This window comes from Acinetobacter sp. AC1-2 (assembly GCF_016124155.1).
Classification (GTDB): Bacteria; Pseudomonadota; Gammaproteobacteria; order Pseudomonadales; family Moraxellaceae; genus Acinetobacter; species Acinetobacter calcoaceticus.
In genome coordinates this window covers 57,672-115,342 of record NZ_JABFFO010000007.1, presented here as the reverse complement: position 1 = coordinate 115,342, position 57,671 = coordinate 57,672, and the positions used below count along the sequence as shown (strand labels likewise).

53 protein-coding genes and 1 pseudogene (2 of these 54 cut by a window edge) are annotated in these 57,671 nt (G+C 39.8%); 38 read left to right on the top strand and 16 right to left on the bottom strand.

Annotated elements, in window-relative coordinates; translation table 11 throughout:
• On the bottom strand, positions 1 to 1,652 hold the 5' portion of the coding sequence (locus HL290_RS17030) for a ribonucleoside-diphosphate reductase subunit alpha (protein WP_092709348.1). 1,180 nt of this gene lie to the left of the window's left edge; only the first 1,652 of its 2,832 coding nucleotides appear in the window; the start codon lies at positions 1,650 to 1,652; its stop codon lies off the left edge, out of view.
• 353 nt (positions 1,653 to 2,005) lie between these two features.
• On the opposite strand from HL290_RS17030, the gene HL290_RS17025 reads away from it, so the two are divergent.
• The 3 genes from HL290_RS17025 to bfmS are packed head-to-tail and all read left to right on the top strand — an operon-like array spanning position 2,006 to position 4,583.
• On the top strand, positions 2,006 to 2,188 hold the full coding sequence (locus HL290_RS17025) for a hypothetical protein (RefSeq protein WP_016801725.1): 183 nt from the start codon (positions 2,006 to 2,008) through the stop codon (positions 2,186 to 2,188).
• Positions 2,185 to 2,901, top strand: a complete 717-nt coding sequence (bfmR, locus tag HL290_RS17020; protein ID WP_003653488.1) for a response regulator transcription factor BfmR — start codon at positions 2,185 to 2,187, stop codon at positions 2,899 to 2,901. Before HL290_RS17025 ends, bfmR begins: the two co-directional genes overlap by 4 nt.
• Positions 2,902 to 2,933: 32 nt before the next feature.
• Positions 2,934 to 4,583, top strand: a complete 1,650-nt coding sequence (gene bfmS, locus HL290_RS17015; protein ID WP_017392321.1) for a sensor histidine kinase BfmS — start codon at positions 2,934 to 2,936, stop codon at positions 4,581 to 4,583.
• Between the two features lie 22 nt (positions 4,584 to 4,605).
• On the opposite strand, the gene HL290_RS17010 is transcribed toward bfmS, so the two are convergent.
• Positions 4,606 to 4,959 (bottom strand): hypothetical protein, encoded by a 354-nt coding sequence (locus tag HL290_RS17010; protein ID WP_009393940.1) that lies wholly within the window; start codon positions 4,957 to 4,959, stop codon positions 4,606 to 4,608.
• A 91-nt stretch (positions 4,960 to 5,050) separates the two neighbouring features.
• Positions 5,051 to 6,469: a GGDEF domain-containing protein gene (locus HL290_RS17005; protein WP_198497075.1), complete on the bottom strand. Its 1,419-nt coding sequence runs from the start codon at positions 6,467 to 6,469 to the stop codon at positions 5,051 to 5,053.
• Positions 6,470 to 6,893: 424 nt separating this feature from the next.
• On the opposite strand from HL290_RS17005, the gene ndhC reads away from it, so the two are divergent.
• The 15 genes from ndhC to HL290_RS16930 all read left to right on the top strand — a co-directional run bounded on the left by ndhC (position 6,894) and on the right by HL290_RS16930 (position 23,088).
• Positions 6,894 to 7,445: an NADH-quinone oxidoreductase subunit A gene (gene ndhC, locus HL290_RS17000; RefSeq protein WP_003653481.1), complete on the top strand. Its 552-nt coding sequence runs from the start codon at positions 6,894 to 6,896 to the stop codon at positions 7,443 to 7,445.
• A gap of 6 nt (positions 7,446 to 7,451) precedes the next feature.
• A complete protein-coding gene (locus tag HL290_RS16995) occupies positions 7,452 to 8,129 on the top strand; it encodes a NuoB/complex I 20 kDa subunit family protein (protein ID WP_002050353.1) in 678 nt (225 codons plus the stop codon).
• A gap of 84 nt (positions 8,130 to 8,213) precedes the next feature.
• On the top strand, positions 8,214 to 10,001 hold the full coding sequence (nuoC, locus tag HL290_RS16990; protein WP_016139137.1) for an NADH-quinone oxidoreductase subunit C/D: 1,788 nt from the start codon (positions 8,214 to 8,216) through the stop codon (positions 9,999 to 10,001).
• Positions 10,002 to 10,014: 13 nt separating this feature from the next.
• Positions 10,015 to 10,524: an NADH-quinone oxidoreductase subunit NuoE gene (gene nuoE, locus HL290_RS16985; RefSeq protein ID WP_003653477.1), complete on the top strand. Its 510-nt coding sequence runs from the start codon at positions 10,015 to 10,017 to the stop codon at positions 10,522 to 10,524.
• Positions 10,521 to 11,852 carry an NADH-quinone oxidoreductase subunit NuoF gene (gene nuoF / locus HL290_RS16980; protein ID WP_003653475.1) on the top strand — a complete coding sequence of 444 codons (1,332 nt, stop codon included), beginning with the start codon at positions 10,521 to 10,523 and terminating at the stop codon, positions 11,850 to 11,852. Before nuoE ends, nuoF begins: the two co-directional genes overlap by 4 nt.
• Before the next feature lie 12 nt (positions 11,853 to 11,864).
• Entirely contained in the window at positions 11,865 to 14,549 is a 2,685-nt protein-coding gene (gene nuoG / locus HL290_RS16975) for an NADH-quinone oxidoreductase subunit NuoG (protein ID WP_198497074.1), read from the top strand.
• A gap of 3 nt (positions 14,550 to 14,552) precedes the next feature.
• Complete coding sequence (nuoH, locus tag HL290_RS16970) at positions 14,553 to 15,569, top strand: NADH-quinone oxidoreductase subunit NuoH (protein ID WP_003653472.1); 1,017 nt, start codon at positions 14,553 to 14,555, stop codon at positions 15,567 to 15,569.
• Between the two features lie 18 nt (positions 15,570 to 15,587).
• Complete coding sequence (gene nuoI, locus HL290_RS16965) at positions 15,588 to 16,130, top strand: NADH-quinone oxidoreductase subunit NuoI (RefSeq protein ID WP_003653469.1); 543 nt, start codon at positions 15,588 to 15,590, stop codon at positions 16,128 to 16,130.
• Positions 16,130 to 16,648 (top strand): NADH-quinone oxidoreductase subunit J, encoded by a 519-nt coding sequence (nuoJ, locus tag HL290_RS16960; RefSeq protein WP_014205902.1) that lies wholly within the window; start codon positions 16,130 to 16,132, stop codon positions 16,646 to 16,648. Before nuoI ends, nuoJ begins: the two co-directional genes overlap by 1 nt.
• A complete protein-coding gene (gene nuoK, locus HL290_RS16955; protein ID WP_003653467.1) occupies positions 16,648 to 16,956 on the top strand; it encodes an NADH-quinone oxidoreductase subunit NuoK in 309 nt (102 codons plus the stop codon). Before nuoJ ends, nuoK begins: the two co-directional genes overlap by 1 nt.
• A complete protein-coding gene (gene nuoL, locus HL290_RS16950) occupies positions 16,953 to 18,842 on the top strand; it encodes an NADH-quinone oxidoreductase subunit L (RefSeq protein ID WP_003653465.1) in 1,890 nt (629 codons plus the stop codon). Before nuoK ends, nuoL begins: the two co-directional genes overlap by 4 nt.
• A gap of 1 nt (position 18,843) precedes the next feature.
• Positions 18,844 to 20,442 (top strand): NADH-quinone oxidoreductase subunit M, encoded by a 1,599-nt coding sequence (gene nuoM, locus HL290_RS16945; protein WP_003653463.1) that lies wholly within the window; start codon positions 18,844 to 18,846, stop codon positions 20,440 to 20,442.
• A 2-nt stretch (positions 20,443 to 20,444) separates the two neighbouring features.
• Positions 20,445 to 21,941 (top strand): NADH-quinone oxidoreductase subunit NuoN, encoded by a 1,497-nt coding sequence (gene nuoN, locus HL290_RS16940; RefSeq protein WP_003653461.1) that lies wholly within the window; start codon positions 20,445 to 20,447, stop codon positions 21,939 to 21,941.
• 100 nt (positions 21,942 to 22,041) lie between these two features.
• Entirely contained in the window at positions 22,042 to 22,677 is a 636-nt protein-coding gene (gene upp, locus HL290_RS16935) for a uracil phosphoribosyltransferase (RefSeq protein ID WP_003653460.1), read from the top strand.
• A gap of 117 nt (positions 22,678 to 22,794) precedes the next feature.
• Positions 22,795 to 23,088 carry a cold shock domain-containing protein gene (locus tag HL290_RS16930; protein WP_005042841.1) on the top strand — a complete coding sequence of 98 codons (294 nt, stop codon included), beginning with the start codon at positions 22,795 to 22,797 and terminating at the stop codon, positions 23,086 to 23,088.
• Positions 23,089 to 23,277: 189 nt separating this feature from the next.
• Here the strand turns inward: HL290_RS16930 and gigC are convergent, their stop codons facing one another.
• Complete coding sequence (gene gigC / locus HL290_RS16925) at positions 23,278 to 24,162, bottom strand: LysR family transcriptional regulator GigC (RefSeq protein ID WP_198497073.1); 885 nt, start codon at positions 24,160 to 24,162, stop codon at positions 23,278 to 23,280.
• 86 nt (positions 24,163 to 24,248) lie between these two features.
• On the opposite strand from gigC, the gene HL290_RS16920 reads away from it, so the two are divergent.
• Complete coding sequence (locus tag HL290_RS16920; protein ID WP_198077914.1) at positions 24,249 to 25,010, top strand: ferredoxin--NADP reductase; 762 nt, start codon at positions 24,249 to 24,251, stop codon at positions 25,008 to 25,010.
• 48 nt (positions 25,011 to 25,058) lie between these two features.
• Here HL290_RS16920 and HL290_RS16915 read toward each other — a convergent pair whose 3' ends face one another.
• A complete protein-coding gene (locus tag HL290_RS16915; protein ID WP_171056780.1) occupies positions 25,059 to 25,478 on the bottom strand; it encodes a hypothetical protein in 420 nt (139 codons plus the stop codon).
• A gap of 290 nt (positions 25,479 to 25,768) precedes the next feature.
• On the opposite strand from HL290_RS16915, the gene HL290_RS16910 reads away from it, so the two are divergent.
• The 3 genes from HL290_RS16910 to HL290_RS16900 all read left to right on the top strand — a co-directional run bounded on the left by HL290_RS16910 (position 25,769) and on the right by HL290_RS16900 (position 28,187).
• A complete protein-coding gene (locus HL290_RS16910) occupies positions 25,769 to 26,002 on the top strand; it encodes a hypothetical protein (RefSeq protein WP_045436523.1) in 234 nt (77 codons plus the stop codon).
• A 221-nt stretch (positions 26,003 to 26,223) separates the two neighbouring features.
• The gene (locus HL290_RS16905; RefSeq protein WP_198497072.1) at positions 26,224 to 27,888 is read left to right on the top strand and encodes a mechanosensitive ion channel; all 1,665 of its coding nucleotides are present in this window, start codon (positions 26,224 to 26,226) and stop codon (positions 27,886 to 27,888) included.
• A gap of 128 nt (positions 27,889 to 28,016) precedes the next feature.
• Positions 28,017 to 28,187 (top strand): hypothetical protein, encoded by a 171-nt coding sequence (locus tag HL290_RS16900; RefSeq protein WP_171493677.1) that lies wholly within the window; start codon positions 28,017 to 28,019, stop codon positions 28,185 to 28,187.
• A 1-nt stretch (position 28,188) separates the two neighbouring features.
• On the opposite strand, the gene HL290_RS16895 is transcribed toward HL290_RS16900, so the two are convergent.
• The 5 genes from HL290_RS16895 to HL290_RS16875 form a co-directional block, all read right to left on the bottom strand.
• The gene (locus HL290_RS16895; protein WP_017392315.1) at positions 28,189 to 29,388 is read right to left on the bottom strand and encodes an NAD(P)/FAD-dependent oxidoreductase; all 1,200 of its coding nucleotides are present in this window, start codon (positions 29,386 to 29,388) and stop codon (positions 28,189 to 28,191) included.
• 117 nt (positions 29,389 to 29,505) lie between these two features.
• The gene (locus HL290_RS16890) at positions 29,506 to 30,387 is read right to left on the bottom strand and encodes a 1-aminocyclopropane-1-carboxylate deaminase/D-cysteine desulfhydrase (protein WP_198497071.1); all 882 of its coding nucleotides are present in this window, start codon (positions 30,385 to 30,387) and stop codon (positions 29,506 to 29,508) included.
• A gap of 64 nt (positions 30,388 to 30,451) precedes the next feature.
• Entirely contained in the window at positions 30,452 to 31,579 is a 1,128-nt protein-coding gene (locus tag HL290_RS16885) for an HlyD family secretion protein (protein ID WP_198497070.1), read from the bottom strand.
• A 34-nt stretch (positions 31,580 to 31,613) separates the two neighbouring features.
• Entirely contained in the window at positions 31,614 to 33,257 is a 1,644-nt protein-coding gene (locus tag HL290_RS16880; RefSeq protein ID WP_005048729.1) for an MFS transporter, read from the bottom strand.
• Between the two features lies 1 nt (position 33,258).
• Positions 33,259 to 33,822: a TetR/AcrR family transcriptional regulator gene (locus HL290_RS16875; protein WP_198497069.1), complete on the bottom strand. Its 564-nt coding sequence runs from the start codon at positions 33,820 to 33,822 to the stop codon at positions 33,259 to 33,261.
• A gap of 179 nt (positions 33,823 to 34,001) precedes the next feature.
• On the opposite strand from HL290_RS16875, the gene HL290_RS16870 reads away from it, so the two are divergent.
• The 3 genes and pseudogenes from HL290_RS16870 to HL290_RS16860 all read left to right on the top strand — a co-directional run bounded on the left by HL290_RS16870 (position 34,002) and on the right by HL290_RS16860 (position 35,293).
• Positions 34,002 to 34,625 carry a LysE family translocator gene (locus HL290_RS16870; RefSeq protein WP_004641496.1) on the top strand — a complete coding sequence of 208 codons (624 nt, stop codon included), beginning with the start codon at positions 34,002 to 34,004 and terminating at the stop codon, positions 34,623 to 34,625.
• Positions 34,626 to 34,788: 163 nt separating this feature from the next.
• Positions 34,789 to 34,977, top strand: coding sequence for an NF038215 family lipoprotein (locus HL290_RS16865; RefSeq protein WP_198497068.1), 189 nt, complete (start codon positions 34,789 to 34,791; stop codon positions 34,975 to 34,977).
• Positions 34,958 to 35,293 (top strand): annotated as a pseudogene (locus HL290_RS16860) (calcium-binding protein). Before HL290_RS16865 ends, HL290_RS16860 begins: the two are co-directional and overlap by 20 nt.
• Before the next feature lie 90 nt (positions 35,294 to 35,383).
• On the opposite strand, the gene metG reads toward HL290_RS16860, so the two are convergent.
• A complete protein-coding gene (gene metG / locus HL290_RS16855; RefSeq protein ID WP_198497087.1) occupies positions 35,384 to 37,450 on the bottom strand; it encodes a methionine--tRNA ligase in 2,067 nt (688 codons plus the stop codon).
• 284 nt (positions 37,451 to 37,734) lie between these two features.
• Here metG and HL290_RS16850 point away from each other — a divergent pair, with 284 nt between their 5' ends.
• The 3 genes from HL290_RS16850 to HL290_RS16840 all read left to right on the top strand — a co-directional run bounded on the left by HL290_RS16850 (position 37,735) and on the right by HL290_RS16840 (position 40,589).
• Positions 37,735 to 38,235 carry a hypothetical protein gene (locus HL290_RS16850; RefSeq protein ID WP_198497067.1) on the top strand — a complete coding sequence of 167 codons (501 nt, stop codon included), beginning with the start codon at positions 37,735 to 37,737 and terminating at the stop codon, positions 38,233 to 38,235.
• Positions 38,236 to 38,382: 147 nt separating this feature from the next.
• A complete protein-coding gene (apbC, locus tag HL290_RS16845) occupies positions 38,383 to 39,573 on the top strand; it encodes an iron-sulfur cluster carrier protein ApbC (RefSeq protein ID WP_198497066.1) in 1,191 nt (396 codons plus the stop codon).
• Positions 39,574 to 39,716: 143 nt separating this feature from the next.
• Complete coding sequence (locus HL290_RS16840) at positions 39,717 to 40,589, top strand: 5'-methylthioadenosine/S-adenosylhomocysteine nucleosidase (RefSeq protein WP_198497065.1); 873 nt, start codon at positions 39,717 to 39,719, stop codon at positions 40,587 to 40,589.
• 32 nt (positions 40,590 to 40,621) lie between these two features.
• On the opposite strand, the gene HL290_RS16835 is transcribed toward HL290_RS16840, so the two are convergent.
• Positions 40,622 to 41,191 (bottom strand): DUF2062 domain-containing protein, encoded by a 570-nt coding sequence (locus HL290_RS16835; protein WP_003653419.1) that lies wholly within the window; start codon positions 41,189 to 41,191, stop codon positions 40,622 to 40,624.
• Between the two features lie 362 nt (positions 41,192 to 41,553).
• Between HL290_RS16835 and HL290_RS16830 the strand changes: the two genes are divergently transcribed.
• From HL290_RS16830 to HL290_RS16800, 7 genes are all read left to right on the top strand, one after another.
• Positions 41,554 to 42,147: a LysE family translocator gene (locus HL290_RS16830; RefSeq protein ID WP_004641512.1), complete on the top strand. Its 594-nt coding sequence runs from the start codon at positions 41,554 to 41,556 to the stop codon at positions 42,145 to 42,147.
• Positions 42,148 to 42,262: 115 nt separating this feature from the next.
• Entirely contained in the window at positions 42,263 to 42,832 is a 570-nt protein-coding gene (gene dcd / locus HL290_RS16825) for a dCTP deaminase (RefSeq protein ID WP_003653416.1), read from the top strand.
• Positions 42,833 to 43,137: 305 nt separating this feature from the next.
• Positions 43,138 to 44,613: a hypothetical protein gene (locus tag HL290_RS16820; protein ID WP_198497064.1), complete on the top strand. Its 1,476-nt coding sequence runs from the start codon at positions 43,138 to 43,140 to the stop codon at positions 44,611 to 44,613.
• 232 nt (positions 44,614 to 44,845) lie between these two features.
• Complete coding sequence (locus HL290_RS16815; protein ID WP_198497063.1) at positions 44,846 to 46,882, top strand: hypothetical protein; 2,037 nt, start codon at positions 44,846 to 44,848, stop codon at positions 46,880 to 46,882.
• Between the two features lie 15 nt (positions 46,883 to 46,897).
• On the top strand, positions 46,898 to 47,623 hold the full coding sequence (locus HL290_RS16810) for a DUF6160 family protein (protein ID WP_045436561.1): 726 nt from the start codon (positions 46,898 to 46,900) through the stop codon (positions 47,621 to 47,623).
• Between the two features lie 32 nt (positions 47,624 to 47,655).
• Positions 47,656 to 50,067 (top strand): DUF6160 family protein, encoded by a 2,412-nt coding sequence (locus HL290_RS16805; RefSeq protein WP_198497062.1) that lies wholly within the window; start codon positions 47,656 to 47,658, stop codon positions 50,065 to 50,067.
• A 160-nt stretch (positions 50,068 to 50,227) separates the two neighbouring features.
• Positions 50,228 to 51,181: a DUF6160 family protein gene (locus tag HL290_RS16800; protein WP_198497061.1), complete on the top strand. Its 954-nt coding sequence runs from the start codon at positions 50,228 to 50,230 to the stop codon at positions 51,179 to 51,181.
• A gap of 78 nt (positions 51,182 to 51,259) precedes the next feature.
• Here HL290_RS16800 and HL290_RS16795 read toward each other — a convergent pair whose 3' ends face one another.
• Both HL290_RS16795 and HL290_RS16790 read right to left on the bottom strand, forming a co-directional pair.
• Positions 51,260 to 52,204 (bottom strand): tRNA dihydrouridine synthase, encoded by a 945-nt coding sequence (locus tag HL290_RS16795; RefSeq protein WP_003653396.1) that lies wholly within the window; start codon positions 52,202 to 52,204, stop codon positions 51,260 to 51,262.
• 84 nt (positions 52,205 to 52,288) lie between these two features.
• Positions 52,289 to 53,098: an inner membrane protein YpjD gene (locus HL290_RS16790; RefSeq protein WP_004641527.1), complete on the bottom strand. Its 810-nt coding sequence runs from the start codon at positions 53,096 to 53,098 to the stop codon at positions 52,289 to 52,291.
• 140 nt (positions 53,099 to 53,238) lie between these two features.
• Here HL290_RS16790 and ffh point away from each other — a divergent pair, with 140 nt between their 5' ends.
• Positions 53,239 to 54,654 carry a signal recognition particle protein gene (gene ffh / locus HL290_RS16785; protein WP_198497060.1) on the top strand — a complete coding sequence of 472 codons (1,416 nt, stop codon included), beginning with the start codon at positions 53,239 to 53,241 and terminating at the stop codon, positions 54,652 to 54,654.
• A gap of 49 nt (positions 54,655 to 54,703) precedes the next feature.
• On the opposite strand, the gene HL290_RS16780 is transcribed toward ffh, so the two are convergent.
• Positions 54,704 to 55,438, bottom strand: a complete 735-nt coding sequence (locus HL290_RS16780) for a pantothenate kinase (RefSeq protein ID WP_198497059.1) — start codon at positions 55,436 to 55,438, stop codon at positions 54,704 to 54,706.
• A 14-nt stretch (positions 55,439 to 55,452) separates the two neighbouring features.
• The gene (locus HL290_RS16775; RefSeq protein WP_198497058.1) at positions 55,453 to 56,205 is read right to left on the bottom strand and encodes a biotin--[acetyl-CoA-carboxylase] ligase; all 753 of its coding nucleotides are present in this window, start codon (positions 56,203 to 56,205) and stop codon (positions 55,453 to 55,455) included.
• 30 nt (positions 56,206 to 56,235) lie between these two features.
• Between HL290_RS16775 and HL290_RS16770 the strand changes: the two genes are divergently transcribed.
• Both HL290_RS16770 and HL290_RS16765 read left to right on the top strand, forming a co-directional pair.
• Entirely contained in the window at positions 56,236 to 57,039 is an 804-nt protein-coding gene (locus HL290_RS16770; RefSeq protein ID WP_198497057.1) for a sulfite exporter TauE/SafE family protein, read from the top strand.
• Positions 57,040 to 57,295: 256 nt separating this feature from the next.
• Positions 57,296 to 57,671, top strand: partial view of a GntR family transcriptional regulator gene (locus HL290_RS16765; protein WP_003653383.1) — the 5' portion only. The gene runs 320 nt beyond the window's last position; the window shows 376 of its 696 coding nt (coding positions 1–376); it begins with the start codon at positions 57,296 to 57,298; its stop codon lies off the right edge, out of view.

Below are 57,671 nucleotides of genomic sequence, written 5' to 3'. Positions count from 1 at the left end.
TTAGATGAGTGAACTACACCAACATGTTGTTGTGGTGAACGTAAGTTACATACGTCTTTGAATGTAATCCACGGGTGACCAGTTTCAAACAACATAGAAAGCATTTTGCGCCATAAGTCTTTAGCACGTACTTTCTTGTGTAGCATGTTTGTTTCTTTCGCTACAGACTCATAGTAAGCATAACGCTCAGCAAATTCAGCACCAGTTAAGTCGTGCAAGTCTGGAGTTTCAGAAGGCGTAAATAATGTCCATTCACCATCTTCAAATACACGTTGCATAAACAAGTCTGGAACCCAGTTCGCAGTGTTCATGTCATGTGTACGGCGACGGTCATCACCAGTGTTTTTACGAAGTTCTAAAAACTCTTCGATGTCTAAGTGCCAAGTTTCTAAGTATGCACATACTGCACCTTTACGCTTACCACCTTGGTTTACCGCAACGGCTGTATCGTTCGCAACTTTCAAGAATGGAACTACACCCTGAGACTTACCGTTTGTACCCTTAATGTAAGAGTTCAATGCGCGTACAGGTGTCCAGTCATTACCTAAACCGCCAGCCCATTTAGAAAGCATTGCGTTGTCACGCATTGCGCCATAAATGTCATAAAGGTCATCGCCAATCGTTGTTAAGTAACAACTAGAAAGCTGTGGACGTAACGTACCTGAGTTAAACAAGGTAGGCGTAGAAGCCATGTAGTCGAAGCTAGACAATAAGTTATAGAACTCGATTGCACGTTCTTCTTTATTTTGCTCATTTAACGTAAGACCCATCGACACACGCATAAAGAATAATTGCGGTAATTCGAAGCGAACGCCGTTTGAGTGAATGAAGTAACGGTCAAATAAAGTTTGTAAACCTAAATAGGTAAACTGATTAGAGCGTTCTGGTTGAATTGCTGCTGCAAGTTTCTCTAAATCGAAATCAAGCAAGTCTGGTGAAAGCAAATCAAGCTCTACACCTTTTTTCAAAAAGGCTTCGAGTGCAGTGTTTTCAGGAGTATCTGTAGGCAAGCCTAAGAACGCTAAACCTGTGCTCACTAATTCACTAGAGAGCAAACGTGCAGTCACGTAAGTATAGTTTGGTTCTTGTTCAATACGAGTACGTGTTGCCATCATCATCGTAGTGGCAATATCAGTCTCTTTTACGCCGTTATATAGGTTTTTAACGGTTTCATCGACAATAGCCTGAACGTCAATACCTTCCAAACCTTCGGCTGCTTTAGCTACAGTTGCTTGCAATGCACTTAAATCAAGTGGCTGAAGCTGACCATTTGCATCGGTCACTTGTAACGTAGGATGGTGGTTTGAGTTCGTTTGCTGACGAGCAGTCGTACGTTGTTCGCGGTAAATTACGTAAGCGCGGGCAACTTTCTGTTCTCCGGTACGCATTAAAGCAAGCTCAACCTGATCTTGAATTTCTTCAATATGGATCGTACCGCCCGATGGTAAACGGCGAGTGAAAGTATTTAATACCATTTCCGTCAGTTGGGTAATACGGTCGTGAATACGGCTTGAATCCGAACTCTGTTGACCTTCCACAGCAAGAAAAGCTTTACCAATCGCAACAGAAATTTTCTCTGCATCAAATGCAGCAACATCTCCAGTGCGTTTGATCACCTGAATTTGACCGGGAGTCGAAGTAATTACGCTCATGCCAGCATAGCTCCATTGTCACTTTTGTTATGTTTATAGACCGTTTGAACCGAGCAAAAAGTATGCCACGATGTTTGAGGGATAAACACAAGACTTAGTAGTTAAAGTTTATTTTGAACACAAGATACGGGATTTTTCATAGCAGATCAATCTTGACTTTTTAGTAATTTTTTATCTGTATGATTTGATGGGAGATAGCATAGCAAAGCTATCAAAAAACACTTATAGATAACTTTGTGGATAACTCAAAAAACAAGCACTTAAATACAATTAAAGTAGTTAAAGAAATAATTTGTTTAATATTCATACATTGGAAATATGAATAGAATATGAAATTTAATAACAATAACTAAATGTTAAAAACACGAGAAAATTCAAAGGTTAATAAAATGCAACAAAACATGGTTGTCATGTATCAGTTTGGTGAACGCCTACTTGTTTACAATGTAAACGTGTGTATATTGCAAATGATAAACGAATGTATCTGCAAGATTTTTAAGATGCATGTAATGAGATTTATAGGGGCAATGATATGAGCCAAGAAGAAAAGTTACCAAAGATTCTGATCGTTGAAGACGACGAGCGTTTAGCACGATTAACTCAAGAGTATTTAATCCGCAACGGCTTGGAAGTTGGTGTAGAAACTGATGGTAACCGTGCAATTCGTCGTATTATTAGTGAACAACCAGACCTAGTGGTCTTGGATGTCATGTTGCCGGGTGCCGATGGCTTAACCGTTTGCCGTGAAGTTCGTCCACATTATCATCAACCGATTCTTATGTTGACTGCACGTACAGAAGATATGGATCAGGTACTTGGCCTTGAAATGGGAGCGGATGACTATGTCGCTAAACCAGTTCAGCCACGTGTACTTTTAGCCCGTATCCGTGCGTTATTACGTCGTACAGATAAAACTGTAGAAGACGAAGTTGCACAACGTATCGAGTTTGATGACCTTGTGATTGATAATGGCGGCCGTTCAGTAACGTTGCATGGTGAGCTTGTTGATTTCACTAGCGCAGAATATGACCTATTATGGTTGCTTGCATCAAATGCTGGCCGTATCTTATCGCGTGAAGATATCTTCGAACGTTTACGCGGTATTGAATACGATGGTCAGGACCGTTCAATCGATGTCCGTATCTCACGTATTCGTCCAAAAATTGGCGATGATCCTGAAAATCCAAAGCGTATTAAAACAGTACGTAGTAAAGGTTACTTGTTCGTTAAAGAAACCAATGGGTTATAAGATCTGCATAAACTTCCTATAAGGTTGGTCGAGTGTTTAAACACAGCATATTCCTGCGAATATATGCGGGACTGGTAATTCTTGTTGTTTTGGTTGCCGTTTTTGGTTATTTGCTTGTACAAATCATCAATTATCAACGGGCACAAGAATACCGAGAGTCTTTAACTGATGGTATTTCTTATGTCATTAGTGAGGGAGTCGCTCGACAACCGGGGAAGCAACAGAAAATAGACTGGGTTTCAGATGCATCGGATTTATTGGAACTTCCAATTTACTACACTGATGCGAGCAAGGTTGAGTTATCTCGTACCGAGAAAAAACGGATCGAAGCTCAAAAATCTGTTGTCCGTTATGATGCCAGTAATAGTATTGCGTATATTATTATTGGTTTACGTGATGATCCTCAGCACTATTTATCCATAAAAGTTGACAAAATTAGTGAGCGCCAAATGAAGGCTCTCCCTATTTTTGTACTTGATTATCTAATGTTTTATCCGGGGCAAGAACAAGAATACCTTGCCAAGATTCAAAAACATTTTTCATATCCAATTAATATCTACAATATTCAAGACGTTAATCTGGATTCTGAGCAAATTGGCCGTTTACGCCAAGACCAAAGTGTCATGTTGTACAAAGATAGTGCAACAATGCGTGGCACGACCATTTCAATCGTATCTCCAATACCAAATCATCCTGCACAAGTTCTGGTTCTTGGGCCGGTTCCGATGTTTAACTGGATGCCTTTACAGCTTTCAGCAGGAATTACCTTATTTAGCCTATTCTTACTGAGTTTAGGTGTTTATGGTCTTATCTTGCCGTTAGAACGTAAAATTCGCCAAGTACGTTATGCATTAAACCGTATGAAGTCTGGTGATTTGTCATTGCGTGTTCCTATTGAAGGAAGTGACGAAATGGCAAACTTGGCATCAAGTTATAACAACATGTCTGATCATATTCAGCGTTTAATCGAGGCTCAGCGCGAGTTGATGAGAGCGGTATCTCATGAACTTAGAACGCCGGTTGCCCGTATACGCTTTGGTACAGAGATGTTGGCAGAAGAAGACGATTACAACCATCGTATGCATCAGGTCGATATGATTGATAAAGATATTGAGGCGCTCAATACCTTAATTGATGAAATCATGACTTATGCAAAACTAGAGCAGGGTACACCTTCATTAGATTTTGCTGAAATTGCTCTATTTGATGTATTAGATCAGGTTGCGGTAGAAACCGAAGCTTTAAAAACGCAAAAAGAAATTGAACTTGTTGCTCCCCCTGTTTATTTGAAAGTAGATGCAGAGCGTCGTTATTTACATCGGGTTGTTCAAAACTTGGTAGGTAACGCTGTTCGTTATTGTGATAACAAAGTTCGTATCACAGGTGGTGTTCACAGCGACGGCATGGCCTTTGTTTGTGTTGAAGATGATGGCGCCGGAATTCCGGAACAAGATCGTCAAAGAGTATTTGAAGCCTTTGCTCGTTTAGATGATAGCCGTACTCGTGCGTCGGGTGGCTATGGTTTAGGATTGTCTATTGTCAGCCGTATTGCTTATTGGTTCGGTGGTGAAATTAAAGTAGATGAAAGTCCTACCTTAGGTGGAGCTCGCTTTATCATGACATGGCCTGCAAAACGTTTTAAACAACCTCCTTTGAAAGCCAATAAAAAAGCACCTTCATAAAGGTGCTTTTTTATTGCATTACTTATAATCGAGTTGCATCCGGTTCCAAAATAGGTTTTCCGCTTCTTAAGCTGGTCAACGCATCAGAATTAAAGTCGATCAGTAACGAATTATTTTTTGCATCGATCTGGTACTTTTGAATAAGAGGTTGATCTCCATTAAGCGTTTCTATTTTATATTCATCCGCAATATGCAAAATACCTTCTAGATTTGTTGTGGTTGACGCAAAATCTTGCCTAAATATTTCATAGACATCTCGCAAGTCAAAAATTGCATTGTTAGCATCTGGATGTTTGTGAATATAGCTTTCTATATGTCGCACAAGTAACTGCGCAAACAAGTAGTAGTTTGGTTTATGCGTATATTCTAGAGTCATGCATTTTTCTCCTTATTATCTGTTATTAGCATACATGGCAAAATATAGGATATTGTATAAAATTCATTACACTAGATGATTAAATGAAAACCTATAAAGATATAAAGACCCGATTACGCCCTTGGCGTTTTGCTTGATATAAAGCGTCATCTGCTTCTTTAAATAAATTTTCAATCGCTCTATGAGAAGATGGGGAATATAAACTTATGCCAATACTGACTTGAATGAAAATTGGTAATTTCCCATAAATATAAATCGGTTGCTGGCTAATTTTAATTCGTATTTGCTCTGCAAGGTCAAAGGCGCTCTCTTTGGTTGTATCTGCAATAAAAATTGCAAATTCTTCACCGCCAAAGCGGCCCAATAAGTCATGAGGATGCAAAATATTTTGAATAGTGGTGACACAAGTCTGTAGGGCGCGGTCGCCTATTTGATGGCCGTAGTTGTCATTAACTTGTTTGAAGTGGTCTACATCAAGCATGAAAAATGCTGAGGTTTTATTTTCCTTGTATACCTTTTCTTGAAGTAATCTGACCGACTGCAAAAACTGGCGTCGGGTGAGACTAGAGGTTAGCTCGTCATGTGCAATCGCATGTTGAAGCTTTTGAATTAACTCTGAATGCAAAACACTAATACTAGAGACGGTAAGAGGTGCAATCGTCATCATGATTAAACCAATACGAATTGAGATGGTATTGCTTAAATATTCGTTTGGATAAAGCAGAAGGTAATGTCCAGAGACATGATAGATAATATAGGCACTGGTAAAGGTCGTAATGAGTGCAACAATAATAGGTTTGTAGCGAATAGCGCACCAGATGAGTGCTGCAATCGGGTAGAGGAGCGAACCAGGGCCGGAATCATAATAGCTGGCGGCAATAGAAATAATCACAGCCAAAAAAGGTAAAAGGTCAATTGCTTCTAAACCACGATTTCTAGAAAAGTAGTGTTTTACCTGACTATATTGAGGTAGGTTCAATATGATGGGTAAAAGGAGTAGGGCGTTTTGTAGTTCTGAAGTGAACCAGTAACCGAATTCATCCCACAAATTACCAAGCATAAATTTAGTATTAAACATAGGCACAAAAGTTGCTGCAAACAATGCGCCTGCTACGCTGCCTATACCACATAGACCAAACAAAAAGAGATAAGAATAGCCTCGATAGGCTGCTTTAATATGCTGATTAAAAAATGTATAGAATGCGAGGGTAGTAACAACATAAATAAAATTTGACGTTGTTAAAACGAGTGTGAGAGCAAATGGAGTACCCTGAAATAGGTCAGCAATAACATAACCTATGTAGGCACCTAAAAACGTGCTGGGTCGACGTGTGCTCGGAAAGCGAATGAGTAGACCGAGCAAAACAGAATTGGCTGGCCAAAAGAACGCCAGAAAACTTAAAGGACGAGATGCGATGCCAATAAAACAACATACCGTAATAATGAAGCCAAACAGGAGAAAAAATTTTAAAGAAGAGGGAAATGAAAATTCACGAAGTGAGTCTGGCATCAGCTGCCCTTAATGATAAACACTCTTATCCAAGAGTAATAAAATATTATGTATGACTAAACATTCATCATAATTCAGAGGGGAAGTTGAATACAATAAAAAACAAACTAATATTATAAAAAAGTAAGTTATAAAAACTTAATGGTCGATGAACTGTGTAATTATTCTAAAATTAAAAAATGAAAAAAATCATCATAAACAAAAAAACTATTAAATAAACCGATTATGCGTGGTGAAACCCCCCTTACAACCCATAGAAGAATAGTTTTGTTTAGAAAATCATCCGAAAGACTAAGACGCTTCAACTAGCATGCGAAATTAGAAATCAGGTACAATTGGCGGGATTAATTTTGTGTTTGGTGTATTTGAAGGCCAATACATACATTCTTTGTTAAATAATAGGCCTGCCAGGAGTTATCCCCGCATGAGTGCCATTACTCCATACGACTGGGCGATTATCGCCTTCGTGATCGGCGTTACATTTCTTTGCGTCTTTATGCTCACAGTTCCCTTACTCCTCGGGGGGAAATCGTGGGGGCGTGCTAAGCAAGAGCAGTTTGAATCGGGTGTCGTGAGTGCTGGTGGCGCTCGCATTCGCCTGTCTGCAAAGTTCTATTTAGTTGCAATTTTCTTTGTTGTCTTCGACTTAGAGGCACTTTACCTCTATGCATGGTCTACTTCTGTGCGTGAAGTAGGGTGGTTGGGATATACCACTGTAGTAATCTTTGTCGTTGATTTATTGATTGCGCTTGTTTATGCCTTCTCTGTAGGTGCTTTAAGTTGGTCACCAGCAGATCGCCGTAAATCAGCAGGTGAGGCGATTAAAATCGGTTCGCCAACAATGAACATTGCTGAAATTACACGCTTTAACTCTATTGAAGAGCTCGTAACTGACCCTACAGGCCAGATTCCAGCTCAATCATCAGGTCGTGTTAAGTCAAAAACTACACCTGCATTGTCATCTGAAAAGGAGTAAGTCGGGATGAAATATACTCTGACCCGCGCGAATCCGGATGCTGATCAATACCCATTGCAAGAACGTCAAATCGTGACAGATCCACTAGAAGAGGAAGTGAATAAAAACGTATTCATGACTCGTTTAGAGGATGTCTTGCATACAGCAGTAAACTGGGGGCGTAAAAACTCCTTGTGGCCATTTAACTTTGGTACCTCATGTTGTTACGTTGAATATGCAACAACCTTAACAGGTGTGCATGACTTGTCACGTTTCGGCGCAGAGGTTATCCGTGCTTCACCTCGTCAAGCTGACTTGATGATTGTTGCCGGAACCTGTTTCGTAAAAATGGCACCAGTTATTCAGCGTCTATATGAACAGATGTTAGAGCCTAAATGGGTCATCTCGATGGGTGCTTGTGCAAACTCTGGAGGTATGTACGACATCTATTCAGTAGTACAAGGTGTAGACAAAATTATTCCTGTTGACGTGTACGTCCCAGGTTGTCCACCTCGTCCTGAAGCGTTAATTCAAGCTTTAATGCTTTTACAAGACCAGATTCAATTAGAGCGACGCCCGCTTTCTGCCGTGATTGGTGATGATCTTCAGCCAGTGTATAAGCCAAAGATGATGCCAGAACGTGACCGTAAGAATGCGCAGCGTATTGCCGTTAAAAACTTACGCTCTATGGATGAGATTAAATAATTTTTTGACGGTGCTTTGACATATCTAACCGATATGTTCATCGAGAAAATTGACAGAATTTGTATTAAATAGGAAGCCAAGCCAATGGCTGAAACTGACATTGCTATGCCAGAGTCAACACCAGTTGATTCACGCCCAGCATTTGCAATCGTAGAAGAACTCAAAACCAAATTTGGTGAGAACTTTTACGTGCAGGCGACTTTTGAAGAGTTTCCAACAGTCTGGGTTGAGCGCGCACGCGTGCAAGAAGTCCTTATGTTCCTACGTAAAGTGGAACGTCCATATGTAATGCTGTTTGACTTATCTGCGATGGATGAGCGTTTACGTGTTCATCGTGATGGTTTACCAGCATCTGACTTCACTGTGTTCTATCATTTATTATCGCTTGAGCGTAATAGTGACATTCGTATCAAGGTTGCCTTGAACGAAAATGATCTTAACCTTCCGACAGCGACCAATATCTGGCCAAATGCCAACTGGTATGAACGTGAAGCTTACGATATGTTCGGTATCAATTTCGAAGGGCATCCAATGCTCCGTCGTATCTTGTTGCCAACGTACTGGGAAGGTCATCCGTTACGTAAAGAATATTCAGCACGTGCGACAGAATATACGCCGTACATGCAAGACAAAGCGAAACAAGACTTTGAACAAGAGCACTTACGTTTTGTGCCAGAAGACTGGGGTCTTAAACGCGGTAATGCTGACGAAGACTTTATGTTCCTGAACTTGGGTCCTAACCATCCATCTGCACATGGTGCGTTCCGTGTTGTATTGCAGTTAGATGGCGAAGAAGTGAAGGACTGTGTTCCTGATATCGGTTATCACCACCGTGGTGTGGAAAAGATGGCTGAACGTCAAACATGGCATTCTTTCATTCCTTATACTGACCGTGTTGACTACTTAGGTGGTTGTGCTCAGAACATGCCGTATGTGATGGCTGTAGAGCAAATGGCAGGAATCAAAGTTCCTGAACGTGCTCAAGTCATTCGTGTCATGTTGAACGAATTATTCCGTATTAATAACCACTTGTTGTTCTGTGGTACGGCAATTCAGGATGCCGGTGGTATGACACCAGTATTCTATATGTTCGCAGACCGTCAAAAAGTTTACGACATTGTTGAAGCAATCACGGGTTACCGTATGCATCCAGCATGGTTCCGTATTGGTGGTACAGCACACGATCTTCCAAATAACTGGCAAAAACTTGTTAAAGAATTGCTAGAGTGGATGCCTAAGCGCTTAAACGAATACTACACAGCAGCATTGAAAAACTCTGTGTTTATTGGTCGTACGCGTAACGTTGCACAATACGATGCCAAGTCTGCACTCGCATGGGGTGTAACTGGTACTGGTTTACGTGCGACAGGTATCGATTTTGACGTTCGTAAATATCGTCCATACAGTGGCTATGAAAACTTCGATTTTGATGTGCCAGTTGAGTATGAAGGCGATGCATATGCACGTGTACTCGTTCACTTCCGTGAAATTACTGAGTCGTTAAAAATTATTCAACAGTGTTTGGATAACATGCCTTCTGGTCCATATAAAGCGGATCATCCATTGGCTGTTCCACCACCGAAAGATAAGACATTACAAGATATTGAAACCTTGATTACGCACTTCTTGAGCGTTTCATGGGGTCCTGTCATGCCAGCGGGCGAGTCATCATTTATGACTGAAGTGGTTAAAGGTGCAAGTACGTATTACTTGACTTCAGATAAATCGACGATGAGTTATCGTACTCGTATTCGTACACCGACGTTTACTCACTTACAGCAAATGCCTGCAGTGATTAACGGCAGTTTGGTATCTGACTTAATCATTTATCTGGCGACCATTGACGTGGTTATGGCTGACGTGGATCGCTAAGAGGTAACACATAATGATGATTTTGACTGATAAAAAGCCACGTGTGAATGTTGAAGGGATTTTGACTGCGGAAGAAATTCACGACATCGAACATCACATTGGTCACTATCCATACCCTCGTGCAGCCTCTTTGGATGCATTGAAGTGTGTACAACGCCGTAATGGTTGGGTAGATGACGCTCAAATGAATGCCATCGCACAGTTATTGTCGATGAGTGTTGCTGATTTGGAAGGTGTTGCAACATTTTACAACCGTATCTATCGCCACCCGGTAGGTCGTCACGTGATTTTGCTTTGTGACTCAATTGCTTGCTTCTTAATGGGTGCAGAAACACTTGCTGAAGCATTCCAGCGCGAATTAGGAATTCAGTATGGTCAAACGACACCAGATGGTCGTTTTACACTGCTTCCAATTTGCTGCCTAGGCAACTGCGACAAAGGCCCAACTTTAATGATTGATGAAGATACTCACGGTTTAGTCGAAGTGACATCAATTAAACAGTTATTGGAGAAGTATGTATGAATACTGAACCAAAACCAATTTATGGCGACGGTAATCCAGAAACTCATCCGCTCACTTGGCGTTTAAGTAAACGTGAAGAAGTTCGTGGTGCTGATGATTACGAAGCACTTGAAGGTTATGCTGGCTTTAAAAAAGCATTAGGCATGAAACCTGCTGAAGTGTTAGACGTCATTAAAGCTGCAACTGTAAAAGGTCGTGGTGGTGCGGGTTTCCCAGCAGGTATTAAATGGTCATTAATGGCACCAAATGATGGTGGTCCACGTTATTTGATCTGTAATGCCGATGAAATGGAGCCGGGTACTTTTAAAGACCGTTTGTTGATGGAAAAACTTCCACATCAATTGATCGAAGGTATGTTGATCGCGGGTTATACCTTAGAGGCAACTCAAGGTTATATCTTTATCCGTGGTGAATATATTGAGGCAGCTCAATACTTAAATGAAGCATTAGAACAGATTCGTGCTAAAGGTTATTTAGGCGAAAACATTTTAGGTTCTGGCTGGAATTTTGATTTGCATGTACATACGGGTGCAGGGCGTTATATCTGTGGTGAAGAAACTGCATTGATTAACTCACTCGAAGGCCGTCGTGCAAACCCACGTACTAAGCCGCCATTCCCGCAAGTTGCAGGGGCATGGGGTCGTCCAACAATTGTGAACAACGTTGAAACTTATAACAACTTGCCAGCAATTATGCTTCGTGGTCCAGAGTGGTATATCGGTTTATCAGCAGGTAAATCAAAAGACCCAGGCACTAAAATTTATGGTGCATCAGGTAAAGTAAAATTCCCAGGTCTTTGGGAGTTGCCATTTGGTACAACTGCACGTGAAGTGATTGAAGATCATGCTGGTGGTATGCGTGAGGGCTTAAAGCTCAAAGCATGGTTACCGGGTGGTGCTTCAACTGACTTTTTACCGGCTGATACCATTGATTTACCAATGGATGCAGACACGATTATGAAAGCAGGTTCTCGTTTGGGAACATGTTTATTGATGGTGGTTGACGAAACTCAATGTATGGTATCGCTCACTCGTAACTTAGAAGAGTTCTTTGCGCGCGAATCATGTGGTTTCTGTACACCATGTCGTGATGGTTTGCCATGGGCTGTTAAAGCGCTTAAAGCACTTGAAGTAGGCGAAGGTAAGAAAGAAGATATCGATCATTTACAAGAATTGACTCGTAAATTATGGATTGGTAAAACTTTCTGTGCCCACGCACCAGGTGCGATGGAGCCGCTTATGGGCGCACTCAAACATTTCCGTGGTGAGTTTGAAGCGAAAGTGACGACTCGTCCTGTCGTGCAAACCAGCAACGTAGAACAAGCTTAAGGAATTCGACTTATGGCTACAATTCATGTCGATGGAAAATCGTATGAAGTCAACGGCTCGGAAAACTTGCTACAAGCATGTTTGAGTCTGGGCATCGACATCCCATATTTTTGTTGGCATCCATCCTTAGGTTCGGTTGGTTCTTGCCGTCAATGTGCTGTTACGCAATATGCGAATCCAGAAGATACGCGTGGTCGTTTGGTCATGTCATGCATGACACCAGCATCTGACAATACCTATATCTCGATTGAAGACAAAGAAGCAACAGATTTCCGTGCATCTATTGTTGAATTTTTGATGACGAATCACCCACACGACTGTCCAGTCTGTGAAGAGGGTGGTCACTGTCATTTACAAGATATGACTGTGATGACTGGTCATGACCGTCGTCGCTACCGTTTTACAAAGCGTACGCATTACAACCAAGAACTCGGCTCATTCATTGCACATGAAATGAACCGCTGTATTGCTTGTTACCGTTGTGTTCGTTACTACAACGACTATGCGGGCGGTACGGACTTTGGTGTGTATGCTAATGCATCTCGTGTGTATTTCGGTCGTCCTGAATCAGGTACTTTAGAGTCTGAATTCTCAGGTAACTTGACTGAAGTATGTCCAACAGGTGTATTCACTGATAAGACACATTCAGAGCGTTATAACCGTAAATGGGACATGCAGTATGCACCAAGCGTGTGTCAAGGCTGTTCTTCTGGCTGTAACATTTCTCCGGGTGAACGCTATGGTGAAATCCGTCGTGTAGAAAACCGTTTCAATGGTTCGGTTAACCAATACTTCCTTTGTGACAAAGGTCGCTTTGGCACAGGTTATGTAAACCGTGCAGACCGTCCACGTCAGCCTCAGTTCCGTAACAGTGAAACTGTTGCAACTGTTTCTGTCGATCAAGCTTTAGATCAAACGATTGAGAAGCTTCAAGGCAAAAAAGTTTTGGGTATCGGTTCTCCGCGCGCAAGCTTGGAATCGAACTATGCATTACGTGAGCTTGTAGGTCAGGCAAATTACTCAACTGGTGTTGCACAAAAAGAGCAAAAACTTGTTGAACTTGCTGCATCTATCATGCAAACAGAGGGCATTTACAACCCGAACATGCGTGAAATCGAAAGCTATGATGCCGTCTTGATTTTAGGTGAAGACCTGACTCAAACTGCACCACGTATGGCCTTGTCAGTTCGTCAAGCTGCGAAAAACAAAGCTCGTGAAATGGCTGCAAAAACACGTACCCCAGACTGGTTGGCTGAGCCTGTACAACGTATTGGTCAAGAAGCAAAATCTCCGATCTATATCTTGGCTGCAACTCAAACTCGTCTTGCCGATGTTGCAACTGGTGAAGTTGTTGCTTCTCCAAATGACATTGCTCGTTTAGGTTTTGCAGTAGCTGCGGCAGTGAAAGGCGAAACAGTGAATGGTTTAGATGACGATGCAAAAGCATTTGCTCAAACCATTGCTGATACGTTAAAAGCAGCAAACAAGCCATTAATCATTGCGGGTACTAGCTTGCAAGATGCTTCTATTATGGAAGCTGCGGCTGAGTTGACTCAGAACTTAGGTTCTAAAGCTGGTTTAAGTCTTGTGGTTCCTGAAGTGAACTCGATGGGCTTAGCATTGTTTGGTGGCTTAAGCCTCGAACAAGCATTTGCTCAAGACTACGACACACTTGTTATTGTTGAAAATGACTTGTTCCGTCGCTTACCTGCTGTACAAGTGCAGGCTGCACTTGATAAAGCTGAAACAGTAATTGTGCTTGATCACAGTGAAACTGAAACTGTGAAACAGGCTGATATTGTACTTTCAGCAGCAAGCTTTGCCGAAGGTGACGGTACTGTTGTAAGCCAAGAAGGTCGTGCACAGCGTTTCTATCAAGTTTACGATCCAAGTTACTACAAACCTGAATATGCAATTAAAGAATCATGGCGTTGGTTACATGCCATTGAAACTGGCATTAAAGGTAAAGCCGTAGACTGGACATTGCTTGATGATGTGATTGAAAGCATCGTAAAAAATGTACCAGTACTTGAAGCTATTCAAGATGTGGCGCCTGATGCAGGTTACCGTGTACATGGTTTGAAAATTGCACGTGAACCACGTCGTTATTCAGGTCGTACAGCAATGCGTGCGCCGTTATCGGTTCATGAGCCTAAACAGCCTACAGATCTAGATTCAGCATTAACATTCTCAATGGAAGGTTATGTTGGTCCGCAAAAAGCATCATCATTAGTACCATTTGCATGGGCTCCGGGCTGGAACTCTCCACAATCTTGGAACAAATACCAAGATGAAGTGGGTGGTCACTTAAAAGGTGGTGATTCAGGTATTCGTTTATTCGATCGCTTGGCAAAACGCCCTGCACGTAGCTATGTTGCTCCAGTAGCGGTAGTTGCAAACCCTGAAAGTTTCCGCTTAGTACCAATGCATCATATTTTTGGTTCTGGTGAATTCACTACTAAAACACCTGCAATGGAAACTCGTATTCCAGAAGCTATGTTTGCAGTGGGCGAACAAGATGCAAGTCGTTTGAATCTTCAAGAAGGTCAACGCATTACAGTAAAAGCAGGCGAAACCAGTGTGAGCTTGCCTGTACAAGTAATTGAATATTTACCTACAGGTTATATTGGTTACCCAGTTGGTTTAGCACCAATGGTGTCACTAGCTGAGCCTGTTTCAGTGGCTTTAGGAGTGTAATTCATGAATCAAGAAATTATACGTCAAACGCCACTTTGGGCTGAGAACTGGCCAATTGCCTATGCTGTAGTTCAAGCAGTTGTGATTTTGCTTGTGGTTGTTTTAGTTGCAGCGTTGATGTCTTTTATTGAACGTCGTTTGCTTGCTTTGTGGCAAGACCGTTATGGTCCAAACCGTGTTGGTCCTGGTGGTATGTTCCAGATCGTTGCCGACATGCTCAAGATCATGTTCAAAGAAGACTGGACACCAAAATTTGCTGACAAGCTTACATTCCGTTTAGCACCAGCTGTTGCAATGGCAACAGCGGTTCTTTCATTCATGGTTATCCCGGTGAGTCCTTCACTGGGTGTTGCCGACATGAGTATCGGTTTGTTGTTCTTCATGGCAATGGCTGGTATTGCAGTCTATGCAGTATTGTTTGGTGGCTGGGCTTCAAATAACAAATACTCATTGCTTGGTGGTTTACGTTCAGCTGCTCAAACCATTTCTTATGAAGTGTTCTTGGGTATCTCATTGATGGGTGTGGTTGCAATTGCAGGCTCATTTAACCTTCGTGAAATTGTTGAAGCACAACGCGATGTTTGGTTCGTCATTCCACAATTCTTAGGTTTCTTGATTTTTGTGGTTGCTGGTGTTGCGGTAACTCACCGTCATCCATTTGACCAACCAGAAGCAGAACAAGAATTGGCTGAAGGTTACCATGTTGAATATGGTGGTATGAAATGGGGTATGTTCTTCGTTGCTGAATATGTCAACGTGGTACTTATTTCTGCATTGATCGTAACTTTATTCTTCGGTGGCTGGTTAGCGCCATTCAATTTAGAAATTCCATTTGTTCCGCCAGTATTCTGGTTTGTGATTAAAACAGCATTCTTTGTAATGATGTTTGTTTTGGCTCGTGGTTCTTTAATGCGTCCACGTTATGACCAAGTCATGAACTTTGGTTGGAAAATTTGTTTGCCATTGGCGTTGGTCAACTTGTTAGTGACTGGTGCTGTGATTCTGATGAATCAGGCCTAGGACAGCAGGGAGTACAAAATGTATAAATTTCTAGCTGGATTCGGATCGATTGTACGTTCGTTATTTATGGTATTTAGCCATGTAACGCGTAAACGTGACACGATTTTATATCCAGAAGTACCGGCTGAACAGATTGTGCCGCCACGCTTTCGTGGTCGTATTGTGTTGACGCGCGACCCAGATGGGGAAGAGCGTTGTGTGGCATGTAACCTATGTGCGGTTGCGTGTCCAGTTGGCTGTATCTCATTACAAAAAGCAGAAACAGAAGATGGACGTTGGTATCCGGAATTTTTCCGTATCAACTTTTCACGCTGTATTTTCTGCGGTATGTGTGAAGAGGCTTGTCCAACAACTGCGATTCAGATGACACCAGATTTCGAACTTGGTGAATATGTACGTCAAGACTTGGTTTATGAGAAAGAAAACTTACTCATTTCAGGTCCGGGTAAATACCCAGACTACAACTTCTACCGTGTAGCTGGTATGGCAATTAACGGTAAAGAGAAAGGTCAGGCGCAGAAAGAAAGTGCACCAATCGATGTACGGAGTCTATTACCATGATGTGGCCGTTTTATTTGATGGCACTCGTGGCCATCGTTTCTACGGTTCGTGTAGTGACTAACACGAACCCTGTACACGCTTTACTTAGTCTAATTGTTTCATTGCTTGCTGTTGCTGGTATTTTCATGATCGTGGGGGCGCCTTTTGCAGGTGCTCTTGAAATCATTGTTTATGCCGGAGCAATTATGGTTCTGTTTGTCTTCGTGGTGATGATGTTGAATTTAGGTCAACACACTGTAGAACAAGAACGTAAATGGCTTTCTTCAGATGCTTGGGCATACCCAGCACTCATGAGTTTCTTACTCGGCTTGCTTTTGGTTTGGATGCTTGGTGGTGAATACACCACAATTTCAGCACCACTTGGGGCACAAGTGATTGGACCAAAAGTAGTTGGTCAAGCACTCTTTACTCACTATTTACTATTGGTTGAAGTTGCCGCGATGTTATTGCTAGCAGCCCTTGTTGCAGCATACCACTTAGGTAAACGTGAACCAGGTGCAGAAGAGGAAAAAGAATAATGGGCCAGATTCCTTTAGAACATGGTTTGATTGTTGCAACCATCCTTTTTGCACTCGGTTTTTACGGTGTAATGGTGCGACGCAACCTATTATTTATGTTAATGAGCCTTGAGGTCATGATGAATGCTGCTGCATTGGCATTTGTTCTTGCGGGTAGCGTATGGGCACAACCAGATGGACAAGTTATGTTCATTCTGATTTTGACCCTTGCAGCAGCAGAGGCATGTATCGGTCTTGCGATTGTCCTTCAGTTCTATCATCGCTTCCATCATTTGGATGTGGATGCTGCTAGTGAGATGCGCGGATGAGTTATTTATATCTAACAGTATTATTTCCGCTAATCGGTTTTATTTTATTGGCGGCAGGACGAGACAAACTCTCTGAAAATGTTGCAGCAATTATTGGTGTGGGTTCTGTAGGTTTATCTGCATTATTTGCATTGATTGCTGGAATGGCATTTACCACAAGTGGTCAGCAAGTTTTTGTTCAAAATCTGTGGACATGGTTCAATGTTGGCGGTTTTGCGCCGGGCATTAGCTTACATTTAGATGGCTTATCTTTACTCATGATGGGCATGGTTACGGGTGTTGGTTTCTTAATCCACATCTTTGCATCATGGTACATGCGTGGTGAAGAAGGTTATGCGCGCTTCTTCTCTTATTTCAACCTGTTTGTTGCCAGCATGCTTGTGCTTGTATTAGGCGACAACTTGGCGTTGTTATTCTTAGGGTGGGAAGGCGTAGGTCTTTGCTCTTATTTGCTTATCGGTTTCTATTATGCAAACCCTGCAAATGGTTGGGCTGCGATCAAAGCATTTACAGTTACCCGCGTAGGTGACGTATTCTTACTTATTGCTTTATTCTTGCTTTACCAACAATTTGGTACGTTGAATACTCAGTACATCGTTGAACATGCAGCAGAAGTAATGACGAAGAGTTCGTCACTTACCATCTGGACTGCATTAATGTTGTTCTTGGGTGCGGCTGGTAAATCTGCTCAAATTCCATTGCAAACATGGTTGGCAGATGCAATGGCAGGTCCAACACCTGTTTCTGCATTAATCCACGCTGCAACAATGGTAACGGCTGGTGTGTATTTATGCTGCCGTCTATTCAGCGTATTTGAACTTGCGCCTGAAGTGATGCAATTCATTTCGGTAACAGGTGCCGTGACTTTGCTAGTTGCAGGTTTTGCCGCACTCGTTCAAACAGACATCAAACGTATCTTGGCTTACTCAACAATGAGTCAGCTTGGCTATATGTTTATGGCTGTAGGTGCTGAAGCTTATCAAGCTGGCTTGTTCCACATGTTGGCTCACGCATTCTTTAAGGCATTATTATTCTTGTCTTCTGGTGCGGTGATTCTGGCTTACCACCACGAGCAAAACATTTTCAAAATGGGTGGCTTGTTCAAACGTAACAAATTCCTGTTTGCTTGTTTCGCGATCGGTGGCGGTGCATTAGCAGCTATTCCATTCTTGACGATTGGCTTCTTCTCTAAAGATGCGATTCTTGGTGAAGTTTGGGTACAAGGCCAATCAGTTGCTTTATACCACACCTTATATTGGGTGGGTGTAGCAGGTGCATTCCTGACTTCGATTTATACATTCCGTTTAATCTGGGTTGTATTCTTTGGTCAAGAAAACACGCCTTACCATGAAATTAAAGGTGCAACGTACTGGGCTCCATTGGGCATTTTAGCTGTACTGTCTACTTTTGTTGGTGCCGTATTAAAAGCACCTGTAGCTGGTATTCTTAATACTGCAAAAATTCCTGAATTCCATGTGGCTGAACAATTTGTAGAAGGCATGCATGGGGCAGAGCATTTAGCAGTAGGAATTGCGCTAGTTGGTCTAGTTGTTGGTATAGCATTATTTACATTTGCTTATGGTGCAGTGAAATCATTCGCTCAAACAAGTTTGGGTGCAGGTCTGGCACATATTTGCCGTACTGCTTTTGGTTTTGATGCATTGTATGACATCGTTTTTGTTAAACCTTATTTATTCTTCGCCAAAATCTTTGGCCGTGATCCGATTGACAGTTTGTGGTTAGTTCTTCCTGCACTTGTGAAAGGCGGAAATAGTTTTACAAGCTCACGTCAAACCGGTTCATTGCGTGAATACGCATCAAGTATGTCACTCGGTGTAGTGGTGTTATTGATGATCTTGATCGTTATTCAGGTAGTGGGGAAATAAAATGGAAAACAATTTAATTTTACCCGCGCTGATTCTTGTTCCGTTCATTGCTGGTTTTATTTGTTGGTTAGTCGATAAGCTCGACAAAACTTTGCCACGCTGGATTGCCTTAATTGGTATGCTCATTACTTTGGGCTTAGGTCTTGCACTTTGGCAAAGTGGAACTTATAGCTATGAGTTGGGTTCAAAAATCCCAACTTGGACTGCTGAGTTCTATTTACCGTGGATTCAATCACTCGGTATCGGCATTCACCTTGCTGTGGATGGCTTATCTTTACTCATGGTGTTATTAACAGCGTTACTTGGTGTACTTGCTGTTGGTTGTTCATGGGGCGAAATTCAAAAGAACGTTGGTTTCTTCCACTTAAACCTCTTATGGAGCTTAGGTGGCGTTATCGGTGTATTCTTAGCGATTGACCTGTTCTTGTTCTTCTTCTTCTGGGAGATGATGCTTGTACCAATCTACTTCTTGATTGCGTTATGGGGTCATAAAGGTTCAAACGGTCGTTCACGTGTTTACGCAGCTACCAAGTTCTTCCTTTACACGCAGATCGCTGGTTTAGTGATGTTAATCGGTATCCTTGGTCTTGTAGTTTATGGCTACATGATGACAGGCATGATCGGTTTCGATTACAACTATTTATTAGCTGTAGCCAACCACTTACCTGCGAACCTAGCTTATGGTTTCATGATCTGTTTCTTCATTGGTTTTGCCGTGAAGTTACCAGTGTTTCCATTACATGGTTGGTTGCCGGATGCGCATGCTCAAGCTCCTACAGCAGGTTCTGTAGACTTGGCGGGTATCTTGATTAAGACAGCTGCCTATGGCTTGCTTCGTTTTGTAATTCCATTCTTCCCGACAGCTTCTGCTCAGTTTGCAGATATTGCGATTATTTTCGGTTTGATTGGTATTTTCTACGGCGCATGGTGTGCTTACCAGCAAACTGACATGAAACGTTTACTTGCGTATACGTCGATTTCACACATGGGCTTTATTTTACTTGCAATCTACGCAGGTAATATTTTGACCTTCCAAGGTCTAATGATCATGATGTTGGCACATGGTTTGTCATCAGCTGCATTGTTCATTATGTCTGGTCAGATCTACGAACGTTTACATACACGTGATTTACGTTTAATGGGTGGTCTTCGTGGCCAGCTTCAGTACTTGCCATTTTTCTTGATGTTCTTCGTAGCTGCTCTTGTAGGCGTGCCAGGTTTGGGTAACTTTATCGGTGAATTCCTGATTTTGATGGGTTCATTTAATAAATATCCTGTCTTCACGATTCTTGCTTCTATCAGCCTTGTATTTGCAGGCTTATATGGCTTGATCTTGATTCACCGTGCTTTATTTGGTGAACCAAACCCTGAACAAAAGCAACACTACACTAGTCCACTAAAAGACTTATCTGCTCGTGAAGTTGGTATTTTGATGATTTGTGCGATTGGTCTCGTTTGGCTTGGTATCTACCCACAAACATTCTTGGATATGTCTCATTCAAGCATGCAGTGGTTGGTCAATAGTTATATGCCAGTTCAAGAAGTCGTTGAAACTGTTCAGCAAACAGCTACTCAACTTGACCATGTGGAGATCCAATAATCATGAACTTCACAGTATCACTCTCTACGCTTATGCCTTTAGCTCCGGTGATGATTGTTGCTTTGACAACAATCGTCGTCATGCTGTTAATTTCTATTAAGCGTAATCATAATTTAATCGCAACAACTTCTGTTGTTGGTCTAAACCTCGCTGCACTTTATATTTTATTTGCAGTATTTGGCGGTAAGTTTGTACCGGCAAATGTGATGGGCATGTTTATGGTTGATCCATTTACCATGTTCTATCAATTTATGATTTTGATTGCGGCATTGGCTTGTTGTACTTTGTCTCATGCTTACATCGAAACTTATAAAGATAACCGCGAAGAACTATATCTTTTGTTACTTGCTTCAGTAGCAGGTGCAATGTTGATGGTTGCAAGTTCTCACTATGCATCGTTCTTCATTAGCCTTGAGTTAATGTCGATTCCTGTATATGGCTTACTTGCTTATACCTATCAACGTAGTAGTTCACTTGAAGCTGGTATTAAATATCTTGTACTTTCAGCGACAGCTTCTGCAATGCTGTTGATGGGTATGGCATACATCTATGCATATACTGGTTCGCTTTCATTCTATGATTCTGTACAGGCGTTATTTGGTGCAATCAAACAGCCAATGGTGTTATTAGGTTTAGCACTTATTATCTTTGCTGTTGCATTTAAATTATCGCTTGCGCCATTCCATAAATGGACACCAGATGTATATGCAGGTGCACCAGCGCCAATGGCAACTTTCTTGGCGACCGCTGCTAAAGTTGCAACCATTGGTTTGTTCGTGCGCTATATGCTTGCTTCAGGCGCAATTATGGTGGATTCGTTAGTAACTATTTTGACAATCATTGCAGTATTGTCGATTTTAGTTGGTAACTTGCTCGCTGTTCGTCAAGTTAACTTAAAACGTATTCTTGGTTATTCATCTATTGCTCATTTTGGTTATTTGTTAATTGCTTTAATTAGCATGACTTATGCGAGCTTGGGTAGCGTAACTGTATATGTGGTGTCTTACGTATTAACAACTATCGGTGCTTTTGGTGCAGTAGCGTTAATGTCTAGCCCATATAACAACGTAGATGAAGCACAAAGTCTTGCCGACTACCGTGGTTTGTTCTGGCGTCGTCCAGTACTTACAGCAACGTTAACAGTCATGATGTTATCTTTGGCTGGTATTCCATTAACAGCGGGCTTCATTGGTAAGTTCTTAGTGGTAATGGCTGCTGTAACAACTCAACACTGGTTCTTGGCTGCAATGATTATTGTGGGTAGTGGTATTGGTTTGTACTATTACTTACGTGTGATGGTTGTAATGTATATGACACCACCAGAAACTCCTCGTATTGATGCAGATGCTCATTGGGGTCAAAAAGTAGGTGGTTTAATGGTATTGGCTGCTGCTGCATTAGTTATTATTTTGGGTGTTTACCCAGATCCAATGATTAATTTGGCATTAAAAGCAGAAATTTTATCTCCATTACATTTCATGCTTTCACAACAACAATAATCCTAGTGTACAAAAAAGCCTCCAAATCTGGAGGCTTTTTTTTATTGGGCATTAAAAAAAGATTATAATAAATACGTTTTTATATTTTTAGGTAACATCTGTGGCCATTCAAGAAATTCGTCACCCACTTATTCGTCATAAATTAGGTTTGTTACGTCGTTCTGACATCAGTACTAAGAATTTCCGTGAGCTTGCTCAGGAAGTGACTATGTTATTGACGTATGAAGCAACAAAAGATTTACCAGTTGTGGATTGTGAAATTAATGGATGGGCTGGAACTGTTACTACTCAGCGTATTGCTGGTAAAAAAATAACGATTGTACCGATTTTACGTGCAGGAATTGGTATGCTAGATGGTGTACTTAATCTGATTCCAAGTGCAAAGGTTAGTGTTTTAGGTCTTGAACGTAATGAAGAAACATTGGAAGTTCGTACTTATTATAAAAAACTAGTTCCAGATGTCGCTAATCGTCTTGCAATGATTATTGATCCAATGTTGGCAACAGGTAACTCATTAGTTGCTGCAATTGATGTGTTAAAGGCGAGTGGCTGTAAAGATATACGTGTTATGGTATTAGTTGCTGCCCCAGAAGGTGTTGCTAAAGTTGAAGCTGCTCATCCAGATGTACAGATTTATACAGCATCTATTGATAATGGCTTAAATGAACAAGGCTATATTGTTCCTGGTTTAGGTGATGCGGGCGATAAAATTTTTGGTAGTGTCCAAAAAGACTAATTTTTGAAATAATGATAAAAAGAGACTTAATCAAACCGTAAAGTTTTGAGGGCGGATTGAAAGTCTCTTTTTAATTTTCTGCTGTAATAACAGTATTGAAAAAGTAAGGTAAAGATCATGAAGCAAGAGTTTTATACCGGAAAAGTTAAACAATATGATCCTGACAAAGGATTTGGTTTTATTGGAACGGCTGAAGGAGATATTTTCTTTCATATTTCGGATTTTCCTGCATCAGAAGGGGAGCCGAAAAGAAATGAAAAAGTGAAATTTCTCGCTGTAGATAATCAGGGGAAATTTAAGGCTATAAAGATTGAACGTATCGATCCTAATCCGTCTAAAACCAAAAAAACTCAAATTACTGATCATAATAAAGCGATTACAACAGAGTTGTTATCACATTTTCGACGCTAATAGTGTTCTCAATGCTCAAAGCTATCTTGTTGCAGAGTTTAGCTAAGACCAGCAAAGAAGATTTTTGATGGTGTGTGGAATGAGTAAGTAATATAAATTAAGGGAGGTGTAAGCTTCCCTTAATTTTCTTAAATAATAAAGTGGTGAGCCATGTGAAAATGACTCAAGATGGCACTAGAAGATCAGGTCTTAAACCTGCTCTTCACAGAATTGTAAGAATGCTTTGAGGCCAGGACCTTGGTATTTTTGACGGTGTACCAACATGTAAAGTGGGCGAGTAAGTTGCCAGAATGGCGTTTCTAAAATAACTAATTGTTCTTTTTCAATTAAAGGTTCAATAGCGAGTTTAGAGATACAAGACATTCCTAAACCACCAGCAACGATTTTCAAGATTGCTTCATTGTGGCCTAGGGTGAGGCGAATATTAGCGTCTGGTAGATCTTGCAAAATAGCATTATCAAACACTTCACGAGTTCCCGAACCTTCTTCACGTAAAATCCATTCAACTTGATGAAAATCATGTGCTGTTAAAGGTCGATTTAAGCGTGCTAGAGGATGGGTAGGTGAGCAGCATACTGCAAGCTCATCATCACGCCAGTGAATGCATTGAAGTTGAGGTAGATGACACGAGCCTTCAATTAATGCTAAATCAAGCTGAAACTGATTGACAGCTTCAATCATTTGGCGTGTATTGCCCACCTGTAATTGCAAGTGTGCTTTAGGGTGATACTGTAAAAAGTTAGCCATTAAATCTGGCATAAGGTAATCACTGATCGTTAGAGTTGCCCCAATACGTAAGTCAATACTTTGTAACTCACCTTTTGCAGCTTGCTCAAAAGCTTCACAGCGACCTAATATTTCTAGTGCTTGTGGCAATAGAAAGCGACCAAGATCATTGAGTTGTAGTCGTTTACCTAAACGATCAAATAGAGGAGCACCAAGGCCATCCTCTAAATCGGCTAAAGCCATACTTGCTGCACTTTGCGTCAGTCTGACCGCATCACTGGCTTTGGTGACAGTTCCTTCTTGAGCGACGGCTACAAAAACAGCCAACTGGCGTAATGTCATGCGCATGTTTAAAAAGCCTTAACGTTTAAAAGTATTCATTATTTCGACTGTCATGCTAACATGAGCGCACTATTTCATGCCACGTTGAAATCATGTCAATTGAAAAATTTAGCGTAGAAAAAGTTTTATCTGTACACCGCTGGACTCCAACTCTTTTTAGTTTCACCATGACTCGCCCTGCACATTTTAAATTTACGGCTGGGCAATTTGCGCGTATTGGACTGAAAGTTGGAGAAGAACTTGTTGTTCGTGCCTATTCGGTGGTGTCGTCCCCATTTGATGAAACGCTAGAATTTTTCTCGATTGTAGTGCCTGACGGTGCATTTACTTCAAATCTTCAACATTTGAAGGTAGGTGATGAGCTTTACTTAGAAAAAATACCTTATGGTTATCTTACTTTAGCTCGCTATCAACAGCCTTTACCGCATGATTTATGGTTATTGGCAACAGGTACTGGCTTGGCTCCATTTTTATCGATGCTACAAGACTTCGATACATGGTCGAAATATCAAAAGATCAATTTGGTCTACAGTGTCCGTACCGCAGCTGAATTAGCTTATGTCGATCGTATTCAAGAGATTGCTGAAACTTTTGGGGAAGGGCACGTCGGTTTTAAATTTATTTCAATTATCACTCGTGATCCATCAGCACAGTTACATGATCGTTTACCGGTTTTGATTGAAAACGGTGAATTAGAAAAAGTTGCTGGTATAGAACTGAGCCCTGCAACAAGCCATGTCATGCTTTGTGGAAACCCAGAAATGGTAGATGACACGAAAGAGGCTTTAAAGCGCCGTGGTTTGACGATGAATCGTCGAGGTGAGGGAAATATTGCAGTAGAAAATTACTGGTAACAAGCGACAATTAAAAGAACTTTAAAATTATTTTTATGGATATGTTTATTAATGGACAAACATATCCATAAATTCACGAATTTCGGAAATCGCACTGTCTACATCGCTTGAAAGCCAAGTAGGTTCAAAAAGGCCTGCATAATGTTCTAAACGATCTTGGGGAACAACTAAGCGAACAGGACAGTCTTCTTCAAGTAAACGCCAAGGTAAAATCGGAACTTCATTGTCCAGAAAAATATTGATATTACGAATATCAACAATCATGGCGTTAATGCAGTCAGGAAATGGCATAACTGAAAATTCTTCAGTACGACGACGAAAATACTCCAGATCACCCCATTTGAGTTCATAACTTGGTTTATTAAATTCAATAATACCAATGAGATGTTCGTCTCTTGTCTGGTGGATATAACATTGATGTGTGACGTCAGTGTCGAGATCAAGAGTTACGTTTTGCTGACGATACATCATAAAATAGAGTAGCTTTAAAACATGGGGGCTTATTATAGCCTATTTTCTAAAAAGTAAGCGCTAAAACATATTGTATTACAAATGGGACATAGACGAAGTTCGTGAATAGTTGGAAATTATTTTTAATTGCTTAAATTAATGTGTGCAAATTTTATACTATTTTTATTATTTTAAAAGTAGAGTTTTGCAATCACAGACACCTTCGCATAATGCTTTTTCACACAATGCAACAAAGCAAATTGCTATGATGAATATAAAGTTAATGATAATAGAAGAGGGGAAAGAAGATGCATGATTTTTCAAAACCACCTCATGTGACGAGTCCTGAAGAAACTGCGAAAAAAAGAAGATTGCCAGTTTATATTTTAATTATTGTTGGGCTTTTTCTTCTTGCGCTTATTGTCTATATGGTTGCTGACCACAACCAGACTCCTAAACAAGAGGGAACTTTTCAAAATGAGACCACACCACATGTAATTAAGGGTAGTTCTGATTTGAATTTAAAGACCTATATAGGGTAATAAGCAAATCAGTTTATCTTGATATCAAGCCTTTAGGTGTAAACCTGAAGGCTTTTTTGCAACCTTTTGCATCAATTTGTTGTATTTATGCAGAAGTGTGTTGATTAGAAAATATTCAAAACATAATGTGAGATAGACCGCATTCATCGTCATTTTTTACAACGAATGGTGTTTCCTAGAGATAACACTGAAAAGAACATAACAATTGAGGACATAACAATATGAATGAATTTTTTGATGGGCCTCGCGGCGCTCAATTTGATGCGATGTATTACTGGGATCAGTTTCATCCAATTCTGGCTGCAATAGTGATTTTATTAGTTGGTTGGATAATTGCTTTATTGGTAGCGGCAGGTGTGAAAAAGCTTCTACAAAAAGTAAATACCAATGCCAAACTATCTTCAGCTACTGGTCGAGCCCCAAATATAGAAGGCCTTATTTCAAAAGTCGTATTCTGGTTTATTTTAATCTTAGCGGTTGTCGCAGCTCTCAATGTACTTAATATTAGTGGAGTAAGTGGCCCGTTCAGCAATATGGTGAATCAGGTACTCGTCTATATTCCAAATATTATTGCTGCTGTGGTGGTGGGTTTTATTGGTTGGATCGTTGCTCGACTGGTGCGAGCAGGGGTGACCAATGTTTTATCCAGAACCCAACTCGATGATAAGTTAAGCAGTGAAGTGGGTGTAGGTGGAATTAGCCAAAATATCGGTGAAATTCTTTACTGGCTTGTATTGTTACTTTTCCTTCCGATTGTTCTTTCAATATTAGGATTAACAGGCTTACTGATTCCAGTTCAAAATATGGTAAATGACGCCGTAGCGTTCTTACCAAATATCTTTATTGCTGGCGTTATCGTTTTTGTTGGGTATATCTTGGCAAAAATTGTACGCGGTATTGTTGAAGGTTTAGTAAATAGCTTAGGTGTTCAGGCTCAAGCTGAAAAAATTGGTCTTTTCAAAAGCTCTAATGTAGGCAAATTCTTAGGTTCGTTTGTTTTTGCCATCATTATTATTACGACATTGATTGTTGCGTTCGAAGCTTTAGGGATTGAGACAATTTCTCAGCCAGCGACAGCAATGCTGAATGAAATCTTACAAGCGATTCCAAACATTATTGCGGCTGGTTTAATTTTACTGGTTGCTTATATTGTTTCTCGTTTTGTTGGGCGTTTGGTTGCAGAGTTAATTGCAGGTACTGGTGTTGATGAAATTCCTGCCAAATTAGATGTACAACGCTTTTTAGGTGAAACCAAAGTTTCTAATGCAGTTGGCTGGTTAATTGTATTCTTTACCATGCTATTTGCGGTTTCTGAAGCTGCGGATCGTCTTGGTTTCGACCAAATCAGTGGTCTAATCGCAATGTTTATCCATTTCGGTGCAAACATTCTGTTAGGTGCTGTTATTTTGGTTATTGGCTTTTGGCTCGCAAATGTTGTGGCGAACGTGGTGCAACGTGGTGAATATAATAGCTCGCGTTGGTTAGCTAGTTTAGTTCGTGTCTTAATTATTGGTCTAGTACTTGCGCTTGGTTTAAGAGCGATGGGTATTGCAGATTCAATTGTTAATCTTGCATTTGGTTTGACTCTAGGCGCAGTTGCAGTTGCTTTCGCTCTTGCATTTGGCTTAGGTGGTCGCCAACCAGCAGAACGACTTTTAACTGATTTGCTTGATAAAGCTAAAAAAGAAGCGAATCAACCAAATCCTCTTTATCAACCACCGTCTAGTACGGGTAGTACGGCTCCAGCCACAACTACATCAGCGCCAACGACTTCACCGTCACCAGTTTCATCTGATGCAAAACCAGCAGATTCTGTACAAGTGAATCCAGCACAACCCCCAGTGAATAAACCGTTTGGCTCTACAGGTGAAAATGATGAAATTTAAGGGAATTAAACTGAATTTCAGATAAACAGTACAAAAAATCTTTGATTTTTGTGATAAGTTCGACCACTCTATATTGAGTGGTCGTTCTTTTTTGGCCGTTATAAAAACAAATAAGTGAGGAAAATACGATGAAGAAACCAGGTCGTTTTTTAGCACCAATTGTCATTGCCGGAATTACGGTAGGTTTTTTAGCAAGTGCTTATAAATTTGTATTTAGTAAGTCAGAAAACTCGAAACAAACTACTTCTCAGCCGCAAGATTCACAGAACGCATCAAGTAATTCGAAAAACTCAAATTAGCTTATACGTATTGGGCAGCAGCATAGGCAGAAGACCACGCCCACTGGAAGTTATAACCTCCTAAATGGCCAGTTACATCGAGTACTTCGCCAACAAAAAACAATCCTTTCTGCTTTTTACTTTCCATAGTCTTGGAAGATACTTCTGTTGTATCTATTCCGCCTAAAGTAACTTCAGCGGTACGATATCCTTCTGTTCCAGACGGTTTAACTGCGAAGCCATGTAACTGCTCGGCAATATGATCTAGCTGTGCATCACTGATATTACCAATCGCTGTTTCGCTCTGCTCTGACCATATGAGTTGTTGTAACTCTTGGATGATACTTTTGGCAGTGAATTCATTAAGAAGAGTACGTAATAAAACTTTAGGCTGTGTTTTCTTTTTATCTTTTAAATAAGTCGCTAAATCTTGGCTTGGGAAAAAGTCAATTTTAAAACTTTCTCCTGAATTCCAATAGTTCGAAAGCTGTAAAGAACTTGGTCCACTCAAACCACGATGGGTAAATAATAATGCTTCAGTAAAGCTATTCTTTGAGTTGCTTAACGTCACATCCAAAGCATTACCACTTAAGCGTGTAGTGACTTCTTTAATATGATCTGAAAAAGTAAATGGAACTAAACCTGCACGAGTTGGGAAAACCTGATGTCCAAATTTTTGTGCCAGTTCATAGCCAAAACCAGAACCGCCTAATGTTGGAATCGATAAGCCCCCAGTCGCAATCACTAAAGAATCACAAGTGTAATGTCCTTGATTGGTGTTTAGTGAAAACCCACCTTTTTCTAAGGGCGTAATTTGGCCAACTTCGCAATGGGTTTGAATATCCACATTTTTGGTTTTATTACACTCACTCACAAGCATTTCTAAAATTTCTTTAGCGCCGTTTAGCGTAAATAATTGCCCGTGTTTACGCTCTTCATAGGCAATTTTATAATCACACACTAAACCGATAAAGTCCCAGTTGCTATAACGTGACAGGGCAGAAATAACGAAGTGCGGATTATGAGAAATATAGTTATCAGGTTCTACATATAGGTTAGTAAAGTTACACTTACCACCACCCGACATTAAAATCTTTTTACCAATTTTATTGGCTTTTTCTAAAATTAAAACCGAGCGCCCGCGTTTAGCAGCATGTGCAGCCAACATGAGTCCAGAAGCACCTGCACCTAAGACAATGACATCGACATGACTGTTAGACATAAGAGATTCTCGATTAATCTTGAAAATTAAAAAGGGGCATATACTATCATGCCGACACTTACTCATGCTAAAGACATTTATTGGTATGAGGAGCAATATCTCCTAAAAATTAATGAATCAGTAGCTTAGCTTGTTTCTTATATCAGCCTGTAAACCACCAGAATGAATTGCCAGAATACGAGTTCCTTCAGGGAAGTAATTATTTTTTATAAGGTCAAACTGGCCGAACATCATTTTTCCCGTATAGATCGGTTCAAGGGGTATAGCATATTGCTCTTCAAAATTTTGGATAAATGCGAATAACTCAGGTGAAGTTTTAGCGTAACCACCACAGCAGTAGGCATCTGTCAGTGACCAATTCTGTTTTTTAGTCCACTGCATAATATCTTGTTGTAGAAAGTCGCCTTTTAATGCTGAAAACCCTAGAACCTTTTGATGTAGTGCACTTCGTTCAATCAGCCCTGAAATAGTCCCACCAGTTCCGACTGCACAGCAAATAACATCATAGTTTTGCAAATCACTTTGACTAAGAATTTCCTGACAACCTTGCACGGCTAGCTGATTAGAACCGCCTTCAGGAATAATGAAAGTTTCAGGAAATTGATTGTGTAATTGTTGAAGATAGTTTGCATCATCTCTCAAACGATATTCAGTGCGCGAGACAAAATGTAGATGCATTCCTAAACTTTGAGCTTTTGCTAAGGTTGGATTAAGAGGTTTATCAGCTAATTCTTCCCCACGAATAATGCCTACACTTTTAAAGCCAAAAAGATGAGCTGCATACGCAGTTGCAGCAATGTGATTTGAATAAGCCCCACCAAAAGTCAAAACGCGTGATAATTCTTGTTGCTGTGCCTCAAGTAGATTGTATTTTAGTTTGAAAAACTTATTCCCCGAGATTTGAGGATGAATTAAGTCTAACCGCTTAATGTCGAGATGCAGGGGATAGGGAAGTTGAATATGTTGATAAGGAACCGATTGAGTAATGTGATCAAACATTAGAAATTGAGAAAATAATGATTGATCACATTGTAACTTTTTAAATAGAACTTTAAAAAGCTGTTTACGAATTTGTATCGACAGAAGTAACTACTGACATACCTGGACGTAAATGTTCCATTCCTTCCTGATTTGGATCAATGGTTATACGTACAGCAATCCGTTGAACAACTTTAGTAAAGTTTCCTGTCGCATTGTCTGGCTTTAATACACTGAACTCGGAACCCGCAGCTGGTGAAATTTGTTCAACATGCCCTGTAAATTTTTTGTGTTTCATGGCATCGACTGTAAACCATGCTTTTTGACCAATTCGCATATTGGCAATTTGGGTTTCTTTGAAATTGGCAATCACCCAAGTTTGCTGCGGAATGAGGTAGAGCAACTGTGAACCTGCTGCGACATATTGCCCCACACGAGGGTTCACCTCACCCAGTTGACCATCCATCGGGGCAACAATAACGCTATAGTCTTTGGTGGTTTGTGCTTGGTCTAACTGTGCTTTAGCGCTTGAAACTTGTGCTTCTAAGCCAGCTTCTGCGACTTGTGCTGTTTTAAGCGCTTCATTTGCAACTAATACATTGGCTTCTGCCTGTTTCAGCGCTGCAAGGTTGTTTTCGGCATCTGCTGCAGCTTTATCTTGTTCGGATTTAGAAGCTGCTCCACTATTTCCTAACTGTTGATAGCGTCTAAGCTGTGCTAAAGAGAGTTCGTATTGAGCTTTTGCTTGATCCACTTTGGCTTGTGCAGCCACAATATCAGCTTGTTTCTGAGCAATGGATTGAGTTTGATTAGCTAAAGTATTTTTAGCTTGCTCAACCCCAGAAGCTGCTTGCGTTACTTTTTGATCGTAAGTGGTTGCATCAATATGCATGAGCACTTGACCTTTTTTAACATGGTCAAAGTCTTTAACTAATACGTCTTTAACGTAGCCATTAATTTGTGAAGATAAAATTGTGGTTTTACCTTTGACATAACTATTGTCAGTTTGCTGAACACTGGTTGCAAACGGCCCGATTCTCCATGCCCATAAAATCACTAAAATACCGACAATAAGAACACCTAACATCCATAACAGTGTTGAGCGTTTTGTCGGAATCAGTTTACTTGCAGGTGCAGGTGCAGGTGCAGGTGTTGGCTCGTTGACAGGTGCCTGAGCAGGCGTTTGTTCCGGTTTATTTTGATCATCTGACATATATCAATCTCAATTTCATCAAATACGAAAGCCGTTAAGGACGGCTAATTCCTCTGCGTTGTAGATATTTACTACGTGCAATATTAAATCCACCCCATAAGAGTAGGGCGACGGCAAAAATACCGTTTAATGCAATAACGTCATTGTAGGCTCGCACTTGGGCTTCACGAGTGACCACTTGATTAAGTGAGCGCATGGATTGAGCTGTTTGTAATGCTGGGTCAGTAGTGGTGATTGATGCACTGCGTTGATAGGTAGATAGCCTTTGAGCGACTAGAGGGTCTGCTTGTTCTAAATCTTTAATGATCTCTGCCTGATAGTTCTGCGTACGATGTTGTTGATAGGTCGAGAAGAAAGAAGACCCTACAAGACCACCGAAAGTTTGGGTGGCAGAGAACAACACAATAAAAGTCACTACATAAGAGGGGCCTTTAGCAAGAGTTTGTGCAAACCCGATAAGAAGTAATGGACCAATAAATAAACCACCAGCAAAACCCACTAAGAATTGACTTGCAAAGAAGTTCACAGGTCGGACATCACTGGTTAAGTGATAATCTAGTCCACAGGCGACCAGAATCAAAAATTCTGCAAAAAGTAAGTGGAAGATAATTCGTTCGCGTGAAAAAGTAAGTGCACTAAAAAGCGTTCCGCTTAAAATTCCTATGAATATCACAACATAGAGTGGCACAAATTGGTCAGGTCCCATTCCCATTGTTTTTAAGAAGTTAACAGCAGCATAGCTTTGCTCTGACATTAAAAGACGTATTGCAAAAGCACCAAAAATGAAACGTAGGGTTGAAGAGGCGCCTAGCCAACGCGTCATAATTAATGGATTGGCGCGATAGTGTTCGTAGAGTAAACCGAGCACAACTAAGCTAAAACCTGCGATTAATATATAGGCAAGCCATTCGCTATTAAACCACCATAAAATTGGACCTTGCGTCAGCACGATACATAAACATGCAAAACCTGGAGCCAATAAGGCAAAGGTGAAGAAATCTTGCTTCTCAAAAACATAAATTCTTAAGCTACGTGGTAATTTCAATGAAACGACCATGGCTAAACAACAAAGTGCTAAACCGAGCTCAAAGGTGTAAAGAACAGACCAACTGTCTGTACTTACAAGGAAAGGAGAGATAATCCAAGCCAAGGGTACGCCAAGTTGCTGAAAGCCGAAGGCGATATATATTCCTTTTGCCATGTCTGCTTTTTTAAAGGCCTGCATGGTGTAATACATACCTAAAGAGCTTAGTGGTGCACCAGCTAAACCAGCCACAACCCGAGCGAATAGTGCCATTTCATAGGTGTGCACAAAAATATGCAAAACAAGAACCGCAATAAAAATAACCAGCCCTATTTCTGAAAATACTCTCAGGCCATATTGTTGTCTGGCTTTAAACAAAATCAGATTTGAGCTGACATTTGCCATGACATAGGCTGCAGGCAGCCAAGCAGCTTCGGAAGGGGTAAGACCGTATTCACCTTGGATTAAAGGTAAGTTGGCCGTAATAAAACCATTACTTAAGCTTGCCGAAAGAGCGATAAATAAACCGATAAAAAAGTAAATAAACCGCTTAGGTACAGAGTGTGCAATTGCTGCTGGTGAACCAGGTAGAGTCGGTTGCTCTTCTGGTGTCCAGTCGGGTGGTGTTTCTAAATAACGAGGCGTTTTACTCATTCTATCCCTCGAATTTTTGTATTTGAATACCATGAAATAGTAATTCAATTGCTCGTTTTGCTAAGCGAGTCTGTTCTTCGGGCTCATGTCCTTGAAATGAAGAACCTAACATTGCAGTAACCATTGCATAGTCATCGGCAGTTAGATCAGCTCGGCACAGTTTTTGTTCTATTGCTTTTTCAATCAGTGGATTAAGTGCATTATTTCGCCGTTCATAGATTTTTAACATAATTGGGTCTTGTCGATCAATTACTCTCCAAAAATCTTGCAAAATTGCGAGTTTGGGAAGCTGCCCAATATGTCCTTCAATTAAACGAAATAAACCATCTTTGAATTGTTGAAAATGAGCTGCTTTTTGCTCTAGCTGTGTAATCGCACGCTCTAAAAGCGCACTAATTAAAGCCTTGCGATCACAAAAATTACGATAGAACGTTGCTCGTCCTACACCAGCATGGTCAATCACAACTTGTAAGGGGACATTAATGCCATGAATACGAAAACATTCTTCGGCTGCATTGAGTAATTCATCCCGATTATGGGCAGCAATTTTTTGACGTTTACTCATGTCATCGATTGGGGGAGTTTTAAAGGTTATATATTTAACGGACATTTTTGTCCGTTGTGAAGATATAAATTGTAAAAACATGAAAATTCAATTTTCATCATTTATATTTTCTGCATTTTTATATGCGTCATAAAAAGCTGGTAGAATACCGCGCAATTGCGTAATGCTAGGTCAATACAATGTTTGAGTCCCTTATTCCTCTTTTTTCAATTGCGATGGCATTGATGCTTGGAGCAATAAGCCCAGGGCCAAGCTTTATTTATGTGGCACAAAATTCAATTTCTAAATCACGTAAACATGGTTTGTTCACGGCTTTAGGAACGGGTACAGGCGCGGCTCTGTTTGGCCTATTAGCTGTTATGGGGTTACAAGCAGTTTTATTGGCTGTACCTTCTGCTTATTTAATTTTAAAAATTGGTGGTGGGCTTTATTTACTTTGGCTAGCTTTTAAAATTATTAAGCATGCTAAAGAACCAATTGCAATGGAAAACGATGCAAAATCAAAAATGACCTATAAACAGGCATATCGTTATGGTTTGATTACGCAGTTAAGTAATCCGAAAATTGCAGTCGTGCTAGCGAGTGTATTTACTGCTTTGTTGCCAAAAGAAATCCCCAATTATTACTACGTCGCATTGCCAGTTATTTGTTTTATGATTGATGCTGGTTGGTATTCATGTGTTGCAATGCTGCTATCTTCAGAGAAGCCTAGAACAATGTACTTAAAGGCAAAAACTGGTGTTGACCGAGTTGCTGGAAGCATTGTTAGCCTATTGGGCTTAAAGCTAATTTTCTTCAAATGATTAGTCTTTAATTAAAATATCTAAAAAATCCAAAGCCAGCTGTTTATAGTCTGGCTTTATTTTTTGCGTAAAATATATACAAATTGAAATATCTTTTTTAGCACTTAAACATTTAAAAAGTGGTAACTTAATAAATAAAACAAAAAGAAATGAGGATCACGTTATGAAAAAACTAATGGTGAGCATTTCTGTAGTTTTTCTCATCTTAACTACAGGATGTGAGATGAGAACGATGAGTAAGCAATCACCAGCAAATGAGCGGACCATGAGTATTGTTGGTACTCCAGTTCATGAAAAGGATTATAAAATTTCCGATATCCAAGCGAATAATCATGAGCCATCCAACTATTAAGTTACTTGCAGGATGTGCGACTTACTGTATTTTGAATATGGTAAATGCATGCGAACCTGCTTCTTTAGATTGGAAGCTTTTTTAGGGAAAATATGATTTAAATCATGATGGAATGTACAGCCTAAAAGAATTTCAACGCGTTGAGGATTTTTATCCTTATAACTGGCCCAGCGATAAACGTTTTCAAGGCGAAAACAAGCATATAGAGTTATTTCATTATTTAGATGAAAATAAGAATGGCTATTTAACAAATGAGGAGTTAGGAAACATACATGTTTTATTTAATAACCCTTGTGAAGGGTGGCCGTGGTCGTAATTTAAATTCACTTATTTATGTTTTTTCAGAACTCGAATTTTAAAAATAAAAAAAGCTTCCAATTTAGGAAGCTTTTTTTATGAAGGCAGATTAAGAAACTTTATCGCCTGGTTTTGCACCGCTATCTGGTGAAATAATGAAAATACCTTCACCATTTCCAGCAGCAAGTACCATTCCGTTTGAAATACCAAAACGCATTTTACGTGGTGCAAGGTTAGCAACCATAACGACTAGTTTACCTTTTAAATCTTCTGGTGCGTATTGGCTACGAATACCACTGAATACGTTACGTGTTTCAGCTTCACCAACGTCTAAAGTAAGTTGAAGTAATTTATCTGAACCTTCAACAGTGCCTGCTTCAACGACCTGAGCAACACGTAAGTCAACCTTTAAGAAATCTTCAATACCAATGATTTCTGCTTCACCAACTGCTGGAACAGGAGCCGCTTTTTTCTCGGCAGCTTTGTCCTTTTTCGCAGCTGCTTTAGTTGCTTCTGGAGCAGGAGTACCTAAAGACTCTTTAGATGCATCCACCATTGCTGCAACAGCTTTTGGATCAACACGTTGCATAAGCGGTTGGAACTGTGCAATCTCATGGCTTACAAGAATTTGTTTACGTGACTCGAAATTGAAGCTCTCAAGTTTTAAGAAACTTTGAACTTGCTCAGCTAAAGTTGGAAGAACTGGAGCCAAGTACACAGCTAATTGACGGAACAAGTTGATACCAACCGAGCACACATCAAGAACTTGTTGTTCTTGACCTTCTTGTTTAGCAAGTGCCCATGGCTTTTTCTCGTCAATATATTGGTTTGCACGATCAGCAAGCGCCATAATTTCACGAATAGCCATTGAGAATTCACGTGCTTCATATGCGCTAGCGATTGAATCACCTGCATCAATAAAACTTTGTACCAATTCAGATTCTGCACATGCAGCAGATAAAGTATTGTTAAAGTTACTGTTGATAAATTTAGCGCAACGACTAGCAATATTGACGACTTTACCGACTAAGTCAGAATTTACTTTTTGAATAAAATCATCAAGATTTAAATCAGAGTCTTCAACTTTATCTGAAAGTTTAGATGCAAAGTAGTAACGTAAATATTCTGGATTTAAATGCTGTAAATAAGTCTCTGCTTTAATAAAAGTACCACGAGACTTAGACATTTTTTGTCCGTTCACAGTCAAGAAACCGTTCACAAAAAGACCAGTTGGGGTGCGATAGTTTGCACCATCCAACATTGCAGGCCAGAACAATGCATGGAAATAAACAATGTCTTTACCAATGAAATGGTAAACATCGTTTTGACTGTCTTTTTTCCAGAAATCATCAAAACTTAAATCTGGGCGCTTAGTTTTGATGTAATTTTCAAAACTCGACATATAACCAATTGGCGCATCTACCCAAACATAGAAGTATTTATTTGGTGCATCTGGAATTTCAAAACCGAAATAAGGTGCATCACGGGAAATATCCCAATCGGTTAAACCCGACTCAAACCATTCATCTAGCTTGTTTGCAATAGAAACAGGTAATCGACCTTCATCACGGGTCCATTTCTGTAAATACTCAGCAAAGTTCGGTAGTTTAAAGAAATAGTGATCTGAAGATTTTTCAACTGGTGTTGCACCACTTAAGGTTGAACGTGGGTTAAGTAATTCAGTTGCATTATAGGTTGTACCGCAAACTTCACATGAGTCGCCGTATTGGTCTTCTGATTTACATTTTGGGCATGTACCTTTAATGAAACGGTCAGACAAGAACATGCCTTTTTCTGGGTCAAATAATTGAGTTACAGGGCGAACTGCAATATTTCCAGCTTCACGGTTTTTAATATAGATATCTGTTGAGCGGGCTTTGTTCGCATCGCTATGAGTTGAATCGTAATGATCGAAATGTACGCCAAAACCGTCAAAATCACGGATGTGTTCTTTTTGAACATTCGCAATTTGCTCTTCTGGGCTAATACTATTTGCTTCGGCACGTAGCATAATTGCTGTACCGTGAGCATCATCCGCACATACATAAGTCACATCATGACCCATTGCTCGCATGGCACGAACCCAGATATCTGCCTGGATGTAACCGAGTAAATGACCCATATGAATTGGACCATTAGCATAAGGGAGGGCATTAGTGACTAAAATTTTACGCACGGATTTCATTCTCTCATTCGTATTTATAAGGTAGAAGATTTTAACTGATGCAGGGAGATAAGCAAAGATTAATAATCTTTGGCTTGGTGCAAGAGGTTTCTATAAAAATGGGTTTTGGTCAGAGAGCGTTTCTCTTTAGAACAGATAAACAAATCAAAAAATATTTGAATCTTCCTGTATTGTCTTTGTTTCAAATTGCAGTTACGGTCAGAAAATAAGCCATAACGATGTATAACTAATAACTTATTCAGGTAATTTTTTAATTAACTACGAGGATAACAACGATGACTACTGAAAATAAATTAGATGAGTTAAAAGCAAAAGCGGCAGATGCAAAAGTACAAGGTGAAAAAGCTTTGGAAGATTTAAAGGAAAACGTAAAAGCTAAAGAAGTTGCTGGTAAAGAAGCTGTTGAAGATAAAGTAGATGAGTTAAAGGCCAAAGTGGCAGATGCAAAAGTTCAAGGTGAAAAAGCTTTGGATGATTTAAAGGAAAATGTAAAAGATAAACAAGCTGCTGGCAAAGAGGCAGTTGAAGATAAAGCAAATGATTTGAAAGGCAAACTTGAGGATGCTCAGCATACCTTGCAAGATAAGTTCGATCATTTACGTACAGAAGCGGGTCATAAACTTGATGACGCCAAAGCCAAAGCAGTAGAGTTAAAAGATGAGGCTGCAACAAAATTTGATGAGTTAAAAACGCAAGCAACGGCGAAATTTGATGAGTTGAAGAAAACAGCAACAGATAAGTTAAATAAATTGAAGCACCATGATTCTGATGAATAAGTTTATTTAAACTAAAATCTGCACTCCTTACCTAAAAGATGGAAGCTTGAAAATTAGCTATTCTTCATCCTAAGGTGAGCGAGTGCGGATCAATACTGTTACACTATCTCCATTAAGCTGTAATGATCTGTTTTTGGAGTAAACAATATGTCTTGGCTTTCTTCATTAAAGTCTGTTTTTTCACCCGCACAAGAAGTGAAAGAAGATGAAATCCAAACGGTACTCCAAAATTATTTACTACCGCATTCAAAAGATGCTTTAAAAGAGCGCATTAGTCAGCTTCAAGTTCAAGGTCGAGTATTACAACTCACCATTAATACATTTCCTGATGAAAAAGAACACTTGCAACAAATTCATGATGATTTGGCTGGGGCTTTAGAAAAGTGTGGTATTGAAGAACTAAATCTACATGTGGTTCAACAAAAGCGCCCTGCACAAGAAAGTTCGAACTTACCTCCTGTGCTTGATGCTTCACCTAAATCAGAACCAGATCCGAATAATCCGCCTATCCAAAAAGCAGCTCCGCAACAAAGAGATGTTCCACTTCATCCTCGCATTAAGCATGTTATTTTAGTTTCGTCAGGTAAGGGTGGCGTTGGTAAATCGACAACTACTGTCAATTTAGCGCTTGCCTTGCAAAAAATGGGGCTTAAAGTTGGAGTGTTGGATGCCGATATCTATGGCCCAAGTATTCCGACTATGCTGGGAAATGCTGGCAAAACTCCTCTTATTGAAAGTGAAAATTTTGTGCCTTTAGATGCTTATGGCATGGCAGTGTTATCGATTGGACATTTAACTGGTGATAACAACACACCTGTCGCGTGGCGTGGACCGAAGGCAACGGGTGCTTTAATGCAATTATTTAATCAGACCCTTTGGCCTGATTTAGATGTATTGATGATTGATATGCCACCTGGTACTGGTGATATTCAACTCACGCTTGCGCAGCGTATCCCAGTTACTGGTTCAATCATTGTGACTACGCCACAAAATGTTGCCTTATTAGATGCTACTAAAGGTATCGAATTATTTAATAAAGTTGGAATTCCTGTATTAGGCGTCGTTGAAAATATGTCGACCCATATTTGCTCTAACTGTGGTTATGAGGAGCAAATTTTTGGTATTGGCGGTGGTGACAAGCTCTCTGAACAGTACCACATTCCACTGTTAGGTCGCTTACCCCTAAATGCTCAGATCCGTGAGCATGCTGATCAGGGTAAACCTAGTGTTGTAGCAATGGATGATGCCGCTGATAGTTATATTGATATTGCTAAGGCGATGTGGGAACAGATTGAAAAAATTCCTCAACGTACACGTGATGACAAACGTATCTTCTGATTTATTTAAACCCGACTTCAAGTCGGGTTTTTTATTATCTGGTTAAAATAAAAAATTAAACCACTGAATCTTAATAACAAAGCTAAACTTGAAATTGGCATATAGATTGCTACTTTACACTTTTTAAAAAGAAAGGGTAAAAAATGCAATTTAAATGTGCTTTTGGCGTAATCAGTTTATGTAGCGCCTTATTTTTAGTCGGATGCAATAATGACGACTCTTCTGTTTCACAAACACCAACAGTTCAGGAGCAAAAACAGAAATTGCAGCCAATTATTATTCAGGGTGCTTTGCCTGTAGAGTCGGAAAGAATGGCTTCAAAATTAGAGAATAAGACTGTTGAAACCATTGGTGGGTGGACATTCTGGAAGGGTACCTATAATGGTTATCCAATGATTATTTCTAAAACACGCATGGGTATGAGTAACTCTGCAGCAGCAACTGCTTTAGCCATTGAACGTTATAAACCGATTGCAATTATTAATCAGGGAACATCAGGCGGGCATGACCCAGATCTACACGTTTACGATATTGTCTTAGGAAAATACGCAACCAATATTGGTGCATTTAGAACACCAAAGCAGCCAGTAGGTGGTGGTTCAAACTCACTCACATGGGTTGAGGCTTTTGATGTTTTACCAACAGATGAGTCTGACCCAGAACCTATTGCAATTCGTAAATTTGAAGGTGACCAAGAGTTATTAATGGCGGCACATAAAGTCCGTTATGACAAAGGCGAAGTGGTGGAGGGAACAATTGGTTCAGCAGATGTCTGGAATAATGAGCTTGATCGTATTCAATTTTTCCATCAACGCTATGGCACTTCAGTCGAGGAAATGGAAGCAGCATCTGTTGCACAAATTGCTAGCCAGTTTAATGTTCCTTTTTTAGGGATTCGAATCTTATCTAATAATATTACGAATAATGGAGCTTATGACCCAGGTACAGGAGAGGCTTGCCAAGAGTATGTACTCAATGTGGCTGAAGAGTATATGAAATCAAAACTACCAAAATAATAATTTAAAACTAAGCAAGAAGATCGGAGTCTTTATAAAACCTCTTCTTCTTGCTTTTTATGGCGATGTCTACTTTTCCAGTTTTTAATGACCATCCAACGCCAGAAAATTTCTGTAGATAAATATAAAATGACAGCAAATACGAAAGCTTCTACAACAAGACCTGTCATCAAAATTTTCGCAAGACTAAAATCAATGTGCCCATGGCCGAAATGAGTAATCCAGCGGGAAATCTGGTGCAATACACCCAGCAGCATTTCTTTGTTGATCATATGCACATGAAAAATATGTGCACCAAACCAAAACCCAATATATAGAATAGGAACTAAAGTAAGAGGATTACTTAGCCAAGCCAGCATTAAGCTAATTGGTAGATTTACTTCAAATAGTAAGACTGCCATCACAATAAATACACTGTGAAAAGGGATAGGCAGTAAACCAAAAAAGGTTCCGACAAAAACAGCTCGGGTAATTGATTTTCGATTGACATACCAAAGCACAGGATTAAGGGTCTTTTTACCAAAAATCCTTAGAAATTTCATATTTGAAACTTTCTCGGGTGAGGGAAGCCAAGATTGAAAAAAGTGCTTTGCCATAATCATTAAGGTAGTAGAGCGCGGTGCTCTAAATAAAAAAATCAGAAACAATATATGAATTGAAACTTATTAAAAGCTTAAAATTTAAACTTACCATCACTATATATTTTTTATTATAAAGGCTTTTGATGGAAAAATAGACTTAAAATAAAAATACTTATGTTATTTAAGTACGAAATTATTTGAAAAGCATAACAACTGACCGTAAAGTTTTCTTTATCACTTTTTGTGGTAATTTTATAAGTATATGTTTTTAATGTTTTTATTTAAAAATTAGAAGTGATCCAAAAAATTTTGTCTTACAATTACCTTTTGCCATGTGACAGGATATCTATTAATCTGAGATGACTATATTATGAGGTCATTCAATGATTTCATGGCTTTTTATTGGCTTAGTAGCCACAATTTTACTTACACCTGGTCCAACTAATACTTTACTCGCTTCTTCAGGCGTGCAAGTAGGACTGCGGAAGTCAGTAAAACTTATTCCGGCAGAAGTTTTGGGTTATGTGATCTCTATTTCTGCATGGGGAATGCTGATTGGGAAAGTGTCAACCACATTGCCATTGCTACCGCCTATTCTTAAGCTGTTGAGTGCTTGCTATATTATTTTCTTAGCCATTAAGTTATGGCATACGGCAAATCAAGAAATTGAATTAAATCAGCCTACGATCCGTACTCGTGAATTATTTTGTGCAACCTTATTGAATCCTAAAGCCTTGCTCTTTGCTTCAGCAATTTTTCCAGTAGCTGCGTGGAGTGATTTTCACATTTATTTAATTCATATGATGGCTTACTTAGCGCTTATTACGCCAATTGCCTTATTCTGGATTTTCTTGGGATCACTTTTAGCTTCTAAGAAAGTTGCATGGCTAAATCAGACTAATTTGCAAAAAACAGCTTCACTCGTTTTAGTCAGCTTTTCAATTCCTATTAGCTATTCTGCTTTACTGAGCCTTTAAATGTACAGCTGAGCTATTCTTATCGAGAAGAGTAGCTCAAGCGTTGTTTTCATAATTGCTTTTTTACGTTAAAGTACGTCGCAATCAATGAAATTACCTTTTGGATAGAAAATACATGGCTATTAAGTCTGATCGTTGGATTCGCGAAATGAGCGAAAAACACGGCATGATTGAACCTTATGCAGAGAATCAAGTCCGTTTTGATGAAAATGGTGAAAAGTTGATCTCATACGGGGTCTCTAGCTATGGTTATGATGTACGCTGTGCCCGTGAATTCAAGGTTTTTACTAACGTACATTCTGCAATTGTCGATCCAAAGAATTTTGATGACAAAAGTTTTATCGATATTGAGTCTGATGTTTGTATTATTCCGCCAAACTCATTTGCTCTAGCGCGTACGATTGAATATTTCCGTATTCCTCGTAATGTGTTGACCGTATGTCTAGGCAAGTCGACTTATGCTCGCTGCGGTATTATTGTGAATGTGACTCCATTAGAACCTGAATGGGAAGGTCACGTAACTTTAGAATTTTCAAATACCACTAATTTACCTGCCCGTATTTATGCAGGGGAAGGTGTAGCACAGATGCTATTCTTTGAAAGTGATGAAGTATGTGAAACATCTTATAAAGACCGTGGTGGTAAATACCAAGGTCAAACAGGCGTTACACTTCCGAAAACATAATTTTTCTTAGATAAAGAAGAGTTTTAAAATAATGGGTCGCTTAGGTGGCCCAATTTTATGAATAAAATTTACATGAGGTGCGTTTATCGGAATAGTGATAAATGACAGTTTCCTTTTGTAAAAAATAATATAATATGATCAATAATTGATTTGTTTTTTTGTTCTGCATCACAGAGTTTAAAAGTAAATGTATCGGATATAGGTTGTCTTTTTAGTAGTGATTACTTAGATATCTACTAAATTCAGACAGGCCAAATAAAAAGAAATTAAACAGGATTATGCCCCCAAGGATACGGAGGTCGGCCATGCGACAGTTTACGTCTCTTCATGTAGCGATAGCGCTTGGAAGCTTATGCTTTTCTTCAGCGTATGCTGCGTCTACATTAGTCCCTATGTCAGATTCGGAACTATCCGCAACTCGTGGCCAAGCTTTAATGAGTATGTCTTATATTGCGCCTACGGACTCTGCAAATTTAGAAAAACTACGCGACAACAGTAGTAATATCGGTTTCTATAAATTAGGTTTGGAAGCTGAACTAGAAATTAATACCAATATTCGTAAATTACAGTTAGGTTGTGGCGGTGTTAATGGTGCGGGTGGCTGTGATATTGATATTGATAACTTAAGTTTGAGTGGTCAAAAGTTCGATGCGAATGGTAATCCTTTGGCCATGACTAGCGAAGAGCGGGCTTCGTCTTCTGCGGTTTTAACAAATCCGTTCATAGAGTTTGCAATTAAAAATCCTAATTCTGCATCAACCCGTGAAGTCGCAGGTTTAAGATTAAGTGCTGAGAAATTTATCGGCTTGCTTACAGCAGGTACTGAAAATACATCTAGACCAAATGGGATCAACTCGATTTCTGGTTATATGAAGGTTCAATCAGATAGTAGTGGTTTAATTAAAGGTTATGCCACAACTTCGGCCACTCGAGATAACTTATATGGGGCGAACGCAGTTACAGGTCGTTTGCAAGCTTTAAGTGCAGGTAGCCTTGCTGAAGTTCAATTTATTACATCTAATGGGGGATTTAATATCCCTGGCATTCAAAATAACTATTTTGAGATTGCTCCGATTCAGGTCAATGGTAATCGTATCAGTTCTAAAGTACTTTCTGCGCCTGTCAAAGTCCCTAATATTTATGTAGGGCATAGTAGTTCTTATCCTGTAGATGGTACCGTGCAGTATAATGCAGCAGGACCCCATGATCCTACATATCCTGAACCGACTGGCATTTATACTCAAGGTGGTAAAGTTGAAGCTACTGTAACAGACTGTACTTTATTTGCTTGTTTAATTGCTGGTCCAGGTAAAAAGTTTTCAAATGTATACATGAATGGTACGATTTCAAATATTACTGCGAATTTAAATTTAACTCAGTCATTAGGTCTAATTCATAATTTACCTATTAACTCACCAATGTATCTAGCTCTGCAAAATCAAATGCTCCAATGGCCAGGCGCGAAAGCAGATGACGTGGCTCAAAAAGGTTGGTGGATGTCTTTTGCAAATCCGGTTAACGTTGGTAACATCATTCCACAAGATGCAATTGATATTTCACCACTATTTCCACAAATTTCAACGGCGGTTTCTGCCTATTTACAAGCTAACCCAGCACAAACCTCTGATCTTGATGGATTGCTATTAGGAGCTGATTTAGATGTAAATATTGGTACTATTGATTTAAAAAATAGTCCGCTTACATTAAATTTAAGCAACTTGCAGTTAACGAATCAAAACTTTAAGCCAAACTGCCATGGTTCAGGTTTAACTTTTTGTTAAATGGCGAAAAGGCAGCTTAGGTTGTTTTTACATTCATCGGAAAAGTAATTTTTTACATGCTTTTTTTTGCATTTGTGCAAATATTCCGCATAATAGAAATGTGGAAAGGTTGGCAATATCTTTTAGATTTGCCTCTTTGTCTAAGGTGAAAAGGATAGATTCACCTGGCATCAAGGATTGTTAAAGAAAAATAAATATGGTGCGCGGCATCGTATAAAACAGGAAGGTCAAGATGACTACACTTAATTATACGGTAAGGTTTCAAAAAACCGTTTTGGCAAGTTTAATCGGGCTTTGTATAAGCCAAGCTAGTTTCGCACTCGAAGAACTTTCTGATGCGGGCTTAAGTGAAACTACAGGTGAGGGTATTGCTATCTTGCCACAGAATACTTATATGGTATTTCGTGGCGCAGGCGCTAATGAAACCTCAAGTCAGATATTAACCGATCGTACTAAAGATACTGGTTATATCAATTATGTACCTGTAGGTCCTTTGAGTATGACAGCAGCAGATACCAATAAAAATGGCTCGATTGATTCGGGTGATCGCGCTGTTGGTAAAGCAGATATTTTTCTTTATGGTTTAGCGCTTTCCAAATCTGATAATGATACAAATACTCGTATCGCGTCTACTGATACAGCCGCTGCAATTTCGAGTTGGGGTACTGCCGTCAACCCATGGATTTTTAAAGTTGCGACAGCAAATTCAGTACCTAATTTTAGTGCGGCTACTTGTAGTGGTGCGAGTGACCCTTCTTGCCAAGTAACTTATTTAGCTTTGGAAGCCCCTTTATATGAGGTTGGAACGAAGGACTCTGCTGGTATAGACGCTTATAAGCTGAAATTAGGTTTATGGTCAGATATTTTTGTCCGAAATCCAAATAAAATAAATGGTGCAGCAGACCAATTTAATTATGGCGACTCGAATGGCTTGATTGGTACAAGTATTGATGCAAGCCGTGCAAACCGTCTTCGTTTACAAGGTGTTTGGAATAACTTTAGCTTAAATGGCAGTCGTTTACAGCTTTTCCAAACATTAGGTGGCGCAACATCTGCTGGTGGAATGAGTCCTTTTTATAATGATACTTTAGGATTTGCTGGGGTTATTCGTTTAAACAGTGGTGATGCATCTAATTTAAGAGCAACAATTACTTCAAATACTCCAACGTCTTCGGTAGGGCCATGGGTAAATCGCTATAGCACTCAATATACTGGTGCACCAAGTAATAACTCTCCAAGCTCGGACTGGTTATATCGGGTTCGTAGTCAGACTACGACTGTTACTTCAACGGGTTCATGGACCGCGCCAACGGATAGCGCTATGAATAACGTATTACGTTTGAGTACACGTGAATCTGGAACTACCCAAGGTAATTTGGTAACACCTGCAATTAATGGTGGGCTTGCTCCAACTTTTGATGCGAATGAAGGTTTATATCTCTATAACCCAAACATTAACCTTGTGTTAGGATCTCTATATCAACCGCTAGTTTTAAGCTCAGATGGTAAAAACTTTAGTTTAGAACTTGCTCGTATTCCGAATAAACCAGAAATTTATAAGAAAATTTATACAGATTATAGTGGTGCAGATACTAGCTATTTAGGTTCTACTTGTAATATTTACCAATGTGGTACGAATGTAACATTAGGTGGTAAAACTTACCAAGGTTCTAGTGCAACACACAGCAGTATCTCAATTGGTTCCACAGTTTATAATGCAACGAACAATACTTTAGAGGCATTTAAAGGGAACAGTACACAAGATGCGGTCGGTATTTCATTTGGTAAATTACCTACGGGCACTGTGGCGGCGATAACGCAAACTAGAAACTTCTACCAATTGCAAAATCAGGAACGCCGTGCGGGTAGTTATACATGTGGCTTAATTTTTACTTGTTACGATACATGGCAATACCGGACAGCAACAGGCTGGACGGGAAATGCTGGCTCAGGTTTAAAATTTGACTCACAAGGTGCTAATTGGGCTAATGTAGATAGTACTGCTTATTATAACCCGACAGTAAATAATACAGGTTATACCTTAGCCGATGCGGGGAATGGAGCTCAGTACACTGTGCCTAATGGTACGCCTTTACCCGATGCTCGTTATGAGGGGGGACGTTGGTACACGACTACGCCAAATGCAGATTTGAACACCTATAAATTATCTGGGGCACAAATTAGCTCAGCCATTACTAATAACATGGGTTCAGCTGTCATTGATGGTGTATTAATCCAACATTTGAAACTGACAACTAAAGGCTTATAAGAGGAGGATAATGATATGAAAAAATTAAGTACCTTAATCCTCGCTCTTTGTGCAACGGTTACTCATGCGGAGCTGCAAACTTTAGATAATGAAGCATTGCAGGCGATTAATGGCCAAGCTGGTGCTGATTTATCTTTAATGCTTAATTTAAACCAAACGAGTAACGGTATATTTGACAATGGTAGTGGTGGTGTCTGTGAGAACGTGGAGTTCTGTCATATAGGTTTAGCAATTAATAAACGTTTTGTGCAAGCAGATGCGACTAAGCCAAGTGGTTGGGCTGAAAATAGCGATAGTGGTAATAAACTTTGGCTAGTGTTTAAAGGTGTACAAGGAACTTTAAATATTCAAAAAATGGGTTTGGATGGCGCTGATTTAAAGTATCTTGATAAAAATAATACTGAAATTATTAAGCCAGCTATACAGCTTAGTTTTAGTGCAGCACAGCCAATTTTAATTCGTAATTTTGGTTTCAATGCTTTATCAATTGAGCAAGATAACTTTACTAGCTCAACAACAACGCAAGGGTCGAGTGCAAATATGTATGATTATGCATATTTCAAAAAACCGACATATGCTGCAACTGCCAATAGTGCAGCACAGCAAGTTGCTACAGCAACTCCGTCTGCTTATGACTATGGGCGTGAAACTGGTTTTATGGGCTTAATGATGAACGGAAACTTGGCTATTCAAGGAAAAGTCATGGTCTTTAGCTGTGATGGCAGCCATCCTCGTTGTTAAGCGTTAATGTAGATTTCAAAGGAACTGAAGTGATGAAAAAAAATAAAGAAAATCACAGCTCAAAGTTTATTTTAAATACATTAACAACCAGCATGTTGTTAGTGAGTGGACAAATTTATGCTTTAGAAGCTTTAACAGATGCTGATTTGAGTGCCGTCAATGGACAAGATGGGATCTCGATTCAAACTACATTTAACGAAATTAATATTGATAATGCATATTGGGATGACCATGCAGGTACGCCTAGCAGTGCTGATCAGGTATTAAGAGCTCAAGCGAGTGGCGTAAAAGTTCAAAAAAGTAATGCATCTAGCCAACCTTTAAGCACTAATTACCGTTTAGATGTAGGTAGTAATCCGACTACGGGTAAAACTGGACTCGACTTTTCTATGCAAAGTAGTCCATCACTTATTACCGTAAATAGCGTTAAAGTTTGTAATAGTTCAGCTGCATGTTCGCCAACTTTAGGGCAACTAGCAATTCAAACGACTTCTCCTTTAAATTTGGCAATTACTACTCAAGATGGTTTATTTAATGCAAATAGCCAGTCAAGCATGACACTTGGTATTAATAATGCCAATATTTATCTAGGGCAATTGGATGCTCGGAATCAGTTAAACCAGCTAATTTTAAGAAACTTTAACTTTAACTTTGTTGGTAAAGGGGCTATGTTAATTGACCCAACTCGTGGCTTAGTTTTACAGACAAATACTGGAACTAATGTTGCTGGTGTAGGGCAAACTCCAAATACTACCTATGGCTATGTTGATTTTAACCGTGTAGCAGATTCAGCTTCTGGTTTAACTGCGGGTACATATGTAGACAGCAGTGGAAAAGTAACGAATTCAGGCCTGAATATTGAGGTCATGCTCAGTTCTAATGTTGATAAAACTAATCCTTATGCTCTAGATGCAACCAATAGTCCACAAAATGCGAAAGGTTTGATTCGTTTAGGTGCTAGCGGACGTATGGTAAATAGTTATTTACAAGTCCGTGGCATGGATGGTTCTTCAGATACAACAATATTAGGTACAGCAAATACCGCTTCGGGTACGGGCTCAAGTAATAGTATTTTAGGTAATTCTGGCATTGCCTTTCGTATGAAAGGTGAGTTCACTAAAGATAATGACTCAATGCTAGGCACAGATGGTAAAGCAACCACTTTAGAAATTGGTGGAGCAGGTTTAAATGCTTATGGTTTCGAATTTGGTAATTTAACAGGTCTTAACTCAGCGACACGCGGTTATTTCGACAGCGGAAATATTTATCTAAATCTTGCAGATACAAAAACCTTATTAATGCCAGCCAACGCAACCTTAAACGGAATTCGTTTAGGTAGTGGTACTTTAACAACAGCTGCTGATTATCAGCATAATATTCACCGCGATACAGTTACTAATCCATTCAGTTTAATTCTTGCGATGCGTGGAGCAGAGTTTCAAGCATTTTCAAGACGTGGTCGCTTTACAACAAGTGCGAATGTCGCTCCTGCAAATCAGTTTGCAGACAATGGTGCAAACAATCAGTGGGGCTTGGCATTACCTTTTTATAACTTAAATGCTAATGCTGCTGTATATGGTTTAGATGCCCCTGCAAATAGCGCTTATTACTATACAAAAGATGCCAATGGTAAACCTGTTCAGAATGTTGTTGCTACATCTGGAACGACTTCGCGTTTAGGTTTTGGTGTTGCAGCTGGAACTACAGGACGTGATGCGACTGGAACCAAAACGACCTCTGTGTTGTTGATCGATGGTTCTCCAAATGCCAATAATGCGGGTAACCCGACTGATTATTATATGGGGTTACGTAACATTGATATGTTCCTCAAAGGCAATGGAAGCATTGGCTTAGAAAATGGCAGTCTTAATATTAGTTTAAAAGAGATGCTACTTGCTTTATCAACTGAAATTGCAGCAGGGTATTTACCAGGGGCAAAATATAAAACTTGTCCAACTACCGGTTCATGTACCTCACCAATTGATAACTTTGCCAAAAATAATGATGTCTTATTTGGTTTAAAACTACGTTTAGGTGGCGATCTTAACTTATCGATCGTGCCAAATAGTTCAATTGCTGATGGTAGTGCTCTAACTGTACTCGGCGATTTCACAATGCCTGCCACAGCAACTGGAAATACAGTTCAGATTAGTGATCCGATTGATGGTTCTGCAATTGGCTTTGATAATATTACTGGAAAGCTAGCGTTTAATACTGCTTTAGTTGTGGGCAAAGACACCGCAAGTGGTTTAGGTAAAGTTGGCGTAAATACGGCGGTTTATTTTAATCCTGATAAGAGTATTGACGGTGCATTACGTGTTAAAGATATTAACTTCTATCCGCCTTCAACTGGTGCGGGTGCACGTTTAGGCGAGCTTGCCATTACTGGTGGACGTTTAAATAGTAGCTTTAGTATTGTGCCTAGAAATGGTGCTTTTAACTAACCAAAAAAGTGGCAGTCATTGCCACTTTTTATAAAAAATTTATTTTGAATGTGATTAGATTTGCATTCGTCGGGTTATAGGGATAATTGCTTTGTACTTGAATATTATTCTGATAGTCTGAACAAATAATAAGCGTTTGTCTCTTAAGGATTAGAGCGACATGAAGAATAAAAATATAGGGTGCTGGTTGCTACTTGCCAGTAGTTCAAGTGTTTTTGCAATGCAGCCTTTAGATGATCAAAGTCTTGCGGCCACGACGGGCCAAAATGGTTTAACCCTAGGTATTCAGGCTGATAAAGTTAAATTTAATCAAGTCGCTCTGATTGATACAAACGGTATTGCTTCAACTTCTTATAATAGTAAGGCTGGCTTTGTTATTGCAGGGAATTCTACTAATCCAGTTCCTGGCATAGAGTTTATTAAAGCTGCGGTATCTAGTAATCCTTCTTTTAATATTGTAATGGATACTGATGCAGGTGGTGGAAATCCTTTTCTAAATTTAGCGGTATCCATGGGGAGCGATGTAAACGGTATTCGACTTTTACCATTTTCAGTTTATATGGCTCCTAGCACATCTTTATCTAGTCCATCCGATTATGCATTAACGAGTTATGCACCAAAATCAATTTTTAGTTCGGGAACGACAGTGAATACGGGTGTAAAAGAAATCATTCGTTCAACTGGAAATCTAGATATTAACTTTGTAGAAACCAATAAACCTCGTTTAAATATTCAGCTTGGCCATGCTGCTCAATCCGTTATGGTTAAATTTGGAGGGGCAATTCAATCTATTTGTTCTGCTGCTGCGGGTTGTCCAATTACTTTAGTCTCGGATAATACGGGAGCTACATTCGGATTTAAATTTGCTGGAACAAATACCTCGACAGGTTTTGTGCTTGATGGTTTTTATGCAGGAGTTGATCCAACGGGATTAACTTTTGGGAATAACGGCGTGTCGAGTAAGTTTGATGCTTCCCTTAACAATGTCACTTTAGGAAATATGGGAACCCAAAGTACAACGACATTTAATAACTTGCCTAATGGTTCTATGGGGAGTTTTGGTATTACAGGGGCGTCAGTGACTGACTTAAAAATGAAAGTAAGTGGCTTTTAGAAAAAATAATAACTTAACCTGAAATATGAAAGAGGGCGGTTGTGAAAACAATCGCCCTCTTTTTATAACTATATTGAGTTAAATGTTTTCTGATCTGGTGTGTTCTAACTGTTGAACAATTTCATCCAAAGCTTTAATACGCTTAACTTGATCCCATAAGTTTTTAGCTTGTGGGTAGGCTTTAGTCATCATGCCTAACCATTGTTTATAACGACCAACCATACCAATTTCTGTTTTTGCTTGACCGTTTAAAAAGCGAATTTGTAAGTCAACCAGTTGTTCCCAACTGAATAATGCCTCATTCATATTTTCACGAATACATTGTGTTAAATCTGGGGTAGTCACAGCACCACGCCCAATCATTAAATCTTCGCAGCCAGATTGTTGCTGACAAGCTCTAGCATCTGAATTACTCCAGATTTCACCGTTGGCAATTACATTAATTTTTAAAGCTTCTTTAATGGGCAGAATTTTTTCCCAATAAGCAGGTGGCGTGTAACCATCTGCTTTAGTACGAGCGTGAACTGTCAACCAACTTGCACCAGCATCTTCAACAGCATGGGCATTTTCCATGGTGTGATTTTCATCTAGATAGCCTAAACGCATTTTTGCTGAAACAGGAATATGCGGAGGTACCGCATCCCTTACAGCTTTAATTAGCATATGTACGACATCAGGTTCATCAAGAAGAACTGAGCCGCCTCGGTGTCGGTTTACAGTTTTTGCGGGACAACCGAAATTTAGATCAATTGCTGGCGCACCAAGCTCAACAACTTTCGCTGCATTTGCTGCCAGCATATCTGGATTATTCCCTAAGAACTGGACATGGACAGGTGTCCCAGCCGCCGTTTTACCGTCATTTTTTAATTCTGGACAAAAACTATAGTAGATATGGTCTGGCAAAATGCTGTCTGTAACTCGAATAAACTCGGTCACACACCAGTCGAAATGACCAACAGATGTGAGTGTATCCCGCATGATCGGGTCAGTTAAACCTTCCATTGGAGCGAGTATGAGTTTCACAGTCTGTGTCACCTGAGCAAAAAGAAAACAGCGTTATACGGGATATGTATAACGCTGTCTAGTATCGATGAAATTTTAATTAATTTAGAGACCCAAAATCATTTCAAGCACAAATTTACTACCAATAAAACCAATGGCTAAAAGCACAAAACCGATTAACGTAAAACGAATGGCCTTTTGTCCTCGCCATCCTAGTTTGTAATGGCCAATCAATAATGATCCATAGATAAACCAGGAAATAATACTAAATACGGTTTTATGAGCGAGATGTTGGGCAAAGAAGCTATCGATAGTCAAGAAACCAAAAGCGAGTGCAATTGTTAATAGAATAAAACCAGTAATGATTAGGTCAAATAACAAAGACTCCATCGCCTGAATTGATGGGAGTAAATTGACCCAAAAGCGTTTTTTTTGTTTCTTTTTGAGTTCACGATTTTGGAACCACAGCAAAATAGCGTGAATGGTTGCCATCAGTAAAACTGCATAGGCAGATAAAGACAGAATGATATGGACATCAAGGCCTAGGGAATGCTGTTCAATAAATTGATCGGGTCGGCTGAATGCAAAACCTAAAATCAGGCCAATAGCCGCTACAGGAATGCCTAACAAGTTTAACGGTACAATGGGGCGAAAAATACTAAAAATTAAACTTAACAACAGCATAAGCCACGATGTAAAAGATACTAAATTAAAAACATCGTAGTTAATTCCGGCTGGTGTCAGCATGGCGTGGCATAAAACTGTACCGTGCAACAGGAGTGCCAAAGTTGCAACAACAGCAAATAACCATGGGTTTGGTTCACGTTTTGACATTAAACGAATAAACAGATACCAGAAAGAAGTGGTATATGCAATGAGTGCCAAAATTGTGTAAACCAAGGGGAGGCTAATCATGTCAAACCTTTTTCAGGATTAATTCATCTATATAAGATATAAATTCGCTGCGAACTAAAGTATCCTATAGCATTCTATGCATAAATTTTCTATTTCGAGAAAGATTTTTTTGCAACTAGCCATTTTAAGCGGATTTTGCAATGTTTGATACCTTAACAGAACGACTCACACAGAGTTTAAGAAATGTTACTGGCTCAGGGCAGCTGACCGAAGACAATATTAAAGATACCTTACGTGAAGTACGTATGGCACTTCTTGAAGCCGATGTCGCGTTACCTGTAACTCGTGAATTTATCGCGAAAGTTAAGGAAGAGGCATTGGGCCAGGAAGTGATGACTCAGTTATCGCCAGGCCAGGCATTTGTAAAAATTGTCTATGACGAACTCACCAAGATGATGGGTGAGGCGAATGAAACACTTGATTTAAGTGCTAAGCCTCCCGTTGTTGTATTACTTGCTGGTTTACAAGGTGCGGGTAAAACGACAACTGCCGCTAAGTTGGCACGTTTCTTAAAAGAGCGTCAAAAGAAAAAAGTAATGACGGTTTCTGCCGACGTTTATCGTCCAGCAGCGATTAAGCAGTTAGAAACTGTCTCTAGCGAAGTTGGTGCTGGTTTTATTCCTTCAGATGCTTCTGAAAAGCCAATTGATATCGTTAATCGTGCAATTGAACAGGCAAAAATCCAATTTGCTGATGTATTAATTGTTGATACCGCAGGTCGTTTACATGTCGATGCAGACATGATGGACGAAATTAAAGAATTACATGCCGCTGTTAAGCCAACTGAAACCTTGTTTGTGGTTGATGCCATGACAGGTCAGGATGCTGCAAATACAGCTAAAGCCTTTAATGATGCATTGGCACTTACAGGTGTGATTCTCACTAAAACTGATGGTGATGCACGTGGTGGTGCAGCGCTTTCTGTGCGTGCAATTACGGGTAAGCCAATCAAGTTCTTGGGTATGGGTGAGAAGCTTGATGCTTTAGAACCATTCCATCCAGATCGTGTTGCTCAACGTATTTTAGGCATGGGTGACGTACTTTCTTTAGTCGAGGAAGTTGAACGTAAAATCGACAAAGAAAAAGCCGAAAAAATGGCTAAAAAATTGCAAAAAGGAGGCAGCTTCAACTTTGAAGATATGCTGATGCAATTTGAGCAAATGAAAAGTATGGGCGGCATGATGGGCTTCTTAGATAAGTTGCCTGGCATGAGCGGTGCAGGAATTCAGCAAGCGATTGAGCAAGCGAATCCTGAAAAACAGGTCAAGAAAATGGAAGCTATTATCCAGTCGATGACCGTTAAAGAACGCCGTAATCCAGACTTAATGAACCCAAGCCGTAAAAAACGTATTGCAGCTGGTTGTGGTATGGATGTTGCTGAAGTGAATAAACTCATTAAGCAACAAGCACAAATGGCTAAAATGATGAAGAAGTTTGCGAATCCATCTGGTATGAGCAAAATGATGCGTTCATTAGGCAATATGCAAAAACAATTTGGCGGCGGCGGTGGCGGCGGAATGGGACCACTCTTTGGTAACAACGACCAAAAGAAATAAGTTCGTAAAATAAAAGGCGCATATAGCGCCTTTTATTTTGCTCTATATTTTAGTCTTTAGGATAATGAGCAATATATTGTTGTAATCCTTTGAGCAAAAGATCAGTTTCTACGACTGGATCATATTTTTTCAAGAACTTGGCAAATAGTTGTGCATCTCCACCAGTAAGGAGCAGTTTTTTCGGAGATTGCTGCATAATATTTTCGATAGTACTAATAAGGCCTAACAAAATACCGTGATGGACTGCATCTACGGTGTTATTACCAGGGTTTAGATTATCAAAAGCTGAGTCAGGAATTTTAATGCCTTTTGTATTTTGAATAAGTGCATCGCGTTGCAAATAAAGGTTGGGTAAAATGTACCCGCCTAAATGTTGTTTGCCTTGCGTTAAATCAATCGTTAAGGCTGTTCCACATCCAATAATACAATAGTTTTCATCTGCTTGAGCAACAGCGAGTACTTGTAACCAGCGGTCAATACCGAGCTGGCTTGGTACCTCATAGCCACACTTTAACTCAGCATATTCAGCATGAACCTTTGCAAAAACAACAGGAATTTCAAGCCATTTTAGAATTTGTTGAATGCGTTGATTATTCTCGGCATCTAAGACGGATGACACACCAATCCGATGTAGACCTTGATGCTTAAAATGTTGAATTAACCCAAGTAATAAATCGGCAGGGGATTGCAAATGCAGTTCTGCGGCATGCTCAATAGTTTGGTGATTTTCAGTAATCCAGTATTTTAAACGAGTGTTCCCGATATCGAGCCATAAACTTTTCATGGAGAAACACCTGTTTATTGATTGATCTGTGGTCTTAAGCGACCTTGATAAAACTGCTTAGGTTCAGGAGTTTCAAGTATGACAGCTCCATCATTGGAAATTCCAACAAAACGGCCTTCTACTAATCCTTGGCTATGCTCAAACTGCACGAATTGATTAATCCATGCGGCATGATGATTAAAACGGCCAGCTAAGTTGTAGCAGCCATGATCGAACCAGCGAGCTGCATTTTGAATAGCTATATACAGCTCTGAAACTAACTCAAGACGGTTGTTTTGCTCTAGACCTAAATCTTCTAAAGAGGTAATCGGCTGATCACTGTCGGTTACGGGTGGCGTTTTTAAATTAATGCCCACACCTACTATAGCCTGATGTTGCGAAAGGGGTTCAACTAAAATTCCACCCCATTTACCTTGCGCACTATATAAATCATTTGGCCATTTTACTTGTAAGCTTAGAGGCTGTAATTGCGGGATTTGCAAAATATTTAGAGCAACTTCAAGTGCTAAGCGACCATCTAAGGGTGTTCGAGTTTGCACCAATGTGCTTAAATAAATGTTTCCTTCAGGTGAAATCCATTGCCGTTGATGTTGACCTCGCCCTTGAGTTTGTTGAGCACTGCAAACCAAGCCTGTTGTAATGCCTTTTTGGGCAATTTCACGAATATCATCATTGGTCGAAGTTGTGGTTGCTTTTAATAAAACCACTTCTGGAAGCTGGTTTTTTGCGCTTAAAAGTTGTTGTAGTTGGCGAGTCTCTAAATCCATGTTGAATATGAGCAGAGTGGTAAAACATTTATGGAGTTAATCATATATTTACTCATTGGCGCAATTGCTGGTTTTACTGCCGGATTGTTTGGGGTTGGTGGTGGATTAATTATTGTACCAATCCTCTATGTCGTTTTTACCCAGTTACACTATGACCCTGCGGTAATCATGCATATTGCAGTAGGAACATCACTAGCAACGATTATCGTAACGTCTTTTAGTTCGGTGTCGGCTCACCATAAAAAAGGAGCTGTACTTTGGCCAGTTTTTCGTAATTTAGCGCCCGGGCTCATTATTGGTTCATTTTTGGGTGCTGGTATTGCTGACCTGATGTCTGGTCAACATTTGCAACTTCTTATTGGGATTTTTGCTGTTTCCATGGCTTATCGCATGTTTAAAGGCGCCCATGTTGTCGTTGATCCAACACGTCAACTTCCTTCAGCATCTATGCAAGTGATGGCTGGTGGGGGAATTGGTGTTGCCTCTGCAATTTTTGGAATTGGGGGAGGAAGCCTAACCGTACCGTATTTAAACCGTCACGGCGTTGTTATGCAAAAAGCAGTCGCAACTTCTGCTGCTTGTGGTTTACCCATTGCAATTGCGGGCGCAATTGGCTTCATGTGGTTTGGTGCTAAAGAACACATCTCTGTACCTAACACGATTGGCTATGTACATGTCTATGCTTTTATCGGCATTAGTGTTATGAGTTTTATTACAGCCAAATTTGGAGCAAAAGTCGCTCATGCATTGTCACCACAAATGCTAAAAAAATGCTTTGCCTGTTTGTTAGTCGTGGTAGGTAGTTATTTTATTTATAAAGGCATTATGAACTAGAGAATAAAATATTAACCTTAACAAGACTACAATGTAAGAGCTTGAATTTTTAGAAATTCGAGCTTTTTTTATTAAATAATATAATAACATTCGGGGCTTTTATTCATCCGATTTTGGTGTTGTTTTTAAATGGGTTGGCTTAAAATGCAATGAAATTGTCAGACAATGACATAGTTTTTAATCGATGGGATCAGTTAAAAACAAGGATGCGAAAGAAAAGCATGGATTAATGCATATAAAAAGTAGCGGGTGATTTATGAATCTCGAAGAGACAGAAAGTCTTTCTGAGCAAATTGTCAAATATATTAGCGAACAGATCATTAGTGGCGAGCTGGTTGAAGGCGAACGTATTCAAGAACTACGTATTGCTAAAGAGCTTGACGTGAGCCGAGGGTCAGTTCGTGAAGCATTGTTATTATTAGAGCGTACTCATTTAATTGAGATATTTCCACGCCGTGGGGCAATTGTTTCAGAAATGTCTGCACAGCAGGTTAAAGCACTGTTTGACACAAACATGATGTTATTGGGGCATATTGTTCAGCGAATAAGTGAAACATGGCGGGCACATGAAGCAGATCAATTGCAGTTATTGTTAGAACAACTTCTTGAGCATGTAAAAGCAGGGGATATCG

Coding starts and splice junctions, on each gene's coding strand:
- HL290_RS17025 (WP_016801725.1), top strand. CDS start 2,006: ATGTTAAAAACACGAGAAAATTCAAAGGTTAATAAAATGCAACAAAAC.
- bfmR (WP_003653488.1), top strand. CDS start 2,185: ATGAGCCAAGAAGAAAAGTTACCAAAGATTCTGATCGTTGAAGACGAC.
- HL290_RS17010 (WP_009393940.1), bottom strand. CDS start 4,959: ATGACTCTAGAATATACGCATAAACCAAACTACTACTTGTTTGCGCAG.
- HL290_RS17005 (WP_198497075.1), bottom strand. CDS start 6,469: ATGCCAGACTCACTTCGTGAATTTTCATTTCCCTCTTCTTTAAAATTT.
- ndhC (WP_003653481.1), top strand. CDS start 6,894: ATGAGTGCCATTACTCCATACGACTGGGCGATTATCGCCTTCGTGATC.
- HL290_RS16995 (WP_002050353.1), top strand. CDS start 7,452: ATGAAATATACTCTGACCCGCGCGAATCCGGATGCTGATCAATACCCA.
- nuoC (WP_016139137.1), top strand. CDS start 8,214: ATGGCTGAAACTGACATTGCTATGCCAGAGTCAACACCAGTTGATTCA.
- nuoE (WP_003653477.1), top strand. CDS start 10,015: ATGATGATTTTGACTGATAAAAAGCCACGTGTGAATGTTGAAGGGATT.
- nuoF (WP_003653475.1), top strand. CDS start 10,521: ATGAATACTGAACCAAAACCAATTTATGGCGACGGTAATCCAGAAACT.
- nuoG (WP_198497074.1), top strand. CDS start 11,865: ATGGCTACAATTCATGTCGATGGAAAATCGTATGAAGTCAACGGCTCG.
- nuoH (WP_003653472.1), top strand. CDS start 14,553: ATGAATCAAGAAATTATACGTCAAACGCCACTTTGGGCTGAGAACTGG.
- nuoI (WP_003653469.1), top strand. CDS start 15,588: ATGTATAAATTTCTAGCTGGATTCGGATCGATTGTACGTTCGTTATTT.
- nuoJ (WP_014205902.1), top strand. CDS start 16,130: ATGTGGCCGTTTTATTTGATGGCACTCGTGGCCATCGTTTCTACGGTT.
- nuoK (WP_003653467.1), top strand. CDS start 16,648: ATGGGCCAGATTCCTTTAGAACATGGTTTGATTGTTGCAACCATCCTT.
- nuoL (WP_003653465.1), top strand. CDS start 16,953: ATGAGTTATTTATATCTAACAGTATTATTTCCGCTAATCGGTTTTATT.
- nuoM (WP_003653463.1), top strand. CDS start 18,844: ATGGAAAACAATTTAATTTTACCCGCGCTGATTCTTGTTCCGTTCATT.
- nuoN (WP_003653461.1), top strand. CDS start 20,445: ATGAACTTCACAGTATCACTCTCTACGCTTATGCCTTTAGCTCCGGTG.
- HL290_RS16930 (WP_005042841.1), top strand. CDS start 22,795: ATGAAGCAAGAGTTTTATACCGGAAAAGTTAAACAATATGATCCTGAC.
- gigC (WP_198497073.1), bottom strand. CDS start 24,162: ATGCGCATGACATTACGCCAGTTGGCTGTTTTTGTAGCCGTCGCTCAA.
- HL290_RS16920 (WP_198077914.1), top strand. CDS start 24,249: ATGTCAATTGAAAAATTTAGCGTAGAAAAAGTTTTATCTGTACACCGC.
- HL290_RS16915 (WP_171056780.1), bottom strand. CDS start 25,478: ATGTATCGTCAGCAAAACGTAACTCTTGATCTCGACACTGACGTCACA.
- HL290_RS16910 (WP_045436523.1), top strand. CDS start 25,769: ATGCATGATTTTTCAAAACCACCTCATGTGACGAGTCCTGAAGAAACT.
- HL290_RS16905 (WP_198497072.1), top strand. CDS start 26,224: ATGAATGAATTTTTTGATGGGCCTCGCGGCGCTCAATTTGATGCGATG.
- HL290_RS16900 (WP_171493677.1), top strand. CDS start 28,017: ATGAAGAAACCAGGTCGTTTTTTAGCACCAATTGTCATTGCCGGAATT.
- HL290_RS16895 (WP_017392315.1), bottom strand. CDS start 29,388: ATGTCTAACAGTCATGTCGATGTCATTGTCTTAGGTGCAGGTGCTTCT.
- HL290_RS16890 (WP_198497071.1), bottom strand. CDS start 30,387: ATGTTTGATCACATTACTCAATCGGTTCCTTATCAACATATTCAACTT.
- HL290_RS16885 (WP_198497070.1), bottom strand. CDS start 31,579: ATGTCAGATGATCAAAATAAACCGGAACAAACGCCTGCTCAGGCACCT.
- HL290_RS16880 (WP_005048729.1), bottom strand. CDS start 33,257: ATGAGTAAAACGCCTCGTTATTTAGAAACACCACCCGACTGGACACCA.
- HL290_RS16875 (WP_198497069.1), bottom strand. CDS start 33,822: ATGAGTAAACGTCAAAAAATTGCTGCCCATAATCGGGATGAATTACTC.
- HL290_RS16870 (WP_004641496.1), top strand. CDS start 34,002: ATGTTTGAGTCCCTTATTCCTCTTTTTTCAATTGCGATGGCATTGATG.
- HL290_RS16865 (WP_198497068.1), top strand. CDS start 34,789: ATGAAAAAACTAATGGTGAGCATTTCTGTAGTTTTTCTCATCTTAACT.
- HL290_RS16850 (WP_198497067.1), top strand. CDS start 37,735: ATGACTACTGAAAATAAATTAGATGAGTTAAAAGCAAAAGCGGCAGAT.
- apbC (WP_198497066.1), top strand. CDS start 38,383: ATGTCTTGGCTTTCTTCATTAAAGTCTGTTTTTTCACCCGCACAAGAA.
- HL290_RS16840 (WP_198497065.1), top strand. CDS start 39,717: ATGCAATTTAAATGTGCTTTTGGCGTAATCAGTTTATGTAGCGCCTTA.
- HL290_RS16835 (WP_003653419.1), bottom strand. CDS start 41,191: ATGATTATGGCAAAGCACTTTTTTCAATCTTGGCTTCCCTCACCCGAG.
- HL290_RS16830 (WP_004641512.1), top strand. CDS start 41,554: ATGATTTCATGGCTTTTTATTGGCTTAGTAGCCACAATTTTACTTACA.
- dcd (WP_003653416.1), top strand. CDS start 42,263: ATGGCTATTAAGTCTGATCGTTGGATTCGCGAAATGAGCGAAAAACAC.
- HL290_RS16820 (WP_198497064.1), top strand. CDS start 43,138: ATGCGACAGTTTACGTCTCTTCATGTAGCGATAGCGCTTGGAAGCTTA.
- HL290_RS16815 (WP_198497063.1), top strand. CDS start 44,846: ATGACTACACTTAATTATACGGTAAGGTTTCAAAAAACCGTTTTGGCA.
- HL290_RS16810 (WP_045436561.1), top strand. CDS start 46,898: ATGAAAAAATTAAGTACCTTAATCCTCGCTCTTTGTGCAACGGTTACT.
- HL290_RS16805 (WP_198497062.1), top strand. CDS start 47,656: ATGAAAAAAAATAAAGAAAATCACAGCTCAAAGTTTATTTTAAATACA.
- HL290_RS16800 (WP_198497061.1), top strand. CDS start 50,228: ATGAAGAATAAAAATATAGGGTGCTGGTTGCTACTTGCCAGTAGTTCA.
- HL290_RS16790 (WP_004641527.1), bottom strand. CDS start 53,098: ATGATTAGCCTCCCCTTGGTTTACACAATTTTGGCACTCATTGCATAT.
- ffh (WP_198497060.1), top strand. CDS start 53,239: ATGTTTGATACCTTAACAGAACGACTCACACAGAGTTTAAGAAATGTT.
- HL290_RS16780 (WP_198497059.1), bottom strand. CDS start 55,438: ATGAAAAGTTTATGGCTCGATATCGGGAACACTCGTTTAAAATACTGG.
- HL290_RS16775 (WP_198497058.1), bottom strand. CDS start 56,205: ATGGATTTAGAGACTCGCCAACTACAACAACTTTTAAGCGCAAAAAAC.
- HL290_RS16770 (WP_198497057.1), top strand. CDS start 56,236: ATGGAGTTAATCATATATTTACTCATTGGCGCAATTGCTGGTTTTACT.